This window comes from Dehalococcoidia bacterium, assembly GCA_021295915.1.
GTDB lineage: Bacteria > Chloroflexota > Dehalococcoidia > Lucifugimonadales > UBA1123 > VXRN01.
In genome coordinates this window covers 1-57,671 of sequence record JAGWBK010000021.1, presented here as the reverse complement: position 1 = coordinate 57,671, position 57,671 = coordinate 1, and the positions used below count along the sequence as shown (strand labels likewise).

Below are 57,671 nucleotides of genomic sequence, written 5' to 3'. Positions count from 1 at the left end.
GCACTGCAAGGAGAAGCTGGTCTGTAGCCACTTCTCCAAACACCCCGACAGCCACGACAGAGCCCTGTTCTGAGAGCTGCCTCAGCAGGAGCACAGCAACAATCAGGAGCAGGACGTCGAGATAGTAACGTTGGTAGAACGGCTGAGTGTAGGGCCGGGAGGACTGGTGACGGAAGGTCGTCACGCTCATTCGCGATGCCTGTATCGCGGGGACCATAAGTGCAGCGAAACTGAGCAGCCCTCCGAGCGCGCTCATCAGATAAGCACCGGGCGATAGGGATACGGACAGCAGCTCACCGCCGCTGAGATCCGAGAATGCGGGAGTGATGCCGAGCAGGCTGATCACTCCGGCTGCCAGAAGAGGAGCGACCGCTATCGCCAGAACGGCGATTGTAACGCCTTCCAGTACGTACACCGAAAGCACCTGGGCCGCGCTCGATCCCCTGCTCTTCAGGAGCACGATCTCGCCCCGCTGCTGCTCGACCACCAGCGAAGACAGCGTGATCACGTAGTACAGAATGACCACCGAGATCAGTATGAGTATCACGAACATCGGCAGCTTGGAGAAGAACAGCCTAACGTCGTACTCGAACAGGGACTCTTCGAGCTCAGTAATCTGCCTGTAGCTGAACAGGTTCGTGGACAGCCGGTCCTCCATCGCATTGATGGACCGTCGCGCGAAGGTCGCGTTCCTGGCGTTCAGCGTACTCGTGTCCACCATCAGCAGCCAGCTGAAGACGCTGTCGAGCTGCCTGAAGGTATCTCCCAGCGCTTCGTAGTACGCCCTCTCAGTAAGATAGAACGGAAGCGTCTGGAAGCTTCTCGCAGTGGCTGCGTTGAAAATCTTGTCGTTGAGGTACCAGAACTCGTCGTCCGGGTTGTTACGTGTGAATGTGCCGGTTATGACGACGTGGATGAACGGCGAGGAGTCAGACCAGTACGGGACCGCAGCGAGGCGGTCGCCTACTTCCACCCCGAGGTCGTTCGCGGCATCCAGCGGCACGATAGCCTCGACTGTCGGCTCACCGCCCGGAGCGTTGACGTACCCATCGCCAGATGGCCGGCTCCCGGGCTGCAGGGTAATGTGGTCATAGAGTCTCGGAAGGTTGCCGAAGAAGGCGCGGGGATTGTCTGTGTCGGCCGTTTCTTCCTTCCCGACCTCAGACAGGAAGAAAGTAGCGGTCTTTACGCCGGTTGTCTTGTCACGGAGCATCCACGAGATGCGGTCTTCGATCTCGCGCTCGGTCTCGGCAATGACCTTGTCCCGCTCAGCGTATGTCGTGGGGCCGCGGTCGGACTTGAGAGCGATGTTAGTGTCGTTGACGCTGAGCTTGTTGAGAGCGTTCTTGAGCGCCAACTCCCTGAGTGCGTCGAAGTAGATGACAGTTCCTGCCATGATGGTGGCGGCCAGAAGAACGCCTACCACGACCGTGGACATGAGCTGCCAGTTGGCGAGCGACCTCCGCGCGACCTGTGGCCAGACCGTTATCAGCCTGGAGAAGAGTCCCATCACTCCCCCTGTTCAGGAGCTGAGAGATGGGAGACTGTAGATAGGGTCATCCTCATTTCTGCATTTTACTTATGTGACTAGTTCCAAGCAGGTCACTCACCCTCCAAGCGGGACATTTCGTGGATGTTCACCCTGGAGACAGAGCGGGCAAGCCACAGGAGCGCCCCGACGAATATGACCACCAGCGTGGCATAGATCGGCCCCATGAACTCCCAGTTCGTGGTCAGGATGAACGGAGGCACCACAGGATGGCCGTCTTCGGTAACCGCGAGCGCTGTCACCATGATGTTACTCATGGCGAACCCCGCAATAGTACCCAGAACCAGTCCCATGCCGACAACCACCAGGTGCTCGGAGCCGAGGAGTCGAGTCATCTGACTGCGCCTTAGCCCGAGCGCCTGCAGGAAGCCGACCTCCGCCCTGCTCTGTCCCGCAAACGAGATCAGGTAGGTGATGTACCCGAGCGCAGACACGAACACGATGACGGCGAAGGTGACGAGTACCATTGCACGCCACCCTGCGGTGATCAGGGGGTCGAGTCGTACTGTCTCCAGCAGCCTCGTGCGGTCGTGCACGAGGTGAGGCGCCCGCGCAAGGGCCAGCCCGTACATGTAGGCCTCGTCGCCTGCCCCCGGCGCCTCCTTCAGGATCAGCTCATTGGGCCTGATGCTCCCGATTGGCGTCAGGATGTTCAGATGGCGGAGGAGGCTGTCCAGGTCTGCAATCAGGAAGCCGTTGCCAGCCGGGTCCATGGTCGGGAAGTAGTCGACCGTGTCCACTAACCGCACTGGTATCAGCCTGCCAAACACATTGACTATCAGGGCATTGCCAACGACGGTGCCGGTGCGCCTCGTGAAACTCGTGCTGGCAACCACAGGAACAGGGCCACCGGTGGGACTTCTGTAGAACCCGCGAATGCCCCTGTCCGTGTCCTTGCCGAACGTGAACACTCCCGAGCGCGCGCCACTCTTGACGTCCTGCCGGGTGAACCCGATGGTGTCCCTGGAAATCATCGATGTCGAGAGCGGAGTCCACTTGTTCAGCCCTTCGAAATCATCAAGCATGACTCTTTCGGCGCTGCCTCTCACGGAGGCCTGTATGTCGTCGAGAAGCAGGGCCCCCGCAGTTCCGGCCGGGCCGAACGCGGGCTCGTACACTTGAACGCTGACCAGATTCAGAGGCGGCTCGAGGTGTGATGGAATCATGGAGCCCCTGAGAGTCCACTCCACACCCGAGACGGGGCCGAAGGTGATGGTGTCCGTAACGCCACGATGGTCCTGCAGCACCATCCACAGGAACATGTTTGGGTAGTCGTCCATCGTCCGGGTCCAGACGTAAATGTTCTCGGCCCCCTCAGGCAGGTCGATACTGGGCTGGTTGGCCCCGGACCTGAGCAGACTCATCACCTGCGGCAGAGGCCGCTCTGAGAAGTCGTCCCGGTACCAGGTAACGTATGGGAAGTCGTCCGACTCGACCGCAAGCACGCCGAAGCTGTTGCCCGAGTACGTGGCCCCGACCGAACCATCTCCCCTCAGGGCCAGCGAGACAGAGGTGACGCCTGCCATGGTCAGGTATCTGCTCTTGATCTCCTCGGTGCCCTCCGCGAAGTGGGTGGGCATACCGGTGACGCGGAGGTCGGACGCAACCTCATACAGGATTCGCTCTTCGTAAGACCGGTCTAGCGTACCGCCGACAGTGGTGGCCAGTACCCCAAGTCCGGTTACCATCACGATCAGCAGCACAAGCCAGCTGTACTGGAGCGGGTTACGCCCCATACGCCAGATTGCCATGGACATCCACACTGGGTAGACCCTGGACAGTCTGCGGAGGGCGACGAACGCGACCTGCAACGGCACCAGCGCGCCGAGCATGATGGTGGGGATGTATGCGGCCGCATCTGAGTCAGGGACGTCGAAGTAGATGAACAGGACGATCAGGACAGCCTGTGAGACCAGACCCAGGATGAACGGTACTCGACGCCGTGTCTTCCAGGTGCCGAAGTACGCCAGTCCGATGAGCGCGATGTGGACAGCGCTGCTGATCCAGCCGAGCTCGTCCCCTGCCCTGACGTGCTGCAGCGCAATTATCAGAGCGATGCCTGCCAGAGTTGCTGCCGCGCCCAGATGCAGTAGCGAGGGTGAGTCGCCGCTCAGGTAGCGAACGATCAGGGGGAAGAACCTCATGAACAGTAACGCGACGACCGTGAGCAGCAGCACCGGCGCGAACAGCAACGCCTCGTTGATCCCTCTGTCTCCAAAGAGCCCACCGGATATGATCTGTCCGCGAGCGAACAGTTCCCAGAAGACCAGCCCACCTATCACCATGAGTCCCACGTCTATGTAGTAGCGTTGGAAGAACGGCGCTACTGGCGGCCGCGAGGAACGCAGCTTGTGCACGATTAGCCCGGTCCTGGCGCCGACGACTCCCGGGACTACATAGATTGCCAGGCACAGAAGGCCGACTGCGACAGCCACCAGGAACGGCGTCGCTTCCAGTGAGACCGGTAGGTACTCTCCCAGGGTTATGTCCTTGAAGTAGCCCAGCTTGCCAGAGAGCATGATGGCCCCCATCGCCAGGAATGGCGCGATGACCGTTGCGACCACGGTGATTGCGATTCCCTCCAGGGCATAGATGCGCGCAAGCTGCCAGGCGCTGACTCCCCGGCTCCTGAGCAGAGCAACGTCTGACTCACGGCTGGACACCAGGTAGGAGACCATCATCAGAATGTAATACAGGACGGTGATGGCCGTAACCACGAGCAGCAGCAGCAGAGGAACGCTCGTGAAGAAGCTGCGTTTGTCGAACGTGTCGAGCAGCCCCCTGATGCCCGTCAGGACGACCGAGCCGGGCATCGCGTCGGTTATCTCTATCTCCATCTCGCGCAGCCGGGAGCGGACATCGTCCTTGTCCCACCTCTTCAGCGCCTCCCTGTCAACGGACACGAACCAGCTCGAGTTGACAAGTGTTCCCGGATAGGCGCGTCCAACACCATCGACGAGGACCGGCTGAGTGACGAACACCGGCAGCGGCGGTTCATCCGGGTCGACCTCCACCTCGGCATCCGGAAGCTCCTCAAGCGGCGCCGGATCAAGGAATATGTTGGGATTCTGCTGCCAGTACTCCTCAGTCGGGTCGGTCGGCTCAACGACACCTACGATCTCGACCCTGGCACGCATCGGATGGCTGAGCGAAGGTGTAAAGATAACCACATCGCCCATTTCGAGATCGAACGCGTCCTTGGCAGGCTCGCCAATGATGGCTTCCATACTGGGTCTGCCGTCATCCCAGACGACCTGGTCCGATGCCATCCGACCATCAAGGAAAGTAACGTGCTCGTCAATGCGCTCGATGTGTTGGAAGTACCCTCGGGAGACCCGCGTGCCATCTTCACCCACGTGTGACAGCGGCACCAGGGGCGACAGGGGTGTTCCTACGATGAAAGTAGGCGACTTCAGGTATCGGACACGACCCCTGTTGATCTCAGCGATGTTATCGTCTAACGCCTGGTCGAATGCCTGCTCAGTAGAGTTTAGAGAGGCCCCATCCAGCGTTATGTAAGGTGACGCCGCGTAGATATTGAGGTAGGATTGGTTCGCGCGGTCGATCGCCGTATCTATTCCCTGGCGTTCAAGCGTGCTTATGTAGACCGGCGCGCCGGCCAGGAGTGTGGCTGCAATGGTGATCCCTATGAATATCGCCGCGAGCAGCTTCCAGTCGTCAGACAGACGCTTGGAGATGAAGGATAAGATCGTCATCCCGACCACCACCAGCCAGTGGCTGGACATACAAAAAGGACGATAAGAGGGTCCGCTGGTTTCAGGAGCTTACGGGCCCTAACTCAGCTATCTGCAGAGCACGAGAGCAGGCTGCTGCACGGTGACACGGCCGGAGAGTGTGGTCCGGCCGGTCCGTTTCGCAACAGTTCATAGCCCAATTGCAGACGCCACCGCTTCGAGGTGGACGTCAGCGTCTCCAAACATCAGCTCAGCTGCCTTGGCTCTGCGTGAGTATAGCTGCAAATCGTACTCTTTGGTGAATCCCACGGCCCCGTGACTCTGGTGAGCGAGGGCGCATACACGCCGGTAGGCCTCCGATACCCACGCTTTCGCCATAGAGACCTCGCGGTCGGCAGGCATGCCCTGTGCCAGCGACCACGCAGCCTGGTAGGTGATGTAACGGCATCCATCGACGTCGGCCGCCATGTCAGCAGCGTGGTGCTGGACAGCCTGGAAGGACCCGATGGCCCGACCGAACTGAATTCGCTCCTTCGCATACCGAACAGTCATTTCCAGCACTCGCTGCGCTCCACCCAGCATCTCGGCGCACTTCCCTGCCGCGCCCCACTTGAGCACGGTAGCGATTGTATCCCAACCGCCGTTGAAGTCGCCCAGAATGGAAGCCTCGTCAACCGTTACGTCATCGAATGTCAACTCGGATTGCCGGTCCGAGGCGATGGTGGTGAGCAGCGACTGCTTCAACCCACCTGCGTTGGATGGCACTATGAACAGGCTGACGTCTGTCTCGCCATCTCCTGTCCTGGCGGCGACGATGACGTAGTCTGACACGTGCGCGTTCGGCACGTAGAGCTTGGTGCCGTTGATGACGTACCCGCCATCTGTCCGGCGCGCGGTCGCTTCGATCCCACGCGGCTCCCACAGCCCGCTGGGCTCGGTTATGGCCATCGTGGCGATTAGCTGACCTTGCGCTATGCGTGCGAGGTATTCGTTTTTCTGGTCTTCGGTACCTGCCTCGGCCAGCGCTACACCAGCCATGACAACGGTGGAGAAGTAAGGCCCGGGCAGTAGCGCGCCTCCCATCTCTTCCAGAAGGATCGCAAGCTCCACGAAGCCAAGACCCTCGCCCCCAACGTTCTCGGGGAATGCGAGCCCAAGCCATCCCATTTCAGCCATCGAACCCCAGAGTTCCGGCGAGTATCCACGCTCATCCTGCTCCATGTCCCTGACGTAGGAAACGGGGCACTCAGATTCCAGGAACTCGCGTGAGCTGTTTCTGAGCATCTGCTGGAACTCGTTGAGTCCTAGATCCAAGGTGGAGCCTCCTGTAAATGCGTAGGGGCGCACATCGGTGCGCCCCCGGCTTGATCGGGTCCCGTATCAGCGTACGGGACGTGTCTTCAGTTGTTGCCGTCTGCATGACATGCCGAGCCTATGAGCCGCCCACCACCATGCAGGTCACAGTCCGAACGATTCCAGATACAGTATGGACTTCCCGCGTCACGATCTGCCCGACGGCGTTCAGGTCATTCGCCGACACGACCGCGATGATGTCGTAGGGGCCGGTGACCATATCAACGGCATCCACGCCTGGCAGCGCGTCTAGTGCGCCCGCAACTCCTTCGGACTCGCCCACAGCGGTCTCGATCAGAACATAGGCCTTCGTGCTCATTGGCTTACTCTCCGTGCGCAGTATCGCGCAATGTGAACTCTCAGCTTGAAAAAGTGCCTGCATTCTAAAGTTGGCCATCAAATGGTGTCAATTGGATGGGTCGCGGAAGGGATCCGGTCCTAGTACTCGCTTGACAAGGCACAAAGCAGGAAATATATTTCAGGCTAAGTGGCCGGATACGCATTGGGATTTCTGGAGGTGGGGATTTCACACTTTCTGGCTTAACACTTCGTCGAATTTCTGCGAACGTAAGGGAATACCAAGAGGAGGAATGGGATGAGTCGCAAATCACGTGCAATGTCGGCGATTTTAGTACTCTTGGGAGTACTTCTGTTGAGCCTGTTAGTGGCCTGCACCGGAACGGAACCTGCTGAACCTCAGATTATCGAGGTTGAGAAAGAGGTCATCAAAGAGGTCGAGGTGATCAAGGAGGTACCGGTCGAAACGATCGTTACCAAGGAGGTCATCAAGGAAGTACCAGTAGAGAAGATTGTGACCAAGGAGGTCATCAAAGAGGTCGAAGTGCAGGTTCCCGTGACGCCGAAGGAGGTTCCCGCACTGGCACAGCCGACACCCGCCCTCCCAGCGGCGCTGATCGCCGAACAGGACAAGTACGGCGGGAGCCTGAAGGTCGTCTCCCAGGCCAGCGTCAAGAGCATGGACCCCGCCTTCGCTCCAGCCTATGTGACTACCGTCACCTCCCAGCACATCTTCGAACAGCTCTTCGCATGGGATGCCAGCTACGTGGCGCAGCCGCAGATGGTAGATTCCTGGAAGCTCACGAACGACGGCAAGACATATGAGATCACCCTTCGAGACGGGCTGATCTTCCACAACGACAACCCCGTTACGTCTCACGACGCTATAGCCTCCCTGGGCCGCTGGTGGGAGAAGCAGGCGGCTGGCAAGTTGGTGTTCCAGTCCATGGCCGAAGGTGGGATCCAGGCTGTTGACGACAAGACGTTCACGATGACTTTCCAGGAGCCTTTTGGAGCGCTTCTAAACGCGGCCAGCATCCCGCACCGATATCCGGCCACTTTCACTAAAGAGGCCGCCATGTTGACGGCCTTCGAGGACATTGGTGAAGAAAACATCATCGGATCGGGGCCGTATAAGTTGAAGCTGTGGGAACCAGGCAACCGCATCGTCCTGGAACGCCACGAGAAGTATTCGCCGCGCAGTGAACCCGGCAGCTTCCTGGCAGGAGGGAGTGTCCCCTACCTGGACGAGATAACGTGGGTGGAGATTCCGAACGAGGAGACGAAGATAGCGGGTCTGGAGACCGGTGAGTGGGACATTGTCGATGGAGCAGGTCTGGACTTCTACGACCAGCTCAGCATGAACCCAGACATCAGGATTGCCAGCTATCCTGGTCACCAGTCGACTATTCAGATCCACGTTGGCGTACCACCGACCGACAACAAGCTGGTACGACAGGCGATCCTGGCAGCGATCGATGCCGAGGCGTTCATGAGCTCGCTCGGACCGAGTGAGCTCTGGTCCCTTTGCGGGTCGGTCTACTATTGCAACACTCCACTGGAGAGCCAGGGCGGCGCAGACCTCTACAACCAGAACAACATTGAGAGAGCCCGAGAACTGATCAAGGAAGCTGGTGCCGAGGGCGCGACCATCAAAGTGATGAATCCGAACGACTACGGAACCATCACTCCGCTCGGACTGGTCCTCAAGCCGATGCTTGAAGACATTGGTCTAACGGTCGAGATGCCTGGAATGGACTGGGCGACCCTCATTTCCAAGATCCGCGGCGACGACTACAACATGTTCACCACCTGGTGGGCACAGTGGGCGGTTGCCGACCCGATCACTGATGTGGTTGTCGCTAGTACCGCAGGTTACGCGGGAGACTACAACAACCCGCGATTCCAGGAACTCCGCCTGCAATACGCGGCAGCTCAAACTGCGGATGAGCGGCTGAGCATCGTCGATGAGATCCAGGAGATCTACCTCGACGAAGTGCCCAAGATTTGGCTCGGGCAGTTCTCGTCAATTTTCCCACATCGGACCACCGTCCAAAATCTGGATGTACCTGCGATTCCGATGTTCCTGAACGTCTGGATGGACAATTAGCGACGTAGTTTCCGCTCACCCTCTCCGGAAGTGGAGGGGGTGAGCAGTATCTCCACGATTACTGGATAAGTCATGACGGGTTACATTATCAGACGCGTCCTGGCCACCTTGCCTGTGTTGTTGGTAGTGGCGCTGGTCGTATTCGCTCTGATCCGGTTCGCTCCAGGGGATCCGGCAGCCATCATCGCCGGACAGGAGGCGACCCAGGAGGAGGTCGAAGGAATCAGGCGCCAGCTTGGGTTGGACAGACCACTGCCGGTACAGCTAGGCATCTGGTTCAGGGACATACTAAGGGGCGACCTGGGACAGTCGATTCTATCCAAGCACGAAGTCTCAGAGCTCATAGTCCAGCGTGTCGTACCAACCCTTTCGCTGGCCGTGTTAACGGAGATATTTGCGCTCGCTGTAGCTATACCAATCGGTGTACTCGCCGCCTGGAAGGCCAACTCATGGATTGACCGTGTGGTGATGGTGTTCGCGACGCTCGGATTCTCCATCCCGGTCTTCTGGCTGGGTTTCATACTGATCTTCTTCTTTGCAGTCAAGATTCCGCTATTTCCCGCTGCTGGGTACGTTGCACCTTCTGAAGACATGATTTCGTACTTGCATCGACTAGCGCTCCCAGCTCTCGCAACAGGTGTGATAATCATGGCGCTGATCGCACGCATGACCAGGGCCACTGTGCTTGAGACCCTCAATGAGGACTATGTCCGGACAGCGCGTTCCAAAGGGCTGAGTGAGAACCTCGTACTCATCCGACATGCCCTGAGAAATGCGGCCCTGCCGATCATTACAGTCGTCGGTCTTGGCGTTGCCGCTCTGCTCAGCGGGTTGGTCGTGACTGAGAGCGTGTTTGGAATTCCAGGACTTGGACGTCTGCTTCTCAACGCCATAGTTTCGAGAGACTATCCGATCATCCAGGGAACGATTCTCATAATCTCGGTCGTCTACGTGATTATCAACCTCCTCGTGGACATCTCCTACGCCTTCTTTGATCCGAGAGTCAGATACTGATGGCGCAGAGAGAAGAACAGGCGACCCCGGAGGTTGCGAAGTGTTCGGCACTGAGCCTGCGCTCAGCGACATCACGTCTGTGGGTCCTGAGCAAGCGCAACCCGACCATGATGGGTGGTATCGCGATCGTACTCGTCATGGTAGTGCTGTCGATCCTGGCGCCCCTGCTCAACACTATTGACCCTAAAGAGATCGATCCGAGAAACAGGTTCCTCTCCCCATCGATGGATACATGGTTCGGTTCGGACAACGTTGGACGCGACGTCTACTCGAGAACAATCTATGGCACCAGGGTCTCGCTCATCGTGGGGTTCGCGGTCGCCGTCATAGCCACCTTCTCGGCGGCTATGATTGGAGTCCTTTCCGGCTACTATCGTAAAGTCGACGCCGTACTCATGCGTGTGATGGACGGGTTGATGTCTATTCCGTCAGTGTTGCTGGCGATGGCCCTGATGGCTCTCCTGGGCGGAAGCGTACAAAACGTCATAATCGCGCTGTGCGTAGTGGAAACACCCAGAGCGGTGCGAATCGTAAGATCATCGGTGCTGAGCCTGAGGGAGCAGATGTTCGTCGACGCCGCCAAGGCGCTGGGGACGTCACCTGTCAGGATTCTTTACCTCCACATACTGCCGAATACACTCGCGCCACTCATCGTGCAGGCAACGTACATTGGAGCGTCCGCCGTCCTGGTGGAGGCGTATCTGAGCTTCCTCGGTGCAGGACCTCCTCCCGATGTCCCCAGTTGGGGGAACATCATGGCCGAGGGTCGAAACTACATAAGGCGAGCCGTGTGGGTGATCTTCTTCCCCGGAGTGTTCCTCACGCTGACCGTGCTTGGAATCAACCTTGCGGGAGACGGACTTCGGGACAATCTGGACCCGAGGCTCAGGCGCCGGATGTAGGGGTCGGTTAGGGTCAGAGTACCCGGAGCCTGTGACAGTTTGGTCGGTAGCGCTTCTTGTCATGCTGAGGCGAATGCCGAGGCATCTGATGACCAGGCAACATTGAGGGCTGGAAGATGCTTCGCTCCGTTTCACTTCGCTCAGCATGACAGTTCCAGCTGCCAGACTGATACAGGCTCGTCATTTCATGTCTAAATTGACAAGCAATTTGCTTCGCTGTATCGTTCCGACGCATAGAGCAGTCCACCATCTACGAATTCAGTGTGGATTGCCCCCCTTGTGTGGTTGGCAGATAAGGTGAGGAGAATGTCTTGCGTGTTTTGAGTCCCGTTCTTGCAGCGATTGCGATTCTTGCAACTATCCTGGTGATTGGTGCCTGCCAAGGCGACGCTGAGCCTGAGGTGGTAGAGGTAATCAAAGAGGTAGAGGTAATCAAAGAGGTCGAAAAGGTCGTAGAGAAAGAGGTTGAAGTCGAAAAGGAAGTCGTCAAAGAGGTCGAGGTCGAAAAGGTTGTAGAGAAAGAGGTAGTAAGAGAGGTTGAGGCCCAGCTCTCCCCGGCACTTGCTCTTGAAGCAGCCAGGTACGGAGGCGACTTAAGAGTAGTGGCCCAAGCCAGTATCAAGTCTCTCGACTGTGACTTCACCAGCGCGTACGTGTGCGGCGCGGTCCACCTCCACTATCAAGAGGGGTTGCTCGCCTACGACGATGACTTCAATCCCAAGCCTCAGTTGCTTGAAGACTGGTCGGTTTCGGGCGATGGAACAACGTACACCTTCACCCTGAGAGAGGGGCCGACATTCCACAAGAATGGTCGTCACATCGCCTCCTCAGACGTGCTCGCCTCAATGGAGCGCTGGATGAAGCGTCAGCCTGCCGGCAAGACGCTGAGCAAGGTCCTGGCCGAACCCGGAATGGCGGAGATAGACGACCTCACATTTGAGATTAACCTGACTCAGCCCTACGGTGCGCTAATATCGCACCTCGGTCAGCTCCGGTCCAGAGCGATTATGTGGCCGCAGGAGATCGCAGTACTGGAACCCACGGAAGATGTGGGCGTGGACAACTACATCGGCACGGGCCCCTACGAACTGGAGAACTGGGAAGTCGGCAACAGGGTCATCCTGCAGCGCTTCGAGGACTATGTTCCCCGGTCCGACCCACACAGCAACTTTGCAGGAGCACAGATACCGTACATGGACAGGATCCTCTGGCTGGAAGTTCCAGCTGAGGAGACCAAGATCGCCGGCCTGAAGACGGGTGAGTGGGATATCGTTGATGGTGCCAGCCTCGACTTCTACGGTGAGATGGAGGCACACCCGGATATCGATGTCGCGCTGGACAAGCCTGGCAAGAAGTCTGCGCTGGTCTTCAATGCGTCGAAGTGGCCAACCAGCGAAGTGAAGTTCCGCCAGGGAGTTCTGGCGGCAATCGACCCTGCAGCCTATATGGCGGCGCTGGGCCCTGAGGAACTCTGGACGCTTTGCGCAACCGTTTTCCACTGCGGCACGCCTCTGGAGTCCCACGAGGGTGACGATCGGTACAACCAGAAGAACATAGAGCATGCGAAGAACCTCATCGCAGAGTCGGGCTACAACGGTGAACCGATTCTGCTGATGAACCCCAATGACTACGGCACAATCACTCCTCTGGGCCCTGTGTTCAAGCAGCAGATGGAGGACATAGGTGTCAACGTAGATATGCCAGGAATGGACTGGGCGACCCTGATATCCCACATAGGAGACCTGGACTTCTGGCACATGCACAGCACATGGCATGGCTTCTACGGGATCCATGACCCAATTACCGACGGCTGGGTTAACGGCTCCGCCCGCACGGGCTACGAGAGTGCAAGGATGGTGGAACTCTCAAACGAATACGCCTCTGCCATGGACCCCAAGGATCGGGCCCGAATCGTCAGCGAAATCGAGGACCTGTTCTGGGATGATGTCCCCTTCCTCGGCCTGGGACAGTTCTTCCTGACGACCCCATACCGCAAGTGGGTCAAGAACTTCACCGTGATCAAGGGGATGCAGAACTACAACAATGTTTGGGTAGAGGGCCGCGAATAGGCGGAAAACCCGCTTGAGCGCCCACTGCCATTAGGCCACTCCAACTAGAGGAAGAGGTCGGAGGCGTGCAGATGTCGCCCTTCCGACACCACGTTCTCCGACCCTTCCCAGGACTTTCGCTGCAAGGATCGGTATGACCGGATACGTAGTCAGACGGATATTGTCCACAATTCCGGTATTGCTGGTTGTGTCGCTCGTTGTGTTCGCCCTAATCCGTCTGTCGCCAGGGGACCCTGCTGCACTCATCGCCGGTCATGAGGCGCTCGAGGGAGAGGTCGAAGCCATCCGCGAGCAGCTTGGACTGAACCGCCCGCTCCCCGTGCAGTTGGGAATCTGGTTTAGAGACATCCTTCAAGGAGACCTTGGCCGTTCCATAGTCTCGAAACACCCAGTGCTCGACCTGATCCGCCAGTGGGCTGTTCCAACGATCTCACTCGCGATCCTAACCGAGATAATTGCAGTTAGCCTGGCAATACCTCTTGGTGTTCTCGCCGCCTGGAAGGCGAATACCTGGGTAGACAGATTCGTCATGGTATTTGCGACCCTGGGGTTTTCAATACCCGTCTTCTGGTTGGGCTTCCTGATGATCTACCTCTTCGCTGTCCAACTGGATCTCTTTCCAGCCGCGGGATACGTTGCCCCGACCGAAGGCTTCCTGCCATTTCTCCATCGAATGATCATGCCTGCCGTCGCGACCGGTGTGATCCTGATGGCCCTGATAGCCCGTATGACAAGGGCAACCGTTCTGGAGATACTCAGTGAGGACTACGTTCGGACCGCGCGAGCCAAGGGTCTGGCTGAAAGGTCGGTCCTGATCCGTCACGCTCTTAGAAACGCGGCACTCCCGATCATGACGGTAATAGGACTCGGGATCGCCGGCGTCCTGAGCGGTGTGGTAGTGACCGAAAGCGTCTTTGCCATACCGGGACTCGGCAGGCTCCTGATAAATTCGATCCTCGCCCGCGACTACCCGATAATCCAGGGCGTGATACTGGTGGTGTCCTGCGTCTACGTCTTCGTGAACCTGTTAGTAGACATCTCCTACGCCTACTTCGATCCGCGAGTCAGGTACTGATGGCGGAGGAACCACGGGCAGGCATCACCCTCAAGCCGGCAACCACTCGTGAAGTGGTTGGTGGGCTACTGACGAGCCTCAGGAAAGTCTCTGCCAGGAATCCAACAATGGTCGCGGGGATAGCGGTCGTACTGGCAATGCTGCTGATCGCCATCTGCGCCCCGCTGATCGCGTCCAGTGACGCAGGCGACGTTGACCCGTTCAACAGGTTTGCCGAGCCACAGTCAGAGTTCTGGTTCGGTACCGACAACCTGGGCAGGGACGTATTTTCCAGAACCATATTCGGCACAAGGATATCGCTCACCGTCGGGCTGTCTGTGGCATTGGTATCGCTCATCAATGCAATCCTGATCGGGCTTCCCGCGGGATACTACCCGAAGCTGGACACAGTCATAATGCGCCTTATGGATGGGCTGATGTCCATCCCTTCCGTCCTCCTGGCGATGGCTATGATGGCACTGCTGGGCGGCAGCATGCAGAACGTCATAATTGCATTGACAGTGGTTGAAACGCCGCGTGCCGTGCGCGTGGTGAGGTCTTCGGTACTGAGTTTGCGCGAGCAGATGTTCGTAGACGCCGCGCGCGCGGTGGGGGTACCGCCGGTCCGCATCCTGGCTCGATACATCCTGCCCAATACTATGGCGCCGTTGATTATTCAGGCGACATTCATCTGCGCGGCCGCAATTTTGACTGAGGCGTACCTCAGCTTCCTCGGCGCTGGCCCGCCGCCGGAGATCCCGAGTTGGGGGAACGTCATGGCGGAGGGACGGAACTTTATTTCACGTGCCGTGTGGGTCATCTTCTTCCCCGGCCTCTTTCTGACCATAACCGTTCTGGGGGTCAACCTTGCGGGAGATGGCCTGCGAGACAGCCTCGATCCCAAACTGAGACGCCGGATGTAGTACCCTGCTCGAAAAGCTTGGTGAGATCATTCAAATGCGCTCTCTACTTCTGACGTTACTGATTTTCGGCACACTGGTTCTGGTGTCAGGAGCCTGTGGAGGCGGGTCCGGAGACCAGCAGGATGAGCAGGTAGTTCTGCCCACTCCGATGGTCGTGATAGATACGCCCACTCCTCTCCCGACCAACAGCATGTCTTTCGCTCGGGGTACCCACACGACCACCCTGCTTCAGGACGGACGTCTGCTGGTCGCAGGCGGCGATGACGGCAGCGGACGGCTCGAGGCAATCACGGACACTTCTGAGCTCTACGACCCGTCAACCGGGCGCTGGGAGCCCGGAGGGGCCATGGGCCGCCAGCGTACACAGCACGCCGCCGTGCTGCTCAATGACGGACGGGTGCTGTTGGTAGGAGGAGCGGGAGTTCTTCAGGCCGGGATCCAGGAACAGCAACTCGAACGGCCGCTTATAGAGACCGACCTATTCGACCCTGCCAGCGCAACATGGTCATTCGCAGGAGACATCAGCATCCTGCGAGACTACGTCGCCGCTGCCCTGCTGTCCGACGGGTCCGTCCTGGTCGCCGGCGGAAACGACGGCAAGGGTACCGACACATCCGTGCTCGCTTCTGCTGAGGTTTTCGACCCTGCAACTGGCCAGTGGTCATCTGCGGGCACCATGTCCCAAACCCGTCAGGGACACTCCCTCGTGCCGCTCGACAACGGGATGGCGCTGGTTGCCGGTGGCGACGCTGGTGATGACCCTTTCCAGTCGGTCGAGATATACGACCCGTCTTCCGGTACCTGGTCTGCCACTGCCGACATGGCCGATGCTAGGGAACGCTTCGCGGCGGTGGTACTGCAGGACGGTAAGGTACTTGTGGTAGGTGGTGGTGGGACATCAGGACGTCTGGCATCGGCCGAGTTATACGATCCCGCCACCGGCAGTTGGACGTCCGCGGCTGAAATGAGTACACCTCGCCTCAAGCCGTCGGCAGTCGTATTGCAGGATGGCAGAGTTCTGGTCGTCGGCGGCCTTGGATCTGGGCAGTTCGTCGCCGCTGCGGAGGTGTACGATCCAGCCACGGATAGCTGGTCGGATGCAGGATCCATGGAAACCGGACGAGGGTTCCACACAGCCACGCTAATTGACGACGGAAGAGTCGTCGTAACCGGTGGCTTTGGGTTCAGTGGCCCGACCAATTCAACGGAAATCTACGATCCGGACTCGAACTCCTGGTCAGTTGCAGACCCCTCTTAACGTACCCTCTGACTACAACCTTTCGAGCTTTCATGTCTAACCCCGGCATAACCGCAGTGCCTGGAATCAACGTCGGGCACTACACAGACCCCGAGAACGCAACCGGCTGCACGGTCGTATTGTGCGAAGACGGCGCCGTGGGCGGTGTGGACGTTCGCGGTTCTGCGCCCGGGACGCGTGAGACAGACCTGCTGTCGCCGACCGCGATGGTGGACAGGGTCCACGCGGTGCTTCTCAGCGGCGGCAGCGCCTTCGGACTGGCCGCTGCTACAGGCGTCGTCGAGTATCTCGAGGAGAAAGGCGTCGGCATCGAGTTCGGCAACGCCACCATACCGATAGTCCCCGCTGCGATTCTGTTCGACCTGGGAATGGTTACACACGAGGTCCGCCCAGACGCCAGGGCGGGAAGGCTCGCCTGCGAAGCATCCCACGGTGGCGAGGTCGCCGAGGGCACCGTCGGAGCAGGTACGGGAGCCACCGTCGTCAAGCTGCTGGGACGCGATAGATGCATCAAGGGCGGCATTGGAACGGCGAGTGTTCATCTAGGCAACGACGTGACAGTTGGCGCAATCGTCGCAGTCAACGCAGTCGGAGGCGTGGTCGACCCGGAGACATCACAGATCGTTGCCGGTCCACTCAGCGATGACGGCGTCACCATGCTGGACTCAATGAGTCTGATAACCAGTCCAGATTTCGAAGGCCCGCAGCCACCACCCGGAGAAAACACCACCATCGGCGTTGTAGCGACCAACGCGACACTGACAAAGTCGCAGGCCAACAAGCTGGCAGCGGTCGCCCACGACGGTCTCGCGATGGCTGTCAGGCCCGCACATCTGATGAGCGATGGTGATACCATATTTGCCCTGTCTACGCGGCAGCATGAAGGCCCGGTCAACATGAACCGTCTCTGCGCGGCAACGGCAGTGAGCGTAAGCAGGGCGATAGTGCGAGCCGTACAGAAGGCAACAGGACTAGACGGCGTGAAGTCCGTCTCTGAGTTATCTGAATGAGAGACATCGACAAGTCCACACCCATTGGCTTCATCGGCGCCGGCGCGGTTGGAGGTTCAATCGCGGTGGCGTTGCACAATGCGGGATATCCCGTGGTTGCCACTGCCAGCCGGACTCACGCCTCGGCACAGTCTCTCGCAGACCGCATTCCGGGTTGCGTGCCCTACCGCAGCCAACAGAAGCTTGTCGACTCGGTGGGGATCGTGTTCATCACCACACCCGACGACGCGATTAGCGACGTATGCGAGTCGCTGAAGATTAGAGAGGGACAGGGCGTAGCACACTGCTCGGGCGCTGCGAGTCTCGATCTCCTCGACGCGGCCGCGGAGCAGGGCGCACTCGTAGGCGCGTTCCACCCGCTGCAAGCGTTCTCCTCAGTTGACGAAGGCGTACAGAACATCCCAGGAGTGACTTTCGGCATCGAGTCGGCCCCGGAGATGCATGACTACCTGGAGCAGATGGCACACGACATCGGGGGCAACCCGATCTTCCTGCGGCCCGAGGACAAGGTTCTCTATCATCTTACGGGCGTGCTGATGGGCAACCTGCTCGCGGTGCTCGCGTCCGTCGCAGCATCGGTATGGCCGAAGTTCGACCACACTCGCGACGAGGGCATCAGGGCGCTGACTCCCATGATGGGCGCGGTCGCAAGGAACCTGGACGCCAACGGAGTGCCCCAGGGCGTTGCCGGCCCCTACCCTCGCGGCGATGTCGGGACGATCCGTAAGCATCTCGACGCCCTGAAGTCGCACGCGCCAGAGTTCCTGCTGCTGTACTGCGAGCTGGCGCTGGCAGGGCTGCCTTTCGCTGTGGAGAAGGGATCTCTCAGCGAAGAGCTATCTGCCGAAATCGAAGACAGGCACATAGTCAGGTCATAATCGACGGACTTCACTCGATTCGAGGAGGTACCAATGCGAGTTACGATCAGAGACCTCAGGCGGATGAAACGGAACGGGGAGAAGATCCCCATGATCACCGCCTACGACTACACCTCAGCCCAGCTGGTCGAGCGGGCCGGCATCCCCCTGATTCTAGTCGGCGACAGCCTCGGCCAGGTCGTTCTGGGCTACGATTCCACCGTGCCGGTGACCATGGACGAGATGGTCCATCACATCAAGACCGTCGTTCGGGGCACCCAGCGCGCTCACGTGGTCGGAGACCTGCCCTTCCTGAGCTACCACGCCGATATCCCTGAGGCGATCCACAATGCAGGACGCCTGCTCAAGGAGGGCGGAGCGCAGTCGGTAAAGCTCGAAGGCGGACGCACCCAGGCAGAAACGGTCAGCCGCATCGTCGAGAGCGGCATCCCGGTCATGGGCCACATCGGGCTAACGCCACAGGCGGTCAACCAGCTCGGCGGCTACAGGGTCCAGGGACGAAGCCTCAAAGACGCCGTACGTCTCATGGAGGACGCCAGAGCGCTTGAGGAGGCCGGAGCTTACGCCATCGTGCTCGAGTGCGTTCCGGCCCAGCTTGCGGGCATGATTACCGAACGCGTCGGCGTGCCGACCATCGGTATCGGGGCAGGTGCGGGCTGCGACGGCCAGGTACAGGTCTTCCACGATATGATGGGTCTGTACCAGGACTTCGTTCCCAAGCATGCCCGGCAGTACGCGCAGTTGGGACAGACGATCATCGAGGCGACCCAGGGCTATATCCGGGACATCGAAAACGAGCAGTTCCCCGACGACTCCGAGAGCTTCAAGCTGAACGAGGACGTGCTGGAAGAGCTGTCCGAGTACTCAGCCAAGCCTGTCTAGCCGCGTGACATCACCCGCAGACCTTGAGGCGATCATCGCGGAGACGACCGCCGTGATCGAACTCGATCCGGACAACGCCGAAGCCTGGTTCAAACGCGGCAACGCCCACTCGAACAGAGGCGAGTACGTCCAGGCTAAGACCGACATGGAGCGGGTGGTCGAACTCGAACCGGCGAATGCGATGGCCCACAATAACCTCGGGGTCGCCAACCTGTGCCTCGGCAACTTCGGGGACGCCGTGGACAACACTTCTCGCGCTATCCAAATCGACCAGGAGTACCGGGACGCCTACCACAACAGGGGACTCGCACACTCAGAGGTCGGAGACCTGGAGTCGGCCCTATCAGACTTCAACATGGCCATAGAGCTCGATTCAGAGTACTGGCCTGCCTACCGCCACAGGAGCGTCGTCAACCACCTGCTCGGCAACTCCGACGCCTCCTACCAGGATTTTCTTCGAGCGCGAGAGCTGGAGGCTGGTTAACTCGTCAGGGACCGTCCGTCGATCAGGCCTTCGGCCTGAAGATGCCGAATGAGCTGGTGTAGCCGTGCAGGTACGTCGAGCCCGACACCTGCCCGATCTCGCCGTTGCAGAAGAAGCCGGCCAGCGGGATGTCGCCGACCTTGTCGCGGAACATGTCCGTGTCGTGGTCGGGTCGACCGTACAGGTACTCGCCGCGTCCCAGGCACTGGAACAGTAGCGCACCGTTGCCTGATGTCTGAACGCCGTCCGACGTGTACTGGTTCAGCATATCGTTGAGGTCCTGCGACGATGTCTCGGCGTCTCTCAGGTGGAACTGGACGATCTGACCCTCTTTAAGGTACTCGCCCACGGCCAGGGCGCCGCGCTTCGCGTCCAGGCCGATGATGTTCCTGATCAGGAAGTCCCCCAGTTTTGGTTCGTCGTTGAATTCGTCCATCACCACGCCGAGGAAGAGCGAGTGCTGGGCAAGCTGCTGGTCGCGTTCGCTCATCCCGGCGAACAGTTCTCTCAGTACGTCGAAGGTACTCCGGCCGTCAAGCTCCATTAGCATGTTTCGGTCAGACCCGGTAATCTGCATCCGCCCGCCGATGGGCCTACAGCCCTGCGCGACTATCGTGTCGACAGCCACGTTCCCGTGTAGCGCAACACCGACAGCCCCCGACCTGTGCACCTCTTCTCCAAAGTACAGCGCGTTGGCGCCGGGCTGCTGTCCGCCGGACGCCAGACCGCCGATCTTCGCGCTTTTAGGGAAGGCGTAGTCGAGTCCCATGAGAAGGTGCTCGCCCTGGACGCTGAACGGGTCGGACAGCAGCAGGAACTGTGGGTCGTCCTGGACAGTAACGCCCAGCATGTCCTCCCACAGGTGAGGCGGGGCATCTCCGTCGGGCAGATCGGAGTTCTCGATGTGGAACGCCGCCACAGTCGTCTCAGGCAGTACGGCTACCGCAATCGAGAAGCCGGGCCGGTTCTCCACCTCTCTGCCGGCTCCGATTACTCCTCCGCCGGAGCAGCCAACCAGAACGCACTCCCCGATCAACTCTCTCACGAGCGAGGGAAGCTCCTCGTACCGGGCGGCATGGTGAGCGGAAACGAAGACGACGGCGAGGTCTGGACTCTGTTCGCCAAGCGCTTCCCTGATCTCGGTCGCGCACTCGGCAACCGCGTACTTGAGAAACCTGTGCTCCGATACGGAAGTTACCCACTTCATCGTCCGCCCTCCCGATGAAATCTAGTCCTCGACGACCCTCTACGATACGCCATTGTAACAGGGCAGGTATGGGTATTCATCCGTCCGACCGTGCCTCCATAGAAGAGACTGAACTACAACGTCTTAACTAATGTTACCACTATGGTCATAGTAATTACTTGAATATCTATATACTAATAATGGCTATATGTGGCCAATTAGTATGGATTACGTCATTACTATTCACGTGAATTATTCCATACGTAGTCAAAGACATCAGGAAAGTTGGGGATCTACTATGGAGCTCGCTTCAGTCACACGCCTCTTCAAAGACCAGTCTACCAATAAGACAACCCTGCTTCTCGAGGCTGTTGAGACCAAGGATAAGTTCAAGATAACTATACCCAGCCATAAGGCAGGCATTCTTGCACTTGAGGGCCACGGGCTGAACGACCGCTGCGGAATCTATGGAATCCTCTCTGAGTGTGTCGATCAACTCGGCGGTGCATTCACCTCGGTCATAGTCAGCCTGAGCAAGACCAAAGGCGTAAGTGCGGCGATATGCATGAGCCGCGATGAAGAATTAACGCGGATTAAAGCCGACGTGGTAGAGCTTGTCGCGTTTGCGCTGCACGTACAGATTCCACTTTTCCTCGATGTGAAAGACGAACCCAGTGTGGTCCCTCCAATCGAGAGCAGTAAGCAACACGAAGCTGGAAACCCCGGTCTACCTGCCGTTTTCGAAAACGTACTGACAGAAATCATGGGGTCCAAGGAAGAGCGCGCTACTAAGAAAGACGACGGGCCAGACGCAGACCGTGAGCTCCCGCTTGATAGCTTCGGACATTAGAAGCGACCTATCTGACATTCCACCCAACGGCATTCTCGGAGGACGGGATGAATCAAATCACGAAGAATAGACGAGCCTGGGTTTACGTGATAGCGACAGCTCTCACTCTTTCAATCCTTTTCGCCGTGTCATGCGCGACCGGCAGTCCTGGGGATGGCCCCGCGCCATCACCTGTTGTCATTGAAAGAGAAGTGGTCAGGACCGTCATCGTCGAAGTCGAAAAGACGTTAGTCCAACAGGCCCCTGCCCCACCGCCAGTCGTCGTCGAGAGAGATGTCGTCAGGACTGTCGTGGTTGAGGTCGAAAAGCCAGTCGTGCAGGAGGTCACCAAGGTCGTGGAGGTCGTCGTAACTCCCACGCCGATGCCGCCTGACCCCACTCCAACTCCGCATCCCGACACACGCGTAGTCAGGGACGACACTGGCAGAGAAGTCGAGATTCCCTACAGTCCCGAGCGAGTCGCCGTCACCAACTCGTGGATAGTCGAGGTGCTGATGGCCTGCGACTACACACCAGTGGCTCGCCCGCAGATACCCCTCGAGTTCGTGTTCCCACCTGAGGCGTACGACATACTGGTGGTCGCTGTCTCACACTCCGCCGGCCCGAACATCGAGCAGCTGGCCGCGGTCAGGCCGGACCTTGTACTCACGTCTCCGACGTACGGAAGATTCGCAGAACCGATCCAGCAGGCGCTGGACGTGCCGGTACTGATCTACGACGTCGACACTGTTGAAGACGTACTGGCTAAGGTCGAACTCCTGGGCAGCATGGCCGGCTGCACCGCCAGGGCACAGCAGGCCGTCATGGACCTGCGCTCCAGAGTTGAAGAGCAACAACGTGGACTGCCAGAACCGGGCCCGTCCGTGTTCGGCATTTTCGGAACCAGCGAGTCTTTCCTGGGGTTCACTTCAGCGTCATATCTGGGCGATATGGTAAACCTGCTGGGCGGTAGCATGATCACCGACGGGGACCCGCCATACATGTACCGGGGCATCCCCAACCACGCCTACACGCCGTTCAGCTTGGAAAAGGTGGTCGAGCAAGACCCTGAGGTCATGCTGGTTGTGCGCCACGGGTCGCCCAGTGAGACGCGCGAGGAAAATTTCTCAGGTCTGTTCTCGAATCCCGCGTGGTCAGGACTCACGGCAGCACAGTCAGGCCGTACTCACGAGCTATCAGAGTGGCTGTATCTCCGGTATCCGGGCCCACGGATCGTGTGGGCTATGCAGGAGTTACGTCCGCTCCTCTACCCTGACGCCCTGGCTGAAAGCGGCGGGTAATGGGTTTCGCAGACTCCATCCCCTCGAGAGTCCAACCCTCCGCATCCAGGGTCGGACTCTCATCATACGTGCGCCAGTCAGCGGTACTGGTCATCGGCAGTGGCATACTGCTCGGGGGTCTGGTCCTGTCAATCTCAATCGGCGCAGTCTTCATCAACCCTTCTGACGTATTGAACGCCGTTGTCGGCGACGCCGATCGTGTCCCTCGTCAGATCATATGGAATCTTCGCGTGCCGAGGGCATTGGTCGGTGCCCTGGTAGGAGTGAATCTCGCCGTTTCTGGCGTGCTGCTCCAGGGAGTCATGAGGAATCCGCTGGCCGCGCCGACAATCGTCGGCGTCACCGCCGGGGCAGGACTTGCGGCAACGGCCGTGATGGTACTCATGCCCGGCCTGCCGACATTCATTCCGCTGGTCGCCTTTGGCGGCGCCATGGCCGCATCGGTGTTCGTGTATCTACTGTCGTGGCAACCTGGTCTCGGCACCTCGCCAATGCGCATGGTGCTTGCCGGAGTAGCCGTGACTTCGATGCTGGGTGCGTTCACGACTGGCTTGATGGTGATTCTCTGGTTGGCCGGCAACCTTGTGGGACGGAGCTGGAACCACCTGGAACTGGTCTGGCTATACAGCGTCTTTGGACTGATAGGGGCGCTGTTGCTTGTGCGACAACTCAACGTAATGCAGCTTGGCGACGACGCGGCCCGCGGTCTGGGTGTCCGAACAGAGAGAATGCGTCTGACCGCCATAGCCCTGGCGTCGCTGCTGGCCGCCTCTGCAGTGAGCGTCGCCGGCCTGGTTGGCTTCGTTGGGTTAATGGTGCCGCACGTGATGCGGCTGCTCGGTGGTCACAACCATGCGTACCTTGTAATTGCCTCAGCCATAGGCGGCGCTGCCTTGATGGTGTGGGCCGATCTCGGCGCACGTATGGTGCTGTCGCCTCTGGAAATGCCTGTAGGTATAATCACCGCGCTTATCGGCGGACCGTTCTTCGTCTTCCTTTTGTACAGGACCCGCTTTATCGGCGGCCGAGGAGTTTAGCTATTGACGTCAGAAGATTCAGCTGCAAGGCCACCGGATGCAACAGCTCGTACTGCGGGACGGCTCCTTCTCGCGACCGCGATTCTCACAGTCGTTGCCGTTATCGGACGTGGGGCAGCGGACGCCGACCAGGACACCTTCGAACACTCGATGACGTACATCGCCGTGAACAGTGGTCTCTATGGCCTGGGTGGAGTTACCAGGGCTGTTCGTAGTGTCTGGCCTGTTCACTCTGGTGTCAGGGGCCTGCGCTGTCGTACTTGTCGTCTTCGCCCTGAGGTGAGTTCCACCTCCATTCTTGCGACGCCGGAACAGTGGCTGAAACCGGTTGCCGACATCAGATGGCTCACTGGCAAGATCGGTTTCGCAGCGGCCGGCCTTGCTCTGATCGTAGCTGCACGTTACCAGTGGATGGTCGGAGGTAACCTGAGGAAAATCGCGCCGCTATCGGCGATCATCGGACTGGCTATGCAGTTCATCTGGATCGACTCTGCCACCATCATGCACCCGATCATTGGCACTGCCTTCTTCCTGTGGCTCATGGCAATCGGATTCATGCTGGCGTCCGGGCGTGTCGAGCGCCATTTCATGGCGATGACCTCCGAGGCCTAGCCTTGATGATCACAGCGGGCGACACAGAGACCAACATCCGCGTCGAGGATCTGACCGCCGCGTACGATCGACACCCCGTACTGGACGATGTAGACGTGAGCGTTTCCGCCGGGGAGATGGTCGGCATCATTGGCCCGAACGGCTCAGGCAAGTCTACGCTGCTGAAGGTGATTAGCCGTATACTTGCCCCTGAGCACGGCACTGTTTATCTGGACGGAAAGTCCTTGCCCGAGCTGCCCACTGGCCAGATCGCCAGGAAGATGGCCACACTACCGCAGGCGCCGCCGACTCCCCCTAAACTGACAGTTCGCGAACTCGTCGGCTATGGCCGCTATCCACAAGTCTCCTGGCTCAAGCGGTTCGCGGCGCAGGACAGGGACATCATCGAGTGGACAATCAGCAAGTGTAGCCTGGAAGACCTTTCCGACCGCAAACTCGTGACACTCTCAGGCGGCGAACGACAGAAGGCATGGATCGCGATGGCCATGGCCCAGCAGCCGCGAGTGATGCTGCTGGACGAACCAGTGACGTTCTTGGACATTAGCCATCAGCTAGAGGTGATGGACCTCGTGTCGGAACTGAATCGCTCAGAGGGAATAACGGTGATAGTCGTGCTTCACGACCTGAATCTCGCCGCACGTTACTGTCCTCGGTTGATCGCGATCAGGGAAGGCAGAATTCACTCTGACGGTGCCGCAAGCGAGGTGATTCACCCGGATGTGCTGAGGGAGGTGTTTGGGATAGGGGCACACGTCTCTGAAGACCCGCTCACACAGCGGCCGGTCTGCTACCCGTATCGGCTTGGTTAGCAGAGATCTGCAAGGAGAGGACAATGTACGTCGGAACCAACAGGATCAGGGTTCAGAAGGGCACCGGGCATCAGTTGGAGGAACGCTTCTCCGAGCAGGGCGGCGTCGAGAATCATCCCGGATTCATCCGCTTCCAGATGTGGAAGTTGGACGACGATGACGAGGACTTCGAAGAGTACCTGATCGTCACCCAGTGGAAGTCCAAGGAACATCAGCGCGAGTGGGTCCGGAGCGAGGGCTTTAGACATGCACACTCGGGCCCGAGGGCCGACTTCATCCTCGGTCACGCCCGTTTCAGAGGCTACGAGGTCCGGCTCGCCTCTGAAATCGGACAGGCCAAGTCACCAGTCTAGGTTACAATGTAAACAGCCCTTATGGGCGCCAACTATTGAACCTACACACTAAGGGAAGGCCCATGCTATCCGACAGGCTGCAGGACGCAATCAACAAACAGATCAACAACGAGCTCTATTCGGCACACCTCTACCTCTCGATGTCTGCGTACTTCGAATCGCTCGACCTCAACGGCTTCGCCCACTGGATGAGGCTCCAGTTCGAGGAGGAGACGGCACACGCGCTCAAGCTGTTCGACTACGTCAACGACAGGGACGGACGTGTGGCATTGCGCGCCATCGAGCAGCCGCAGATCGAGTTCGAGTCTCCAAACTCCGTGATGCGCAGCGCGCTCGAACACGAGCGACTCGTCACCTCGATGATCAACGACCTGTATGCGCTGTCGATCGACGAGAAGGACTACCCGACCCACGTGCTGCTCGAGTGGTTCGTGTCCGAGCAGGTCGAGGAAGAGAAGACCCTCAACGAGATCAACGCACACATGGACCTGATCGGCAACGACGGCACCGGCCTGCTGATAATGGACCAACGACTCGGCTCACGCACCGCCGAAGCAGGGTCTGATGGAGGAGAGGCAGAAGGCGCCGAAGCTCTATAGGTCGCTAGGTCGACCCGAACCGCCAATCTCGCCAGACCCACGCCGGGCGATCCCTATAAACTCGCTGGCCTCCGCTCGAGCCTGATCTGAGGCGCGTCCACCCAAGGACCCCAAATCTTCTTCAGGCCGTCTGACGTTCCTGCTGACTTAAACTCCTCGGACTCTCACCCGCCGCACCTGTGGAGGAGTCCACTCCCACCCCGCCTCACAGCCGGAGGCTTCCACCTGGCATTCACTGCCGGCCCAGACGGCGCTGCCAATCTGCACCCGCGCCACGAGGGCTCTCTGAAAGCTGCCGCTGACCGGCACGACTCCACCATGGCCGTACCTAACCCATTACGTTGGGTGAATTCTCTATCGCCTACCAGATAATCTTGTCTTATATTGAGAGTAAGAACGCATAAATGAAGGCAGGGTGAAGAGTGAGGCGAGATGGAAATGGCAGGACAACACAGATCAGCGAGCTTCTCGACGATCGCCGGCCTGATAGCAGTGGCCTTGATCATGGCAATCGCAGTCGGTGGGGCCGGACAGGTATGGGCCGCCAGCTCCCAGGATGGCCCTCCGGCGACGAAAGAAGTACTCCTGCCAGCTCAGAATGACCGGCAGGAGTACAGCACTGGCATTCGTGATACTACCGAAGTTAGAGCAACCGACGCTTCGAGTGACGCGACTCTGAGGTCTCTGTCCATCGTCGCGGACGACAAGGCCGTGGAACTGTATCCGGACTTCGACCCGGAAGTCTCACTCTACACGGCCACGATCAGTGCAGATCAGGTCACAGTCGAAGCAACCGCGACGAAGGACACAGCGTCGATCATATCGTTCACCGCAGGGGACAAGATCGAGATGCCTGAGTCAGACGATGACAAGCTGACCTCCCAGGCCCAGATAGTGGCTGGCTCGATCACCGATATTTCGCTGACCGTAAAGGCCGAGGATGGCGCCACCACAAGGACATACTACGTCCTGGCAGCGAGATTCAGCCGGCAGGAGCGAATACGTCGCTGGCCTTGGTCCACTGGTGTTCACGCTGGGCAGGACCGGCGACACGTCATCTGCACTTGATGTGACTGTGGACCTCATCCAGGACCAGACGTGGCTCTCATCCACCTCTGGCGCCGTAGCCTTTGCTGCCGAAGAGGCCACTGCCACACTCGCATTCTCGCGGTCGGATTTCTCGTCAGGAGTAACACAGAGCGGCACATTGACCGCAACCGTGGACTCGGTATCCGGCTACGACACCAGCGCCGCAATGGTGAGCGTGAGCGTGATCTCACAGGAGGGCCCGGCGATCACTGTATCTTTCGAAGAGACCGAGTACTCGGTTGCGGAGGATGTGGGCACCTTTGAAGCTATCCTGGTAGCACGGGCGGCCCCGGGTGTCCCGTACGTCGAGGCGTTCAGAGTGTCTGTCTCCGCCTCTGACATCGATGCATCCTCCCCAGACGACTACTCCGCCTATTCAGAAAATCTAACTTTCGTCCCCACCGACTTTGCAGAAGTGAACGGTTCCCTCGTCGGAAAAATTGCGGCGATCCTGACAATCGTCGATGACGAGACTTACGAGGAGGATGAGCAATTCGGACTGGCGCTGGAGAGTGTGGCTGGGGCATCTACCGAAATCGGTCTTCTGGATCCCAACGGCGACTCCTGCAATTTCATCTGCCGGGACCACTACCCGATCACCATAGTTGATGACGATGGGAACGCAGTAACAGTATCATTCGAGGAGCCAGCCTATTCGGTCGACGAGGGCGGCAGCACGACGATCAAGGTTGTCTTGAGCGAGGACCCCGAGCGCACCGTGACGGTCCCGTTCGTGACGATGAACCAGGGGGGCGCATCTTCGACCGACTACCACGGAGTGCCCATCAGCGTCGAGTTCAACTCCGGCGATACCGGGAAGTCGTTCACAATCACGGCCGTTCAGGACTTCTGGAATGACGATAGCGAAAGCGTGCAGCTCGGTTTCGGAGATCTGCCAGCTGGCGTGACAGCGGGTACGTACGCCACGACGACAGTCACCATCATCGACGACGATGAAGGCGACCCGGCGCTGAACGTGGGCACCCCTGCAGGGTATTGGACGGTGAGCCCAGGTTCGGAGGTTCTTCATCCCGATGTCGTGGAACTCAACGCCAACCTGTTCAAATTGGACTCCTGCACAGGTAGGAAGAACTTCAAAGTCTTCCGGGCGGGACCCGGTGACGGCCGCCAGGCGGACAGGTGGGAGGCGTATATCGCCAGACACGGTGCCGTTGGTGACGTGTCACACGAATTCAGGACCGACCAGGGCAATCCAAAGTACACATCCCTGTACGGCACGATATGGCTGGATGGAGAAGGTAGTCTCAACATCCGCATTCGCGGCTGGCTCGGTACAGACGGCCTGGGAGAGTGGTCGCCTGCCGTCAGCCTGATCTGCCAGGAAACGCAGGAATAGCAATCAATACATCGTTCGTTCCCGGATCAAGTCTGGGACGGGCTCTGAGCATGTCGAAGGATGCCCCCATCCGTGGAGGTAGTCAGCCACCGTCCGTTGGGGCAGGTTTGAAACCTGCCCCTGTCCGAGCACTGTGCCGACCAGGATGATACAGCTTCCTGTTTGCATCCCCAGAGACGGAGCCATGAAGGCGTGTGCTAGACTGGGCTGACCTCTGCATGAGGTCAGCCTTTGCTCAGTCACAAAGTCTCTCGCAGCCCACACTACAAGTGGTGGGTGTTCGCAGCAGTCGGTCTCGGCTCCTTCACTGGGGTGATGACCTTCGGGACCGTAAACGTCGCGCTGCCAACGATCGCGGGCCACTTCGAGACCGACCTCCCCACCGTACAGTGGGTCGTCATCGCCCAGACTCTCACGGTGAGCGCGCTGCTCCTCCCCATGGGCCGGCTATCCGACATGGTCGGCCGCAAGCAGGTGTACATCGTCGGACTGCTGCTCCTGATGGGAGCGTCGGTCTTTGCCGCGACGTCGTCCAGTGTCTTCATGCTGGTGCTGTCCCGAGTGGTACAGGGAATGGGCGCCGCGATGACCCAGGGCACCGGCATGGCGATGATCACCTCGGTGTTCCCCGAAGAGGAACGCGGCAAGGGCATCGGCACCCACATGAGCGTGATCGGCACCGGCGGGATGGTCGGGCCTGTACTCGGAGGCTTCCTGGTAAGTACGCTCGGATGGCGATGGGTGTTCCTGGTCAACCTTCCGCTGGCGTCAATCGCGCTCATTGGCGCGCTGCTGCTGATGGACTCGAAGCTGTTCTCCCGGGAGGGACGGGGCGCGCGATTCGACTGGCCCGGAGCGGCGATGTCGACAGCCGCGCTGGTGACCTTCCTATTGCTCATGACGAACGGCTACCGGCTCGGCTGGTTCTCACCTACGATTGTCAGCGCTGGGACTCTCTTCGTCGCACTGCTGGCAGGATTTATATGGTGGGAGCTTCGCGCCCCAGCCCCGATGCTCGACCTATCGCTGTTCAGGCACCGTATCTTCTCATTAGGAGTGCTGGCCAGCTTCATATCCTTCCTGAGTGTTGCCTCAGTGCGCTTCATCATGCCCTTCTACCTGCAGGGTGTGCTCGGCTACCAGCCAAGCCAGGTTGGACTCATCATGCTTCCCACGGCAATCACCATGACGATCATGGGGCCGGTCGCGGGACGTCTATCCGATCGCTACGGCTACCGCATCTTCAACGTGGCCGGACTCATGCTGGCGTCGGCTGGCATCTTCACCATATCGCGCGTGTCGGAGGCCACTCCCCTCGCTGTAGTTATCGGTGGGATGGTGTTGCAGAGCGCAGGAACAGGTCTGTTCAATTCGCCCAACTCGGCGTCGATCTTCAGTGCGTCGCAGGGCAGACGGCACGGTGTCGTGGCAGCGTTACTCAGCCTCGTGCGCAACTCAGCTAACGTGACTTCGATTGCAGTTGCCACAGCCGTCGTGACCGCTACGATGGTGTCGATGGGATACGCACCCGACCTCTCCAACGTGGGCGGAGGCGACGATCCCGGACTGGGACGCTCCTTCGTCTCCGGCATGAATACGCTTTACCTCGCGATGGGACTCCTGCTTCTCGTCGGTGTGGTCGCATCCTTCCTCAAGGGGCCGGCGCCCGCCGGGACAGGGGGACGACGCAGGCGTGCAGTCGGAGTTCAGGCCGGGGACTGAGTCCAGCAGACAACGACACCAAGAGCTAGAGCCGTTGCACGCTGCGCGGGGTGGCTGGTGTCTGAGACCTTTTGATATTCTGCATGGGTTTGGTTTGAGCCCTTGTGGGATTGGGATACTTGGTAGTCGCCGCAGCAATATTTGGTATTTCCTACCTGCTCATCGCCATTGGGCGTTTGCCCCATGTGATTGTCGCCGTTCTCGGCGCGATGGCCATGGTGTTCTTTGGAGCGATCACAGGCCACGAGGCACTCTCCCACGTGAACCTTGAGGTCATCCTGCTGCTGGCCGGCATGATGTCCCTCGCGAACATGATCGCCAGGACCGGAGCGTTCGACTGGGCGGCCATCAGAGGCGCTCAGCTTGTCGGCGGCAACGGCTTCCTGACCCTCTGCCTGATGTGCCTGCTGACCGCCGTGTCGTCTGCGTTCCTCGACAACGTCACGGTGGTAGTTCTCGCAGTACCGATCACGCTTTCGATCTGTCGCACGCTGGGAATCAACCCCGTGCCGTTCCTGCTGGCGCAGGTTTTCGCTTCGAACATCGGCGGGGTATCGACCATCGTCGCCGACCCGCCGAACATCATCATCGCATCTGAGGCCGACATAGGCTTCCTTGACTTCATGCTAAACGCCGCGCCAGTGAGCCTCGTATCGATGCTGGCCCTGTTCGCCATGCTGTACCTGTGGTTCAGAAACAGCGTCACGACAACCGCCGAGAGCCGCGCCGCCGTCATGCGCCAAAACCCGAGCGCCGCGATCACTGACCGGATCCTGCTAATCAAGTGCGCGATCGTGTTTGGACTCACCGTGCTGGGGTTCCTGACCCATGAGCTGCTTCACGTCGGGCCAGCATTCATCGCCCTTACGGCCGCCGCGGTGCTCGCGCTTGTCTCCCGGTTGGACCCGCACGAAGTGCTCAAACAGGTCGAGTGGACGACGCTTGCGTTCTTCATAGGGCTGTTCATGCTTGTTGGCGGACTCGAAGAGACGGGCTGGACGGTCGAGATACGGGAGTGGCTCGTCGACATGTCCGGGGGCAGCGAGAGGAACATGGCATTCCTCCTCGTTTGGTTCGGAGGTGTAACGTCGGCGATAGTCGACAACATCCCCTTCACGGCAACGATGGTCGAGGTGGTCGGCGGGTTCTCCAACGACAGCTCAGACGGCATCTCGCCGCTGTGGTGGGCGCTCGCGATGGGCGCAGACCTGGGAGGCAACGCGACGATCGTCGGAGCGTCGGCCAACGTCATAGTCGTCAATCTCGCTCGCGCCGCCGGCTACCCCGTCAGTTTCATGCACTTCTTCAGATACGGCGCAGTTATCACAGTGCTGACCCTGATAGTGTCAACAGCATACCTGTGGCTGCGCTACTACTCGTAGCAGCCACCGTCGATGCACGCCATCGATTTTGATTGACCACAGAATAGGCCGAACGCTAAACTGCCGTTGGCCTGTCTCCAGGCCTAAATCCCAAGTCCGCCCGCCTTCTCCCGGAGCCCCGACCTGCAAGCACAGCCCAACACCGGCAGACTGTGGTTGGCCGTAGTAGTCTTTCTGGCGCTGGGCATTCCCGCGATCCTACTTGGTGGCGGGGAACAGCTCTTCCATGTGGACTACCACCTGTCCCCGATTGTTGCCGTTCTCATCTTCGGCATTGGCATAGTTGCAGGAGCGTTCCTGCTGTCCTGGGCCGCAGAGGTGGCGCAGATGGACGTGTCGGCGTCCCTCGCAATTGCGGTACTGGCGCTCATCGCCGTCCTGCCCGAGTACGTCATCGAGTTCGTGCTGGCGCGGGACGCTGGATCCTCGTTCAACATGGTAACGCGTGAGATCACCGTTGAGATCTCCAGGGTTGCCGCAAACGTTACGGGCTCCAACCGCCTGCTCATCGGCCTGGGCTGGGCTGCCGTAATCCTCATCTACTGGCTGAAGCGGCGGCGGCCGCTGGACATGCGCGGCGAGATGGGCCTCGAGATAACCATGCTCACAATCGCCACGCTGGCGACGCTGGTCATCTTCTTCATCCGACAGGTCCCCTTCATTCTGGCAGTCGGGCTGGTCGGGCTATTTGTGGTCTACCTCTGGCTAAGCTCCACCAAGGAGGTGGAGGAGCCGGATCTGGTCGGCGCGGCCGCACTCATAGGCGCTCAGCCAACCGGGCGCAGGCGCGCCATTGTGATATTCATGTTTGTGTACTCAGCCATTGTGATAATCGCCGCGGCTGAGCCTTTCGTAGACGGGCTTATCGAGACCGCCACGGAGTTCGGTATAGATGAGTTCACGCTGATCCAATGGGTCGCGCCGCTGGCCTCGGAGTCGCCTGAGATTATCGTGGCCGTGCTATTCAGCCTGAGAGCGAACCCGGTGGCCGGTCTTACCGCGCTCATCTCGTCGGGGGTCAATCAGCTCACGCTGCTGATAGGCAGCATGGTGCTCGTGTTCAGCGGGACCGCTGGCAATTCGCTGTTCACGCCGCTCAACTTCCCTCTCGACGATAGGCAGTCGGTCGAGTTCCTGCTGATGACAGCGGTCTCGATGTTCGGACTACTGCTGATAGCCAAGCGCATCATAAGCTGGTGGGCCGGAGCGATCCTGCTGGTGCTCTTCATCGTACACCTGCCGTTCCTCGAGCCCGCGTTTAGGCTTGGCTTCGCGGCCGTTTACTTCGGGCTGTCCGCCTTGCTCATCGTCGTGGACTGGCGGCGCATCAAGTTCCTCTTCAGGGAGGAGCCGCAGGAGCTGCCTGCCTAGCTCCCCTGGACGATCCAGTCTGCGGCGCGTTCGGCGATCATGATCGTCGTCGCGTTGGTGTTGGCCCGAACGACGTCGGGCATCACGGACGCATCGATTACTCTCAGTCCCTGGAGGCCATGCACTTGCAGGTACTGGTCCACGACGGCCATCGGGTCCGACGCAGGCCCCATCTTGCACGTACCAGACGAATGGTGCTGGGTACCGACATTGGCAAGCATCCACGCGTCCAGTGCGTCGTCTGAGGCGAGATCGGCATCCGACGGATTGATGCGCTCCGCGATCACATCGGACAGCGGAGGCTGCTGCGTCAGCTCGACGCAGGTCCTGATCGCCCCACGCATCCGCTCCCTGTCCCACGCGTCTATAAGGTAGCGATAGTCAAGGTTGGGCTGGGTACGTGGGTCGGTGGACGTCAGCGTGATTCGGCCCGCCGAGGCCGCCTTCTGCAGGGCGACGCTGAAGCCCGTGTACGTCTCGCCCTCTGGTATTTCTACCGTTGCGGGACGGTGCTCGCTCGTCATCAGGATGGGACTCATCTGCATGTCGTTACGGTGCGGCGAACCCGGCGTGGTGTAGCGCATTCCAACCTGAATGGACGGGGCATTGGGAGGAGGATCTTCGACGTTCGCCTTGTACAGCATGAACGTCGCCGGGTGGTCTCTCAGGTTCTCTCCGACGCCGGGCAGCTCATGTACCACCGGAATACCGAACGACTCTAGGTGCTCGCGCGGGCCTACACCGGACAGCATCAGCAGGTGGGGTGAGTTGATCGCGCCGCCGGACAGGATGATCTCGTCGCCGAAGACCTGGAAGACGTCCCCGCCGCTCTCTGCCTCTATGCCGATTGCGCGGTCGCCGTCGAACAGGATACGGTGCGCCAGCACATGGGCCCTGATCGTAAGGTTCAGCCGGTGCCTGGCCATCGAGAGATAGGTCAGATTGGTGCTCATCCGAACGCCGTCCACGTTGTTCAGCGGACGCGGCCCTACGCCTTCGGCCTCTGGATGGTTCTGGTCGAGCGCCTCCGGGTATCCGGCGGCAAGGCACGTCTCCCAGAATCGCTGCGGTATGGGCAGCGCCTCATCCTTCGTGTAGCGGCGAACAGGGATGGGGCCCTCGCCGCCGTGGAAGTCGTCTGCGCCGAAGGTCAGGTCCGTCTCGGACTTTCGGAAGTACGGCAGCAAGTTGGTGAACGCCCATTCCGGCGAGCCGAGCTCAGCCCACTCGTCGTAGTCCTCGGGTATGCCGCGGAAGAAGACCTGACCGTTGATCGAGCTTGAGCCGCCAGTCAACTTGCCGCGCGGAAGCGGAAACGGCTCGCGGTCCGGCGTCGCGGTGGCCATATATCCCCACGTCTCGGACTCTGGGCCGTATGCCGCAGGCCAGACGCTGTTGCCGAACTTGACGCTGTCCGGCATCGCCTCGAAGTCGCCGTAGTCCGGCCCCGCCTCGAGCAGAAGCACAGACTTATCGGAATCTTCAGTAATCCTCGAGGCCAGCACCGAGCCGGCAGACCCTGCCCCAACGATGATGTAGTCGTACTGCATGACAAATTCCCCCGCGAGCAATTTCGTCAGACGATATATCTACCGCTGGGGAGCGTCAACCGGGCCGCCTCTCAATTCCTGCATGATCTTCTCCAGCAGCGTATCCACTTCGTCATGGCTCGACTCCGCAGGCAAAACCTGAGTCGAGGAGACGGGCAACGACAGCACCCCAACGTCCACCAGTTCATCCAGGGCATCGGCGCGGGCCTCCATGCTCACGGCGCGTTCGTCGGCAGCCCACAATTCGGCGAGCAAATCAGAGAACTCGTCGGACACGTCCGTCAGCGCTTCAGTTACCTTCGCCCGCGCCTCAGCGGCGTCGTAACGAGCTGCCGTAACACCCTGCCGAGCGGTCCGCAGGGCCATTTCGCCCTCCAACCTGTCTCCTGCGCTGGCGAGAGCATGATCCTCCAACACGATGCGGGCGAGCTGGCTGTCCAGTAGTCGCAGCCGTTCGAGCGCGGTCTGTCTGCGGTGAAGAACGACACGGGCCGCATCGTCGCGTCCGGCCTCCACGAGGCGGCGGGCCTCGTCGAGCAGGTCTGCGACCTCTCGCTTCGAAGAGGCCACTCCGTGCTCGAGCTGGTCCTGGACTGTCCGGATACGACCACGTGCAGCCGAGATTCGTGCGAGAAGGTCCTCGTGTCCGTCCCGGGCCTTCTCACTCTCTCGTGGGTCCGGCGCCGACGCGAACAGAGACCTCACCAACCTCGCAAGCATGTTCAATATTCGGCGAAGCATGAATCTATACCAACCGCGCTCTTAAGCGGCCTCGAACTGCTCGTCAGACCGCCGGAGTCTCTGGATCCGCCAGAAGTAGGCTGCGAGGATGCCGACAGCGGCCAGTGTAATCAGCCTCGCGACCAGCGTCTCGATCGCCGCCATGCTGGACAGGATGAGGGGATCGGACACGACCGCGGCGAATGCGTAGATTCCAAGCACGCACGCCGTGAACGCGATGCTGATGCGCGGTCGCATGATGAACGCAAACGCCACCAGCGCCGGGAAGTACAGCACGAACAGCGCTCCGCCAGGTGACGATGTCGATGTCCACAACAGTATGAGTCCCGTGATCAGCGCAATATCGATTGCCGACGCTATAGCGATCAGCATGCCATTCGCCGGCCTGCTTGCCAGGTAGCGCCCATGCAGGTAGAAGTTCACCACCATCAGCCCGACTATGGGTAGCACGCCCAGCATCAGCCTGAAGGTGTCCGTCGAGGTCCACAGCACCAGCAGCAGCGCCGCGCCGATTATGGCCCACCGCGCCCAGTTGGCCACGACCTGTCCGAAGTAGACGTCCTCAGCCGATGCTCTCTCATCAGTTCGGTCAGTGTTCATTTCAATTCTCCTATGGATTTCGAGGGACACCGTCCCCCAACTGACAAGGGCACCCGTTAGAGGAGACCCACGCACGTAACCGTCATACCGGCGAAGGCCGGTATCCAGGGGGGTGTCCTTCGACAAGCTCAGGACGAACGAGTCGTCAGCTTATGTACCCTGTGTCAGCCCCCATGGATAGCGGACATTCAGCAGCCTCTAAAGCGACTCACCCGACTCGCTCCGCCTCTCCCTTTCGATGCTCCTGTAGACGATCCCGCAAGCGACGACCGCGACCATCATCACAAGCCTCACCACCAGCAGCGGGTCGTCGCTGCCTCCCATGCCTGTCGACAGCACCAGCCCGTACAGCCCGATCGCACCTGCCGACAACACCAGGCTTGCGCCGACCGGGAACGCCACGGCGATAGCAATCAGCGCCGGGAAGTAGAACGTATACAGGCCCGAATCGGCGCCCCCTGACACAACTACAATCGCTGTAATCGCGACGATGTCGGCCCCACTCGCGAGGTAGGCCACCCACTTCAACGGAGGCTGCTCCCTGAGCATCTGCACGTGAAGGAAGAAGTTAGCGACGGCCAGGGTCAGTATCAGGCCTATCTCGACCTTCAGCTCTCCCAGCGCCTCTGGATTCCACAGCGCGAGCAGTAACCCCGCGCCGACGAGTATCCACCTAGCGATGACCAGGATGCCCTGACCGTCCATCAGGTCCCGATCGTCCTCCGTCAGACGTGAGATTGTCCTGCCCAACCAGGACGATTCGGCACGACTCGGTGCTCCCTCATCAGGCTCACAGTTAGCACATGCTTCAGACGGCGACGGCCTCCTGTGTCCACACCGCTCACAGAACACTCGCCCCTCAGCCCCCTGACTCACCACTGCTTCAGACATACTCATGGTGACCTCCTTATCGACTTCCGTTCAGTTACCCGATCCCGGCCGGGAATGTTCACGTACCCGCCAAAACCATGCACCGACTATGTCACTCACCAAAAGCCACAAACAGGTCGCCCAGTACCGATTCTTGGAGGTACGGCTGAACCCCATAATGGAGATGCTCACTCAGAAGTGGTCACTGCTGGCAAGACTTGTGGAAGAGTTAATGTCCATCTTTATCAAGATGTAACTTGACATAGGGGGCAGTCGCGAATAGGTTGAAGTAACTTCAGAAAGAGGACTAGACATGGCTGCAAAGCGAGAAAAGTTTTCGAGCCAGGCCACGCCGGAACTGCTATCGAAGATGCGTGAGATTGCCAGAAACGATGGTCGCCACTTCCAGGCCGTGCTGGAGGACGCCATGATCAGCTACATCGAGGGCAGGGAGAGTCCAAACGTTCGCCCAGAGGTGATGGCGCACTTCAGAGCAAGCGTTGAGAGAAATCGACGGCTACTTGAGTTGCTCGCCAAATGACGCACGACTTCCCCACTCTGGATGAAGTCTTAGTCATGCATGAGATCTTGATCCGCGAGTTCGGTGGCAGTATGGGCCTCCGCGACATGGCAGCCCTCGATTCAGCTCTCATGCGGCCTCAACTCGGATACTACGACAGCCTCATCGAGGAAGCCTCCGCCCTCTTGGAGAGCCTCGCCATGAACCACCCTTTCATCGACGGCAACAAGCGCGTGGCCTTCGCCATCACTGAAACCTTCATGCGCATGAACGGCCACTTCATCGACTGCGACAGCGAAGAGGCGTACGCACACTTCATGCGACTGTTCGAGACCAACACATTCCGTTTCGCTGAGCTACACGATTGGCTTGAGGAGCACGTCAGGACCCTGCCGGGATCTTGAGGCAGGAATCCCAGGGATCCTTCGCTGCGGCTTAGGGACGACGGTTCCCCCGTACCCAATCCACACGGTACTCCCGAACCTTGACGCCGTAATCGGCTGGTATAAACTTCGACTCAGTTACAGAACGGCGTAAGTGAGGTCGGAAGCCTGAACACGGCAGTCAACACAACCGAAGCGTCCGGGTGGGCGCTGCACCGGATCGACGCGGACGATCTACGACACAGCCTGCGCATCTCTGTGTGGGTGCGCTGGTTCCTCGGGATTGCCTGGTTCGCGCAGATGAACTACCGCGCCGACTACTCCGACGAGGCGTACATTCCGCACACGCTGCTGGCCGCGTCGCTGATGGCGCTGAACGGCTATATCCACTACCGAGTCCGGTCGGGCAGGAGTGTAAGCTGGCACTGGGCGTTCGCCCTCAGCGCGCTCGACGTCACAACGATCACAGCCGGGCTGGTCATCTCAGGCGGGTTCGACAACGCCTTCTACGTGCTCTACTATCCCGCGCTCGCAGCGTTCGCCGTGGTGTTCGCGTCGTTTAGAGTTAGCTTCACGTGGGTCACCATCACCGCCGTCATGTACGCCGCGCTGAGCCTGAACTCTGGCGTCGACATCGATGTTGGGGAGGAGAAGGTGCTGTTCATCAGGATCGTCACGATGTACGCGGTCGTCGCGGCAGTGAACCTGATATTCAGACTGGAGCGGACCAGGAGGAGAGAGGCCGTAGAGCGCGAGCGCGAGCTGCAGCGGGAACGCATAGAGCTGTCCCAGACCATCCACGATACGATCGCGCAGTCGGCGTACATGATCGGCATCGGGGTCGAAACAGCCATCGAGCTAGCAGACTCGTCGAACGACGAACTTACTTCCAAGCTCAGGGCAACCCACGCGCTGTCGAAGTCGACCATGTGGGAGCTCAGGCATCCCATTGATGCTGGTCCGATATTCGAGGGCCGCGAACTCAGCCGCGTGCTGAGGTCGCACGCCTCGACCTTCACGACCATCACGTCGATTCCCACTGACGTCGTGCAGAATGGACAGGAGCCGCCTCTATCGACAGTGACGCGGGGCCTGCTCTTCTCTATAGCCCACAACGCGATGACCAACGCGTTCCGACACTCTCAGGCCCGCAAGGTCACCATTTCCTTGGACTACGGCGACGACAGCCTGAGCATGTCCGTGTCGGACGACGGCGTCGGCCTTCCAGACGACTACGCCGAGCGCGGTCACGGCTTCAGGAACATGAGGGCGGACGCAGAACGAATAGGTGGACGGCTAGATGTAGGGGCAGGTTTCAAACCTGCCCCTACAGGCCCCGGACGCGGCGCAACCGTAACCTGCACCGTTCCCTATGACGCATAGGCCCGCTCTCCCTGAGGGTGAGGGTAAAAAGCATGCCCCATACTACAGAATACATCCCCTATCAGTTACAACACACCGAGGAGGCTGTAACTTGACGACAACCAGGCAGACAAGGGTCCTTCTCGTCGACGACCATGAGATAATGAGAGATGGCCTGCGGGAAGTGCTCCAGCGTGAGGGCGACTTCGACGTGGTCGGCCAGGTCGGCGACGGTGCGGCAGCCGTGAGGATCGCGCAGCAGCTAAGGCCCGACGTGGTCATCATGGACGTGATGATGCCGCTCAAGAACGGCATCGACGCCTGCCGGGAGATCACAGAGATGCTGCCCGATACGAGAGTGCTGATCCTCACCGCTTCGGCGGAGGACGATGCCGTAATGGAGGCGGTTGCCGCGGGCGCGACCGGGTACCTTCAGAAGTACTCCGGCAAGGACAAGCTGCTCAACACAGTCAGAGACGTGGCAGAGGGAGAGTACCGGATTCCCGGGGCGGTCATCAGGAGCGTGTTCGCTGGCATCAGGGCTGCCGCCGAGCAGAGTAAGGTCAGGGAACTCGAAAGGCTCACCGATCGCGACCGGGAAATACTCACGCTGTTCGCGCAGGGACTCTCCTACGCTGAGATAGCCGACGTTAGGAGCAACCAGCCATTGACGATCAGAAACGCCATATACGGCATACAGGACAAGCTCGGCATCGATACCAAGCAGGAACTCGTAATCTGGGCGGTCCGCATGGGTCTGCTGGACGACTACCGGCTTGGAGGCGCGTGAGCAAATGAAGCTGGGCAATCCGATACGCGTCGTCAAAGGCGTCTTCCAGATCCGCGCGCTTGGCTCAAGGGTTACGGCTCTCATCGGGGACGGCAGAGTCCTCATGATCGACGCGGGCATGAAGGGCAGCGCAGGTCTGATTCACAGCGGGCTGGACGAGCTCGGAGTCTCCTCCAACAGTCTCTCCGGCGTGATCATCACCCACTACCACCCCGACCACGCAGGCGGTGTTCGCGAACTGGTCTACGAGAGCGATATTCCCGTGATGGCGCACCGGCTGGACTCACGATTCCTGAAAGGCGCCGAGGAGCAGCCGAACCCGTTTCAGCGCAGGCTGATGGCGAGGATCGCCGCGCCCCTGATGGAGAAGGTCAATGCCCCTCTGACTCCGATCGACACCGAACTGGAAGACGGAGACATCATTCCCTTCGACTTTCCAGTGCAGGTCGTCCACACACCGGGCCACACACCGGGCAGCATAACTATCTTTCTGCCCAACCAGAAGCTGCTGATAGTGGGCGACGCTCTCCAGTACAGGCTGGGACGTAAGCTCACCCCTCCGGCGGCGGCAGTGACCCAGGACCCGGAACAGGCTATGGAGTCGCTCCGTAAGCTCGTGAGTCTGGACTTTCACACGATCTGCTTCAGCCACTTTCCACCGTTTCACGGAGCGGCCCGCGCCGCGCTGAGGCAGATGCTCGGCACGTATACCCTCTAATGACCTGGAGACATCGATGACAGTTACGAGTCAGAACGGCGCATCTGCTGGCAGCACCATAGTCGACTTCCTCAGGGGAGCCGTCGACAGCCACGGCCCAAGCGACGCCCTGCTGTTCAAGCCCGGCTTCCGATACCAGCGCTGGTCCTACGAACGACTCTGGCGCGAGTCGGGACAGGTCGCTACGCTCCTGCAGCGAAGGGGACTGTCCAGAGGCGACCGGGTCATCGTCTGGGGACCGAACTGCCCGCAGTGGGTGCTCGTCTACTTCGGCTGCATGAGGGCTGGCGTGGTTGCAGTTCCTCTCGACCTCCGCAGTGCGCCAGACTACGTAGAGCGGGTGATCTCCAGGATCACTCCGAAGCTGGCCTTCACCTCTCGATTCACTCCAAAGGGCGGCGTGGACCTCGACCTGCCAGAGATCACTTTCGAGCAACTGGAGAGCGAGACCCACGGCCTGCCCGAGCCGCAGAATGTCGAGATCGAGCCGGACGACCTCGCTGAGATTATGTTCACATCGAGTACGACCGGCGACCCCAAGGGGGTGATGCTCACACACCGCAACCTGACTGCCAACCTGGAGGGCATAACCCAGTACATCACCTGCGATACGTCCAGCAGGCTCCTCTCCATCCTGCCCCTCAGTCACATGTACGAGCAGATGGGCGGACTTCTAACCGTGCTGCACTTCGGCGCGAGCGTCACGTACCCAACCAGCAGACAGCCCACCGTGCTGGCCCGCACCATGCGGGAGCGTCAGATCACGACCATGCTTCTCGTCCCGCAGGGACTTGTATCTTGACACGGTAAGAGATAATCCCGTGAACGATACGGTGCGGCAGACCGACAGGGACTGGTATATGACTGGAGACCTGGGCTACTTCGACGATGAAGACTTCCTGCACATCCGCGGCAGGATGAAGGACATGATTGTCCTCCCCAGCGGGCAGAACGTCTATCCCGACGACATCCAGGCCGTGCTCAACAGGCACCCAAACGTGACGGACTCCGCCGTCGTGGGACTTCAGTCCGCCCGCAGCGGATCGGTGGAAGTCCACGCCGCCCTGATTCTGGACGGCGCCGACGATGCCGAACCAATAGTCTCTTGGGCCAACGACCAGCTCGCAGAGCAGCAGCGGGTCAGGGGCTACACCGTCTGGCCTGAAGAAGACTTCCCACGCACCCACATTCTCAAGATCAAGAAACCGCAACTGACCGAGATGCTGGAGAACGGCGTGCAGGCAGAGGCGTCCGCCAGTCCATCGACGTCGTCATCATCCCCACGGGACGGCAGCCGCGAACTCGTGGACATAGTCTCTGAGGTCGCCATCGTGAACGCGGCGGACATCACACCCGACATGACATTGGGTGACGACCTCAACCTCGACTCGCTCGGCAGGGTCGAGATGCTGTCTGTGATCGAAGCCGACCTCGGCGTGTATCTCGACGAAAGTCAGATCGGGCCGGAGACAACAATCCGCCAGCTGCAAACGATCCTGGAAGAGGGCGCAAGCAACCCACCAGTCACTAGCTTCCCGGAGTGGGGTATGAGATGGTGGTGCCGCATGGTCCGCGGCTTCATCCAGCGGGGTCTCATGTTCCCAGTCCTGAAGCTGCCCTACGGCATGAGGGTCACGGGACGCGAGAAACTGCGAGACCTGGATGGCCCGGTGCTGTTCGCATCCAACCCCAGCCTCGGCCTGGACAACGCCCTGATAATCGAGGCCATCCCCAATCACTGGAGAAGGAGACTGGCAATCGCGGGCGCAGCCAGGCTATGGAAGAACCCGGTCTTATGGGTAATTAACCCGCTGATGGGAAACAGGTTTCCCCTCGCACAGGAGGGAGCGGTCAGGCCCAGTCTCGAAAACATGGGCAAGATCATCGACAACGGCTGGTCTGTGCTGATCTACCCTGAGGGCCAACTGACCATCGGCGGCCCGATCAAGCCATTCATGAACGGCACCGGCCTGGTCGCAGTGGAAGGACGGCTGCCAGTAGTGCCTCTGAAGCTGCACATCGACCGTCTGGGTTCGCCGTCGAGGTTCCCCATCTTCAAGCGTGGGTCAGTAGAGATACGGTTCGGTGAACCACTGAAGTTCTCGCCCGGGACCGACTACCAGGAGGCGACCAGCACAATCGAAGCTGCTGTCAGGTCGCTTTAGATAGCGAAGGGTAGAGAAATGCAGACTGCCCGTCCAATTGGCGGGCAGTTCTGGTGGAATTTTTGGCCACCCAGTATTGAGTGGCCCTGGACAGGCGCTCAGAGTGAATTCACACCTGCTGAAACGCCTGCCCCAAACTTGAACGTAAGGTTAGCTGGCCTTACCTATCTTGAACATGGTGGTCCCGCAAAGGCCGCACTTGCCACGGGTGGCCGGTCGGCCATTCTTCATTGTGACCTGCTCAGCCTCTTCAATCTCACGAGACTCGCGGCACTTCATGCAGTATCCAGTCATTCAGCTACCTCCTGAGAAGAACAATAGATTTCGAGCAACAATAATATCGGAACGCAGATAGCTATTCCACTTGCCCCGACATGAGAAACTACATCATCCTAGTATGTATGTCCAGTCTCTCCTCAAGGGATTCTGCTCCAACTCCCCCTCGGCTATCCACAGTACCATAACATTCCAGCATTGGCTATATAAATTCCAAGTAATTGTGGGTGACACGCACATTAACGGCTTGCTAGAGTTAAACAGCGTATTAATTGGCCTGATACGGGCTATAGCACAATTGATACATGCATAAATCGAAGTGAAATTGATAATGTTCTCAGATAATACCGGTAGGACGAGTAATCAAATGCCCAATCGAATCATCAACATTGCGGCGGTAGCAATTCTGACCACTGCCCTCGCATTTCTCATCGTCGCGTGCAGCGACTCCGAGGCCGGGATGTCCCGGGCAGATGTGGAAGACGTAGTGCGTTCCGAGCTTGCCAGCCAGCCAGCAGCTCCCGAGCCCGGCGCATCTGTCGCTGAAGTAGAACGAATCGTGCAGGACTCCATAGCTGATATTCCTGAGCCTCCTCTGGGAATAACCAGCGCCGAGGTCGAAGAGATTTTATCGGGGACATCCCCGAGTCTACTATCGGTGTCACGAGCGACGAGGTGGAGCGCATCGTACGGGACTCCATTGCGGACATCCCCCAGCCATCCCCCGGACTCGGCAGCCAAGATGTCGAGCGCATCGTCCAGGCAGCAATTGCTGACATACCGGCCCCCGCTGCCATGATGAAGTCCGAGGGGATGGTAGAGACCAAGCTGGCAGTCGCTCCTCCGAAGTCGACTCCCGACGCCTACACCCAATATCTGGTCAAGGAGGCCATCAGCAGGTATAAATCCGACGGACTCGATGCAACCGTCACCTACTACAACACGCCAGAGAGCATCGATGGCCAGTGGTACGTCTTTATCGGCGACGAGAACGACATGATGCTCGCCCATGCGGGCAATCCCGACCTCGTAGGACAGCCCTTCTCGTACGCTACGGGCCCCAACGCTTATCCAGCAGGCTCAGCTGTCGCGGCCTCCGCCGACGAGGACGGCGAATGGTTCTCCTACACCTTCCGCAACCCCGCCACAGGCGGAGTCGAGACCAAGCACTCATGGATGGTCCGCTACGATGGGCTGGTCTTTGGTACTGGGTGGTACGAGGACGGTCCTACTAAGTCCGATGCCCCAGCGTACACGCAGTCCTTCGTACGGCGGGCAATCGCACTCTACGATGCAGTTGGACTCGACGACACCGTCGCCTTCTACAACATGCCTGAGAGCATCGACGGACAGTGGTACATCTTCATCGGCGACGAAGAAGACACGCTGATCGCCCACCCCGCCAATCCTTCACTCGTAGGAGTCCCTGCCGTAGAAGTGAAGGGATCGAACGCCTATCCATCAGGTGCAGCCGTTGCCGCAGTCGCGGACCAGGACGGTGAATGGTTCTCATACATCTTCCCCAACCCTGCCACAGGGGGAGTCGAGACCAAGCACTCGTGGATGGTCCGATACGACGGCCTGGTCTTCGGTTCAGGTTGGTACGAAGACGGCCCAGCCAAGTCCGATGCACCCGCCTACACCAAGGCATTCGTGCATCAGGCCATCAACCTATACAACGCAGTTGGACTGGACCGCACCATCGACTACAACAACAACCCTGAGAGCGTAGACGGACAGTGGTACGTGTTTGTCATCGACGGTGACGGTTACACCATTTCCCACCACAATCCGATGTTCATAGGTCGTGACCCCGCTCTTCGCGTCGATTCCACTGGTCACTTCTACGGCGACGAACTGACAGGGGCCACTGAAGCCGGTCGATGGGTGGATTACGTGCTCATCAACCCGGAAACGGGTGCGGAGCAGCAGAAGCACACCTGGGCTGTCCGCCACGACGGGCTGATCTTCGGCTCTGGCTGGTACGAGGGGTAGTCCGGAAAACTCGGCGAGTACGCACATGCCCCTCACACCCCTGTAAACTGAGTCTGGCGGACAGGGTGGCACTCACCCGTCCGCTACTCTTACAGGGGGTCCCTCGTTCGACCGATGGATGAGGCTATTGTCTTCGGAGTCCTCATTCTCGCTCTCGTCCTGTTCGTGACGGCCAGGTGGCGGTACGACGTCGTCGCCCTGCTGTCCCTGCTCATCCTGGCGATAGTGGGAATCGTGCCGCCCTCCGAGGCCTACCAGGGCTTCGGCCATCCGGCGGTCGTTACGGTAGCCGCCGTCCTGGTACTGAGTCGAGCGCTGCAGAACTCAGGCATCGTTGACTCGATTGCGGGATGGCTTTCGCGAATACCCGAGTACGCGAGTCTTCGGATAGGCGCGATGTCAGGACTGTCGGCATTCCTCTCGGCGTTCATGAACAACATCGGCGCCGTCAGCCTCCTCATGCCTGTGGCCGTCAGGGTGTCCGGCAGGAGCAAACATCCGGCCTCGCTGTTTCTCATGCCGCTGGCCTTCGCATCCCTCCTGGGCGGCATGACGACCCTCATCGGGACTCCGCCGAACGTCATCATCTCCAACTTCCGCAATGACGAAATCGGCATGCAATTCAACATGTTCGACTTCACGATAGTCGGCCTCGGGGTAACCGTAGCCGGTGTGCTGTTCATTGCCCTGGTAGGATGGCGTCTGATCCCTCTAAGGCGCCCCCCAGTTGCCCTGGGTGAGACTCTCGACATCGAAGGCTACATGACCGAGGTGCGTGTGCCCGCCGACTCGCGATTCGTTGGAATGCTCCTCGGCGACCTCGAAGAGCTCGCCGAGGAAGACGTCGTGATTGCGGGGCTGCTTCGTCGAGGCGTAGTCTACGGCGCACCGTCCAGCGATCAGATCATAGACTCCAACGACATCTTCATCATCGAGGCCGATCCGGGCCAGATCTGGACGTTCATCGACAGGACAGGCTTCGAGCTCGAGTGGTCCAGGGACATCGAGTCGGAGATCGATCAGACACTCAGCTCACAGGACGTATCCACGCTGGAGGCCATCGTCAGCCCGGACAGCATGGCCGCGGGCAGAACTGCCAGGGGCCTGCACCTGCACGCTGCGTTCGGCGTTAACCTGCTGGGACTGTCCAGGCGAGGCACCAGGCTCGTTCGCAGACTCGGCCACATGACGTTCCGTGCAGGAGACGTTCTGCTGCTCCAGGGGAAGACCGAGGCGGTACAGGCCGCGCTGCCCAGGCTCGGACTGCTCCCCCTCGCCGAACGCGAGCTGCGAATCGGACAGCCCCGCAGGCTCGTCTTTCCAGTGCTGGTATTCGCTGCGGCAGTCCTACTGACGTCTCTCGAACTACTCCCCGTACAGATCTCCTTTACGGCCGCCGTGGCAGTCTTACTGATGAGCCGCTTCCTCTCCCTGCAGGACGCATACCAGGCCATAGACTGGCCAGTAATCATCCTGCTCGGCGCCATGATCCCTGTAGGCGCGGCGCTGGAGACCACCGGAGGCGCAGCGAGGATAGCCACAGTCATCACAGACCTCGGAGGATTCCTCCCGCCGTGGGCCATGATCGGCGTCATACTCATCACCACGCTGCTGCTGTCCGCCGTGATCAACAACGCCGCCGCCGTGATCCTCATGGCGCCAATCGGGGTTAGCGTCGCGGACACCCTCGGAGCCTCCTCCGACCCGTTCCTGATGGCAGTGGCGATAGGCGCGTCATCCGCGTTCCTGTCCCCTATCGGCCACCAGTCCAACACAATCGTCATGGGCCCCGGCGGCTATCAGTTCGGAGACTACTGGAGAATGGGTCTCCCCCTCGTGATCGTAATAACCGCCACAGCCATCCCCCTCATCATGTGGGCCTGGCCGCTTGGGCCAGCTTAAAGCTGGACATGCAATCCCAATCGCCGATTGCTAGAATCACTTCCACTATCCGACCTGCACAGTCTTCTCGGCAGATCGTATTACGTTGCCGGTCCTCGGAGATTCACAAATGCCCACAGACCAACTTACCGACAAGATCTACGGATGCCTTCTTGGAGGCCTCATTGGCGACGCGATGGGCGCTCCCACTGAGGGCATGCACTACGAGCAGATCATCGAGCAGTATGGCCCCGATGGCGTAACCGACTTCGAGGGTGTCGGCACCGACGACACCGCAATCCGCGGTCAGCTCATTGACGCCATATACAAGAGCGACGGCCACCCTACGGTCGACCACTTCGCACAGTCGTTCAAGGACTTCAAGGAACAGAACCGGCACCTCTGGTTCATCCCCGTGCGCAACGCCTTCCACAAGTACGAGCAGGGCCTCGAACTCCCCGCCTACGCTGGCTGGGGCAACATGCAGAGCTCCTCAACAGCCATGGCTATCTCCCCTATGGGCATCATCAACGCCTGCAATCCCAGACAGGCGGTGCTGGAGACGCTGGACGTGGCATCGTTCATCCACCACGGCGGGAACTCGGGCTACTGCCGAGACGCCGCCTGCTCGATGGCTGCCGCAGTGGCTGCCTCATTCGACGCCAACGCGACTATCGAGTCTGTGGTCGACGGCGCAACTCGCTACCTGCTGCCCGTGAGCGCAGGCGCTCTAAAGCAGGCGATAGCCGAAGCGCTCGATCTGGCTGCAGAGTCGTCGTCATACGAAACATTCAGAGAGCGGTACTACGCCACATACCAGCGGACCGTGCTCGCAGACTCGATGGAGACCATCCCAGCGACCCTTGCTATACTGACGATGTCAGGGGGCGACCCCGTGCGCGCCATAACCTGGAGCGCCAACTTCGGACGCGACGCCGATACCATAGCCACGATGGTCGGCAGCATAGTCGGCGCGCTCCACGGCGCGTCCGGCCTGCCATCTGCATGGGTCGCCAAGGTCGAGGCAAACCCCGCCGTCACCTACCGAGAAGACACCCGGAAGCTCGCCCAGGTGGTACTCCAGCGCATCGAGGAGTCACGACAGACAGCCGCCGCAGTAGAAGCACTGGGATAGAAGTCCTCTCCCGAACTCTCAGACCGCTCAGGTGACCGTGAGGTATAATTGAGGCCTGAGAGCAACATCGAACCGATCGGCACCACAACCCGCCGGTACCCGCGCATACTCGCCTACCCAACAGCCAAGACTACAGAAGTCCTCGGCGGATTCCGCTTCCCGGACCCTCCGGAACGAAAGCCCGACGACATGACCAGCTTCGAACACCTCACCCGAACCGGCAGCGTCCATCACCTGATCCGCCACCTCGGCAACCCGGAAACCACGCTGGTCGCCGGCGAGCGCTACGTCAGTCTAAGGACAACACGGAACATGGCAGGGGTGAAGTGTCTCGACTTGCTCATCGCGTTCGACGTGGACCCCGTCACCTACCATCGCAGAAACGCTTACGTCATCTCAGAGCAGGGCAAGCCGCCGGACTTCGTGCTGGAGATAGCGTCCCGCTCCACTGGGAGTGAGGGTACGGGTGAGAAGCGTGACGTGTACGCGGCTATGGGCATTCCCGAGTACTGGCGCTTCGACGAGACAGGAGAGTTTCACGGAGTCCATCTGGCCGGGGACCGGCTTGTGAACGGGGTGTACGAGCCCATCCAGATAGATCAACTGTCTGAGGGCACGTATCAGGGCCACAGCGAGGTCCTGGACCTTAACATACGCTGGCACGACGGTCAGCTGGAATGGTACAACCCGGAGACTGGCCTTCACATCCCAACGTTCGACGACGAGCGCGCCCGGGCAGATGAAGAGCGGGCCGGGCGTTTAGAGGCCGAGGCACGAGTCCACGAGTTGGAAGAGGAGCTAAGACGACTGCGGGGCTCCTGATAGCCTGCAACATGCGTCCGGCATGTCCGCCACCGCTCTAGTTGAGTACTAACGTGCCTCATATTCAGTGCACAACAAGCTCGCCCACTTTCTCGCACCTCTGACCCCGTTCGTCGATGCGGCAATCTGTTGTGTCTCATCACGTCCTGCTTGAGGGCGTCTACCTAGTAAATGCTCAGCTCCCCAGTCCTGAGTTGGCGGTCTAGTATCCGCCTGAACACCCAGATGCCTACGATCCCAATCAGTACGGTGGACACGACGACGATGACACACTCCACCGCCAGCGGCAGAAGCAGCGTCGAACTTGAAAGCGACCCGCGGAATGCATCTATCGCGTACGCGAGCGGATTGACCATCGCCAGGAACCTGAACGGCTGCGGCAGCAGCTCCACCAGGAAGTACGCTCCCGTCAGCAGAAGGAACGGTCTGTGGATCACCAGCAGCGCCACCGAGCCGTCACGCATCACGAGAGAAACAGCCGCCATAAGAAAACCCAGCAGTATCGACATCATCGACATTGCGATCAGCAGCCCCCCGGCGACCGCGATCCCTGAAGCCGTCAGTGCGAAGTCCAGGTCAAGAAAGATAAGACTGGCCGCCAGAACGTACGCGACGTGGAACAGGTATAACACGGCGTAGTACAGGCCGGTACCGAGTATCAGGGCCTCGCGGGGCATCGGGGCAAGCAGGTTCCGCTCCAGCACTCCCGTCTCCTGAAGCATCCGCATCGTCCACGCTGACCCTGTGTAGTGCATGATCGGATTGCCCACGCCCAGAGCTGCGAACGCCATGTACCCCAGCATGATGAACGTGAAGTGGTCCGGCAGTCCCACCGACTGCGCCAGGTTGCCCGACTCCCGTCCGGATGTCAGGAAGTACGCGGTAAGCATGATCGGAGCGAGAGCGAGCACCGGGCTGAACAGGTCCAGAAGGAACTTCGTCCGGTACCTGGTCTGCAGCAGCAGCTCGTTTCGCGCGATCGTGTAGATCGCAGATCCTACCTCGCGCGCTCGGCTCTGAGGGTGGCCGTCGTCGCCGATCATCAGTAGATACCCAGCCTTCCCTTTCGCTTGGAGTAGTTGAGCATGATCCTGAAGCAGCCGTAGCCGATTATCCACCACACCAAAGTGAGCCCCAGCAAAATCGACAGATCAGGAGCGATAGAGGGTAACGGCTCAGCCAGCAGAAAAGCCCGCCGCTCCAGGTCAAATGCCCATGTGAACGGGATCAGACGCGCCAGCCACTCCACCCAGTCGGGATAGATCGACAGCGGGAAGGTCGCACCGGTGAACAGGCCGAACAACACCCTCGACAGCGCTGTCTGCACGATGAACGCGTCCTCGATCCACAGGAACATACTGGCAAAAGCGAACGCCATCCCGTACACGGCCAGCAGGTGAGCGGCTATCACCACGGCGGCCGATGCCGCGTCCACGTTCACTTCGAGCCCGAGGAACAGGAACGACAGCCCTGCGAGTACACCGACGAACCATAGAAGAAACGTGCCGTGGGAAATACAGCGACCGATTAGCAGCGAGGCCGGGTACTGCATCGATACCAGAATCCTTTCGAGAGTGCCGAATGTCTTCTGGGCATGTAGCGATTGCGATACGTTTGAGAACACCGTGTTCATGGTGTTCAACGCTATGAGCGGGATGATCAGCCACCCGAGGTAGTTGGAGTAGCCAGTCGCCTCGAAGAACGGCTCGTTGAACCGCCCGCCCGGCCCGACTAGGCTTTCAGCCATCAGCACGAATGGAGCCATCAGGAAGAACGGTCCTATCGTAGTGGTGAGTATCCAGCCGTATGAGCGCCTGTCCGAGATCAGGCCATACTTCGCGGTCGTTATGACCTCCATCAACACGGGGACATCACTCCACGTCGCCAGTGTCGGATATGGACGACCCCGTCAGCGCTATGAATGCGTCTTCCAGTGTCGGCTGAACGAGGTTGACTGACCGGACATCAACGCCGGACAATCGCTCCTCAAGTGACAATTGTCCAACCGACCTCAGCGGCTCCTTCGTTCGCAGTCTGACATACGACGTGTTGGCCTCTTCGCGAACGGACAGCACCCTTTCAACCATCGGGTGCTCGTTCAGCGCCGCGATTCCGCGCCCGCCGTCGACGCCAACCTCCATCTCAACTACCCGGTTGTCGCCCGCCCTGGCGCGCATCTCAGACGGCGTACCCTCCGCCACCTTCTTGCCGTGATGAATGATGGCCACACGGTCGGACATGTCGTCCGCTTCCTGCATGTAGTGGGTTGTATAGAGGACCGTGACACCCTCTCTCTCGCACAATTGCTCCTTGACCAGCGACCTCAGTGCCCGCGCTCCATGTGGGTCCAGACCGATAGTCGGCTCGTCCAGCATGAGAATCGTCGGACGATGCACCAGTGACGCCCCGATGGCCAGACGCTGCTTCATTCCCATTGAGTATCGCTCGACGTAGTCGTCGATGCGGTCTGCGAGCCCAACTACCCGCGAGACTTCTTCGACACGAGTTCGGGCGGCGCTCCCTCGAATCCCGTACATCTGGCGACCCGTCAGTCTCCAGTACACGCTGCGCTCGCCCCGGATCGACACTCCGATCAGCCTCCTGACCTCCCTGGCGTTCCGCACAACGTCCATCCCCCCAACTCTGCAGGAACCGCCGTCTGGCAGCAGAAGTGTGCACAGGATCTTGACGGTGGATGTCTTCCCAGCTCCGTTGGGACCCAGCAGGCTAAAAAACTCTCCCTCGCGAATGTCCAGGCTCAGGCCATCGATAGCAACAAGGTCGGTCGTCTCTGGTCGACCAATCATCTTGCGCCAGATACTGGTCTTACCAACGTTTTGGGTAAAGACCTTTCGCAGGTCGTGTATCTCGATCAATTCACATGCTCATAGCCTGGCTCTGCCAAGCACGACAAACCAGGAAGTGTTCAGACGTAGTTCAGGCACGTGGGTCATTCTTCCACAGCCGCGCACTCACCGTGCCCAATAGCACTACGAACGTCACGTTGATGATCACCCAGTAGTACCCGCGAGTCGGGCTCTGTCCGTCCTCGCCAGCTGTCAGGTCGTCGAACCAGTTCCAGAAGAACAGGATCGCCAGCACCACGGCGACGTAGAACGCCACGTTGACGCAGATGTACGTCGTGGTGGCGCTATCCGCTCCCAGTCTCCCCCGACGCACGTAGGTCAGCGCCAGCGTGATCAGTATTCCGACAGCCATGACCCAGTTCAGCACGTGCCACACCGATATAGCGTCCACCGCGTCTTCATAGAACGGGTTGAACACGAAGTGGAACAGCACGACGATGGCCATGAGGCCGAGGACTACGGAGAGGGGCTTTCTGATCGTCTCCATGACGACGTCTCCTTGTGACTCGAACTGCAGCGAGAGCCTGGAGCAGCTTCAGGCACCGACCAGTATACGCTTCCGCTAGTCGCCGGATATGGCCTCTGTGCTATCCTGAATTCTGTTCAAATCCCCTTTCGGTAGCAAGCTAATCATGAGCAACATCGGACTCGCAGTCATCGGATCGACCGGAGTGATCGGTCGCGTCCACATCGCAGCAATCAACCAGCTCGACAACTGCCGACTCGTCGGCATCACGGCGCGAACGCAGGCACCCCTCTGCCAGCAGGCCGACGAGCTAGGCGTAGCGCACTTCCCCACCCTCGAAGACACGCTCGCCCATCCTGAAGTCGACGCCGTCGTCATTGCCACTCCGCACCCGTCGCACCGCGACATCACGCTGAAGTCAGCCGCTGCCGGCAAGCACATACTCGTCGAGAAGCCGATGAGCGTGACGCCGTCCGAGGCGGACGACATGGTAAGCGCGTGCAGAGAGGCCGGAGTCAAGCTCGGCGTGCTCTACAACAACCGATTCCGGTCAGAGGCGCTCAAGATGCGCGAGCTGATCGACGGGGGAGCTATCGGCGATATCTACCGCGTCGTCATGACCTCAGCGATGCTTCGCACCCAGGACTACTACGACCGCCTCGCGTGGCGAGGAACGTGGGCCGACGAGGGCGGTGGTACGTTGATCAACCAGGGCATCCACGCGATAGACATGATGCAGTGGCTCGGCGGGATGCCCAGCAACGTGTTCGGGATGATCTCGACACTTCGACACACGGCCGAGGTAGAGGACTTCGCCACAGCCATTCTCTCCTACGACGGTGGTGGCCAGGGCAGCATGCACTGCAACACCACGCAGGCTCCAAACCACCAGCGTCTTGAGCTATGGGGAGAGTCCGGCGCGATTGTCATGGACGACTGGAAGATCACCCTCCACCGTCTCGACACCCCGGTCCAGGAGTTCATAGACAACGACATGTCGCCCACCTACGACGCTCCCGGACACCAGACAGAGACCTACGAGCTCGACCCGGTGCCGAACACACACGTTCCCGCAATCGGCGATTTCGCAGCAGCCATCCTCGAGGACCGCGACCCGAAGATAACCGGAGAAGACGGCCGCAACTCGCAGGAGCTGGTCGCCGCAATCACCCTGTCCGGATGCACCGGACAGCCCGTGAGTATTCCCGTCGACCGCGAGCGCTACGACGCCCTTCAGAGGGAGCTTGCTGAAGCTAAAAGCCTACCCCGTGTCTAGACACGGGGGCTGCCGTCGTTTGATATACTCCAACCCGAACTCCAATACGCCAAGGAGAGGCCCAAAATGACCACCGTTCACGAGAAGCAAGACGTCGCCCTGACGGCACATCTGCTCAGGCGCGCGGGATTCGGCGCAACGCCGGATGAGTTGGACCACTACATGAGCATGAGCTACGAGGACGCCGTCGAGGAGCTTCTCGCCAAGAAGGCGTCCGTGGACATCCCTCACGACCTCATCCGCCGCTACCACGTCGAGCAGTCCGACCTGCGCAACGGCCAGGCAGCCGGTGCACACTGGGTGTTCAGGATGGTAAATACAGACGCTGTGCTGAACGAGAAGATGTGCCTGTTCTGGCACCGCATCTTCGCCACGGCTGCCACGAAGCTCATCCAGGCTCGGATGGTTACCAACCAGGTCGACATGTTCCGCGAGTACGGCATGGGCAGCTTCCGTGATCTGCTCGTCCAGCTATCTCGCGACCCCGCAATGCTCATGTGGCTGGACAACCAGGACAACCACATGGACTCGATCAACGAGAACTATGGCCGCGAGATTCTCGAACTCTTCTCGATGGGCGTCGGCAACTACACTGAAGAAGACATCAAGGAGTGCTCACGAGCATTCACCGGTTGGCGAGTCGTCAACCCCGACTATATGTCGATCAAGATGAGGAACAACACGGCCAGGCCGTACGGCTACATCGCCTGGCAGTTCGAGTATGACGACGAAGACCACGACCACGAGGACAAGACCTTCCTCGGCGAGACCGGCGACTTCAACGGCGAAGACGTCGTGGACATCATCTGCAAGCAGCCCGCAACAGCGCGATTCATCGCCCGTCACCTGTACCACTTCTTCGTGGCTGACGAGCTTCCCGTGCCGCAGTGGCCGCACTTCGACCCGATCGATCCAGAGGCCATCGAGATCATGTCGCAGGCCTACTTCGACTCCGGGTACGACATCTCCGCGATGCTGAGGGCCATGTTCAACTCTGACTTCTTCAAGTCCGAGGCCTCCAGGTTCGCGCGGATCAAGAGCCCCGCCGAAATGGTCGTAGGCACCCTGCGACTCGCAGGCCCGATCGACCTGCCGTCGACTGATACCTACGCCGCCGCCGGAGCGTGCGCGGCGATGGGCCAGGGCCTGCTTAATCCCCCCAGTGTGGAGGGATGGCAGGGAGGCAGCGAGTGACGTGCAGCGGGTCAACTTCGCCAGCCGCGTGCTGAACGACCCCGACAAGCCCGGCATCCGCGCCATGATCGACCGGATTGCCGAGCGCTCCGGAGGTCAGCCGATGTCGCCAGAGCAGGTCGTAGACGCCTGCCTCGACATCCTCGGCCCGCTTCCCGTGGTCGAGACTACCAGGGCCGGCCTGATCGACTACGCCTCCAAGTGGGGCGACATGTCGTTCCCGAACCCCGACACCGACCGCCACATCGTCACACTGGTCCAGCTAATCGTGACGACACAGGAGTACCAGACGGCCTAGCCGAATATGCTATCTACAAGCCCCCTCTCCCTTGATGGGAGAGGGCTGGGGTGAGGGTGAATACCCCATGACCACACAAACGAAATTCCAGCTAAAGCCCGTCACCACCGTCGGCTTCGTAGCCGACCAGGGCGGACGCGGCTTCCACCTTCCGACCGACTTCGTCATACGCTCCGACGGACGCATCTTCGTGGCCAGCCGTAGCAACACGACGGCCCTCGACATCGTCGGCATCCAGATGGCGACCATCGACCACGAGTTCTTCGGACAGATCGGCGGCTACGGCAGCGCGCCAGGCCAGATGATTTGGCCGTCGGCGCTCGCGATGGACAGAGACGAAAATCTCTACCTCGGAGACGACTTCCTGCAGCGAATTACCGTCTACGACCGCGAGGGCAACGTCCAGACTACCTGGGGCACCAAGGGGACTGCCGACGGCGAGTTCGACGGCGTCTCCGGTCTGCTCTTCGACCAGGACGACAACATGCTGCTGGTCGATCACCGCAACCACCGCATCCAGAAGCTCACAAAGGACGGCCAGTTCCTCGACAAGTGGGGCAGCCACGGTGATGGCGACGGCCAGTTCAATCTCCCATGGGGAATCACTCAGGCCCCGGACGGCCACATCTATGTAGCCGACTGGCGCAACGACCGCATCCAGAAGTTCACGCCGGACGGCGAGTTCGTCGCCAAGTTCGGAACCTCCGGCGACGGCGATGGCCAGTTCAACCGCCCATCAGGACTCGCAGTCGACTCCGAGGGCAACATGTACGTGGCCGACTGGATGAACCAGCGTGTCCAGGTGCTCGACCCCGAGGGCGGCTTCATTCAGAAGATCCGCGGCAACGCCATTCTCGGTGCGTGGGCCGTCGAGTACCTCGAAGCCAACGCCGATGAACTCGAGGCAAGATCAAAGTTCGTCCCGATCTTCGAATCTGACACTGACGACCCCGGCGAGACCTCGGCAAGGATCGAGCCCTACTTCTGGGACCCGATCCGCGTTGCACTCGACGACCAGGAGCGCGTGTACATACTCGAGACGGGCCGCCACCGCTTCCAGGTCTACGAAAAAGCTTAATCCTCAGAGCAGATAGAACAGGTACGCCCCAAGGTCGTGCACAAGACAGCGTGGAGAACACAAGGAGCAAATAGAAATGGGTGCAGGAAAGAACCGAAAGCTCGTCGTAGTCCAGCTCTCGGGCGGCAATGACTATCTCAACTGCATTGTCCCGTACACCAACCCAGAGTACGTGGACAACCGGCCCAACGTCCGCATTCAGCAGGAAGACGTCATTCCTCTGGACGACCAGTACGGCTTCAACCCGTCCATGGGCCCGATCAAGGACCTGTACGACGACGGCAAGGTCGCCATCATCCACGGTGTGGGCTATCCGGTGCCGAGCCGCTCCCACTTCCGCTCGATGGACATCTGGCACACTGCTGAGCCGACCAAGGTCGGCGACGAAGGCTGGCTCGGACAGGCGGTCCGCGACATGCACCCTGAGGGCGACAACGTAGTGGCCGCAGTCAATTTCGGCGCAGCCCTCCCCAGGGCGCTCGTCGCCAAGAACGCGCCCGTCGCCTCGGTCTCGGACCTCTCCACGTATGGCCTTCTCAGTCACATGGACGCCAACGATCAGCGCGAAGAGGCGCTCGACGCCTTCCGCCACATGTACACCCACGCCATCGGCAGCGGTCCCGTCATGGACTTCCTGAGCCAGACCGGACTCGACGCGCTGCGCGGCTCCGACATACTCAGCTCCGTGCCCGAGAAGTACGAGTCCAACGTCGAGTACGCCTCCAACGGGTTCGCCGCACGTGCCCGTGACGCCGCACAGGTGCTGACCGCCGACATCGGCACACGCATCTGCTACACCCAGCACGGCAGCTTCGACACCCACACCAACGAGGTCGCGCTGCTCAACACGCTCTGGGACCACGTCGCAGGCGGCATCTACGACCTCTACACCGACCTCAAGCAGCACGACGCCAGCGAGGACGTGCTGATCTTGGTCTTCTCCGAGTTCGGACGCCGCGTCAAGGACAACGGCAACGGCACCGACCACGGCTCAGGCGGCGTCGCCTTCATGATCGGCGACGGCGTCAACGGCGGTAACTACTCCGAGTACCCGTCGCTCGCCCCCGAGACCCTCGTGGAGGGCGACCTGGCCTTCAACCTCGACTTCCGCAGCGTCTACACCGAGATCCTCGAAGACTGGCTAGAAGTCGAAGCCCGCCCCATAGTCAAAGGCGAATACGAAAAGATCGGCGCGCTGAAAGTCTAGTACCAGTTCGCCGTGATGCAACCCCAGATGTACGAGAATCCTATGGACTCCCGTGTTCACTAGGATTAACAGATGGTGAGGTAGCATCTAGAAACTGGCTATTACCGCTTCAAGGTGTAGTCATCGCGAAATCTTTTTATGCTCGGCGAAGTGGCTATGTTGGAGCCCAGTTTCCTTTTGTAAAGCGCGTCAAACGGTATCGTCGGCACATCCCTTCTCCGCAAACAGGTCCTTTACGTAAATTGATAGTTGCCGACGACAAAAGTATGTTGACCTTATACCGTTTCAGTCTGAGTATGCCGCATGACGGGAAGGTAGACCCTGGACCGCTTCCTCTATCCAGTCCCATCCG

Annotated in this window: 52 protein-coding genes (1 of these 52 running past the window's edge); 38 read left to right on the top strand and 14 right to left on the bottom strand. The window is 59.7% G+C overall.

What is annotated here, in order from left to right; genetic code table 11:
* The 4 genes from J4G14_07810 to J4G14_07795 form a co-directional block, all read right to left on the bottom strand.
* Positions 1-1,510: the 5' portion of a hypothetical protein gene (locus J4G14_07810; protein ID MCE2457708.1), read on the bottom strand. 1,841 nt of this gene lie to the left of the window's left edge; only the first 1,510 of its 3,351 coding nucleotides appear in the window; its start codon is at positions 1,508-1,510; its stop codon lies beyond the left edge, outside the window.
* 92 nt (positions 1,511-1,602) lie between these two features.
* Positions 1,603-5,265, bottom strand: a complete 3,663-nt coding sequence (locus J4G14_07805) for an FtsX-like permease family protein (protein ID MCE2457707.1) — start codon at positions 5,263-5,265, stop codon at positions 1,603-1,605.
* A 168-nt stretch (positions 5,266-5,433) separates the two neighbouring features.
* Complete coding sequence (locus J4G14_07800) at positions 5,434-6,558, bottom strand: acyl-CoA/acyl-ACP dehydrogenase (protein ID MCE2457706.1); 1,125 nt, start codon at positions 6,556-6,558, stop codon at positions 5,434-5,436.
* 118 nt (positions 6,559-6,676) lie between these two features.
* Positions 6,677-6,916 carry an Lrp/AsnC ligand binding domain-containing protein gene (locus J4G14_07795; GenBank protein ID MCE2457705.1) on the bottom strand — a complete coding sequence of 80 codons (240 nt, stop codon included), beginning with the start codon at positions 6,914-6,916 and terminating at the stop codon, positions 6,677-6,679.
* A gap of 333 nt (positions 6,917-7,249) precedes the next feature.
* On the opposite strand from J4G14_07795, the gene J4G14_07790 reads away from it, so the two are divergent.
* The 11 genes from J4G14_07790 (at position 7,250) to J4G14_07740 (ending at position 19,478) form a co-directional block, all read left to right on the top strand.
* Positions 7,250-9,004 carry a hypothetical protein gene (locus tag J4G14_07790; GenBank protein ID MCE2457704.1) on the top strand — a complete coding sequence of 585 codons (1,755 nt, stop codon included), beginning with the start codon at positions 7,250-7,252 and terminating at the stop codon, positions 9,002-9,004.
* 72 nt (positions 9,005-9,076) lie between these two features.
* Positions 9,077-10,018 (top strand): ABC transporter permease, encoded by a 942-nt coding sequence (locus tag J4G14_07785; GenBank protein MCE2457703.1) that lies wholly within the window; start codon positions 9,077-9,079, stop codon positions 10,016-10,018.
* Complete coding sequence (locus J4G14_07780) at positions 10,018-10,920, top strand: ABC transporter permease (GenBank protein MCE2457702.1); 903 nt, start codon at positions 10,018-10,020, stop codon at positions 10,918-10,920. Before J4G14_07785 ends, J4G14_07780 begins: the two co-directional genes overlap by 1 nt.
* Positions 10,921-11,231: 311 nt before the next feature.
* Positions 11,232-12,989, top strand: a complete 1,758-nt coding sequence (locus J4G14_07775; protein MCE2457701.1) for a hypothetical protein — start codon at positions 11,232-11,234, stop codon at positions 12,987-12,989.
* 133 nt (positions 12,990-13,122) lie between these two features.
* Positions 13,123-14,064, top strand: coding sequence for an ABC transporter permease (locus tag J4G14_07770; GenBank protein ID MCE2457700.1), 942 nt, complete (start codon positions 13,123-13,125; stop codon positions 14,062-14,064).
* Positions 14,064-14,966, top strand: coding sequence for an ABC transporter permease (locus J4G14_07765; protein ID MCE2457699.1), 903 nt, complete (start codon positions 14,064-14,066; stop codon positions 14,964-14,966). The genes J4G14_07770 and J4G14_07765 overlap by 1 nt, the downstream gene beginning before the upstream one ends.
* A 34-nt stretch (positions 14,967-15,000) precedes the next feature.
* The gene (locus J4G14_07760) at positions 15,001-16,224 is read left to right on the top strand and encodes a hypothetical protein (protein ID MCE2457698.1); all 1,224 of its coding nucleotides are present in this window, start codon (positions 15,001-15,003) and stop codon (positions 16,222-16,224) included.
* A gap of 32 nt (positions 16,225-16,256) precedes the next feature.
* The gene (locus J4G14_07755; GenBank protein MCE2457697.1) at positions 16,257-17,234 is read left to right on the top strand and encodes a P1 family peptidase; all 978 of its coding nucleotides are present in this window, start codon (positions 16,257-16,259) and stop codon (positions 17,232-17,234) included.
* Positions 17,231-18,112, top strand: a complete 882-nt coding sequence (locus J4G14_07750) for a DUF2520 domain-containing protein (protein ID MCE2457696.1) — start codon at positions 17,231-17,233, stop codon at positions 18,110-18,112. The genes J4G14_07755 and J4G14_07750 overlap by 4 nt, the downstream gene beginning before the upstream one ends.
* A gap of 33 nt (positions 18,113-18,145) precedes the next feature.
* Positions 18,146-18,994, top strand: coding sequence for a 3-methyl-2-oxobutanoate hydroxymethyltransferase (gene panB / locus J4G14_07745; GenBank protein ID MCE2457695.1), 849 nt, complete (start codon positions 18,146-18,148; stop codon positions 18,992-18,994).
* 4 nt (positions 18,995-18,998) lie between these two features.
* Complete coding sequence (locus tag J4G14_07740) at positions 18,999-19,478, top strand: tetratricopeptide repeat protein (GenBank protein MCE2457694.1); 480 nt, start codon at positions 18,999-19,001, stop codon at positions 19,476-19,478.
* A 22-nt stretch (positions 19,479-19,500) separates the two neighbouring features.
* Here the strand turns inward: J4G14_07740 and J4G14_07735 are convergent, their stop codons facing one another.
* On the bottom strand, positions 19,501-20,685 hold the full coding sequence (locus J4G14_07735; protein ID MCE2457693.1) for an FIST C-terminal domain-containing protein: 1,185 nt from the start codon (positions 20,683-20,685) through the stop codon (positions 19,501-19,503).
* A 277-nt stretch (positions 20,686-20,962) separates the two neighbouring features.
* Between J4G14_07735 and J4G14_07730 the strand changes: the two genes are divergently transcribed.
* The 11 genes from J4G14_07730 (at position 20,963) to J4G14_07680 (ending at position 33,125) form a co-directional block, all read left to right on the top strand.
* Positions 20,963-21,514, top strand: coding sequence for a bifunctional nuclease family protein (locus J4G14_07730; protein ID MCE2457692.1), 552 nt, complete (start codon positions 20,963-20,965; stop codon positions 21,512-21,514).
* A 47-nt stretch (positions 21,515-21,561) separates the two neighbouring features.
* Positions 21,562-22,794: an ABC transporter substrate-binding protein gene (locus tag J4G14_07725; GenBank protein MCE2457691.1), complete on the top strand. Its 1,233-nt coding sequence runs from the start codon at positions 21,562-21,564 to the stop codon at positions 22,792-22,794.
* A complete protein-coding gene (locus tag J4G14_07720; protein ID MCE2457690.1) occupies positions 22,794-23,831 on the top strand; it encodes an iron ABC transporter permease in 1,038 nt (345 codons plus the stop codon). The genes J4G14_07725 and J4G14_07720 overlap by 1 nt, the downstream gene beginning before the upstream one ends.
* Positions 23,832-23,834: 3 nt before the next feature.
* On the top strand, positions 23,835-24,443 hold the full coding sequence (locus J4G14_07715; GenBank protein MCE2457689.1) for a hypothetical protein: 609 nt from the start codon (positions 23,835-23,837) through the stop codon (positions 24,441-24,443).
* 5 nt (positions 24,444-24,448) lie between these two features.
* Entirely contained in the window at positions 24,449-25,252 is an 804-nt protein-coding gene (locus tag J4G14_07710; GenBank protein ID MCE2457688.1) for an ABC transporter ATP-binding protein, read from the top strand.
* A 23-nt stretch (positions 25,253-25,275) separates the two neighbouring features.
* The gene (locus J4G14_07705) at positions 25,276-25,605 is read left to right on the top strand and encodes an antibiotic biosynthesis monooxygenase (GenBank protein MCE2457687.1); all 330 of its coding nucleotides are present in this window, start codon (positions 25,276-25,278) and stop codon (positions 25,603-25,605) included.
* 62 nt (positions 25,606-25,667) lie between these two features.
* Entirely contained in the window at positions 25,668-26,204 is a 537-nt protein-coding gene (locus tag J4G14_07700; GenBank protein MCE2457686.1) for a ferritin, read from the top strand.
* Positions 26,205-27,144: 940 nt separating this feature from the next.
* Positions 27,145-28,650 (top strand): hypothetical protein, encoded by a 1,506-nt coding sequence (locus J4G14_07695; GenBank protein MCE2457685.1) that lies wholly within the window; start codon positions 27,145-27,147, stop codon positions 28,648-28,650.
* Between the two features lie 231 nt (positions 28,651-28,881).
* Positions 28,882-30,372 carry an MFS transporter gene (locus tag J4G14_07690; protein MCE2457684.1) on the top strand — a complete coding sequence of 497 codons (1,491 nt, stop codon included), beginning with the start codon at positions 28,882-28,884 and terminating at the stop codon, positions 30,370-30,372.
* Between the two features lie 119 nt (positions 30,373-30,491).
* Complete coding sequence (locus tag J4G14_07685; GenBank protein MCE2457683.1) at positions 30,492-31,754, top strand: ArsB/NhaD family transporter; 1,263 nt, start codon at positions 30,492-30,494, stop codon at positions 31,752-31,754.
* A gap of 156 nt (positions 31,755-31,910) precedes the next feature.
* Positions 31,911-33,125 (top strand): hypothetical protein, encoded by a 1,215-nt coding sequence (locus J4G14_07680; protein ID MCE2457682.1) that lies wholly within the window; start codon positions 31,911-31,913, stop codon positions 33,123-33,125.
* On the opposite strand, the gene mftG is transcribed toward J4G14_07680, so the two are convergent.
* The 4 genes from mftG to J4G14_07660 form a co-directional block, all read right to left on the bottom strand.
* On the bottom strand, positions 33,122-34,675 hold the full coding sequence (gene mftG / locus J4G14_07675; protein MCE2457681.1) for a mycofactocin system GMC family oxidoreductase MftG: 1,554 nt from the start codon (positions 34,673-34,675) through the stop codon (positions 33,122-33,124). The genes J4G14_07680 and mftG overlap by 4 nt on opposite strands.
* Positions 34,676-34,714: 39 nt before the next feature.
* A complete protein-coding gene (locus J4G14_07670) occupies positions 34,715-35,416 on the bottom strand; it encodes a hypothetical protein (GenBank protein MCE2457680.1) in 702 nt (233 codons plus the stop codon).
* A 21-nt stretch (positions 35,417-35,437) separates the two neighbouring features.
* On the bottom strand, positions 35,438-36,016 hold the full coding sequence (locus J4G14_07665; protein MCE2457679.1) for a hypothetical protein: 579 nt from the start codon (positions 36,014-36,016) through the stop codon (positions 35,438-35,440).
* A gap of 198 nt (positions 36,017-36,214) precedes the next feature.
* A complete protein-coding gene (locus J4G14_07660) occupies positions 36,215-36,766 on the bottom strand; it encodes a hypothetical protein (protein MCE2457678.1) in 552 nt (183 codons plus the stop codon).
* Positions 36,767-37,199: 433 nt separating this feature from the next.
* Between J4G14_07660 and J4G14_07655 the strand changes: the two genes are divergently transcribed.
* From J4G14_07655 to J4G14_07625, 7 genes are all read left to right on the top strand, one after another.
* A complete protein-coding gene (locus J4G14_07655) occupies positions 37,200-37,427 on the top strand; it encodes a hypothetical protein (protein MCE2457677.1) in 228 nt (75 codons plus the stop codon).
* A complete protein-coding gene (locus J4G14_07650; GenBank protein MCE2457676.1) occupies positions 37,424-37,810 on the top strand; it encodes a type II toxin-antitoxin system death-on-curing family toxin in 387 nt (128 codons plus the stop codon). The genes J4G14_07655 and J4G14_07650 overlap by 4 nt, the downstream gene beginning before the upstream one ends.
* 243 nt (positions 37,811-38,053) lie before the next feature.
* Positions 38,054-39,172: a hypothetical protein gene (locus tag J4G14_07645; GenBank protein MCE2457675.1), complete on the top strand. Its 1,119-nt coding sequence runs from the start codon at positions 38,054-38,056 to the stop codon at positions 39,170-39,172.
* A 91-nt stretch (positions 39,173-39,263) separates the two neighbouring features.
* Positions 39,264-39,941, top strand: coding sequence for a response regulator transcription factor (locus tag J4G14_07640; GenBank protein MCE2457674.1), 678 nt, complete (start codon positions 39,264-39,266; stop codon positions 39,939-39,941).
* Positions 39,942-39,945: 4 nt separating this feature from the next.
* Positions 39,946-40,659, top strand: coding sequence for an MBL fold metallo-hydrolase (locus J4G14_07635; protein MCE2457673.1), 714 nt, complete (start codon positions 39,946-39,948; stop codon positions 40,657-40,659).
* 16 nt (positions 40,660-40,675) lie between these two features.
* Entirely contained in the window at positions 40,676-41,461 is a 786-nt protein-coding gene (locus tag J4G14_07630; protein ID MCE2457672.1) for an acyl--CoA ligase, read from the top strand.
* A 19-nt stretch (positions 41,462-41,480) separates the two neighbouring features.
* Positions 41,481-42,824, top strand: a complete 1,344-nt coding sequence (locus J4G14_07625) for a 1-acyl-sn-glycerol-3-phosphate acyltransferase (protein ID MCE2457671.1) — start codon at positions 41,481-41,483, stop codon at positions 42,822-42,824.
* A gap of 150 nt (positions 42,825-42,974) precedes the next feature.
* On the opposite strand, the gene J4G14_07620 is transcribed toward J4G14_07625, so the two are convergent.
* Positions 42,975-43,118 (bottom strand): hypothetical protein, encoded by a 144-nt coding sequence (locus tag J4G14_07620; protein MCE2457670.1) that lies wholly within the window; start codon positions 43,116-43,118, stop codon positions 42,975-42,977.
* A gap of 657 nt (positions 43,119-43,775) precedes the next feature.
* Here J4G14_07620 and J4G14_07615 point away from each other — a divergent pair.
* The 4 genes from J4G14_07615 to J4G14_07600 all read left to right on the top strand — a co-directional run bounded on the left by J4G14_07615 (position 43,776) and on the right by J4G14_07600 (position 48,933).
* Complete coding sequence (locus tag J4G14_07615) at positions 43,776-45,095, top strand: cache domain-containing protein (protein ID MCE2457669.1); 1,320 nt, start codon at positions 43,776-43,778, stop codon at positions 45,093-45,095.
* 114 nt (positions 45,096-45,209) lie between these two features.
* On the top strand, positions 45,210-46,997 hold the full coding sequence (locus J4G14_07610; protein MCE2457668.1) for an SLC13 family permease: 1,788 nt from the start codon (positions 45,210-45,212) through the stop codon (positions 46,995-46,997).
* Positions 46,998-47,106: 109 nt separating this feature from the next.
* Entirely contained in the window at positions 47,107-48,111 is a 1,005-nt protein-coding gene (locus tag J4G14_07605) for an ADP-ribosylglycohydrolase family protein (GenBank protein MCE2457667.1), read from the top strand.
* Positions 48,112-48,159: 48 nt separating this feature from the next.
* A complete protein-coding gene (locus J4G14_07600; protein ID MCE2457666.1) occupies positions 48,160-48,933 on the top strand; it encodes a Uma2 family endonuclease in 774 nt (257 codons plus the stop codon).
* A 164-nt stretch (positions 48,934-49,097) separates the two neighbouring features.
* On the opposite strand, the gene J4G14_07595 is transcribed toward J4G14_07600, so the two are convergent.
* The 4 genes from J4G14_07595 to J4G14_07580 all read right to left on the bottom strand — a co-directional run bounded on the left by J4G14_07595 (position 49,098) and on the right by J4G14_07580 (position 52,287).
* The gene (locus J4G14_07595) at positions 49,098-49,976 is read right to left on the bottom strand and encodes an ABC transporter permease (GenBank protein MCE2457665.1); all 879 of its coding nucleotides are present in this window, start codon (positions 49,974-49,976) and stop codon (positions 49,098-49,100) included.
* Positions 49,976-50,797, bottom strand: a complete 822-nt coding sequence (locus J4G14_07590) for an ABC transporter permease (GenBank protein ID MCE2457664.1) — start codon at positions 50,795-50,797, stop codon at positions 49,976-49,978. Before J4G14_07590 ends, J4G14_07595 begins: the two co-directional genes overlap by 1 nt.
* Positions 50,798-50,804: 7 nt before the next feature.
* On the bottom strand, positions 50,805-51,809 hold the full coding sequence (locus tag J4G14_07585; GenBank protein MCE2457663.1) for an ABC transporter ATP-binding protein: 1,005 nt from the start codon (positions 51,807-51,809) through the stop codon (positions 50,805-50,807).
* A gap of 61 nt (positions 51,810-51,870) precedes the next feature.
* On the bottom strand, positions 51,871-52,287 hold the full coding sequence (locus tag J4G14_07580; protein MCE2457662.1) for a hypothetical protein: 417 nt from the start codon (positions 52,285-52,287) through the stop codon (positions 51,871-51,873).
* Between the two features lie 145 nt (positions 52,288-52,432).
* On the opposite strand from J4G14_07580, the gene J4G14_07575 reads away from it, so the two are divergent.
* From J4G14_07575 to J4G14_07555, 5 genes are all read left to right on the top strand, one after another.
* Entirely contained in the window at positions 52,433-53,542 is a 1,110-nt protein-coding gene (locus J4G14_07575) for a Gfo/Idh/MocA family oxidoreductase (protein MCE2457661.1), read from the top strand.
* 66 nt (positions 53,543-53,608) lie between these two features.
* On the top strand, positions 53,609-54,736 hold the full coding sequence (locus J4G14_07570; protein ID MCE2457660.1) for a DUF1800 domain-containing protein: 1,128 nt from the start codon (positions 53,609-53,611) through the stop codon (positions 54,734-54,736).
* A gap of 1 nt (position 54,737) precedes the next feature.
* Positions 54,738-55,034: a hypothetical protein gene (locus tag J4G14_07565; protein MCE2457659.1), complete on the top strand. Its 297-nt coding sequence runs from the start codon at positions 54,738-54,740 to the stop codon at positions 55,032-55,034.
* A gap of 67 nt (positions 55,035-55,101) precedes the next feature.
* On the top strand, positions 55,102-56,112 hold the full coding sequence (locus J4G14_07560) for an NHL repeat-containing protein (GenBank protein MCE2457658.1): 1,011 nt from the start codon (positions 55,102-55,104) through the stop codon (positions 56,110-56,112).
* A 76-nt stretch (positions 56,113-56,188) separates the two neighbouring features.
* The gene (locus J4G14_07555; GenBank protein ID MCE2457657.1) at positions 56,189-57,319 is read left to right on the top strand and encodes a DUF1501 domain-containing protein; all 1,131 of its coding nucleotides are present in this window, start codon (positions 56,189-56,191) and stop codon (positions 57,317-57,319) included.
* Positions 57,320-57,671 lie beyond the last annotated feature (352 nt).

Bases quoted from the DNA above. Each gene is read 5' to 3' on its own strand.
- J4G14_07805 (MCE2457707.1), bottom strand. From the start codon at position 5,265: ATGACGATCTTATCCTTCATCTCCAAGCGTCTGTCTGACGACTGGAAG.
- J4G14_07795 (MCE2457705.1), bottom strand. From the start codon at position 6,916: ATGAGCACGAAGGCCTATGTTCTGATCGAGACCGCTGTGGGCGAGTCC.
- J4G14_07785 (MCE2457703.1), top strand. From the start codon at position 9,077: ATGACGGGTTACATTATCAGACGCGTCCTGGCCACCTTGCCTGTGTTG.
- J4G14_07780 (MCE2457702.1), top strand. From the start codon at position 10,018: ATGGCGCAGAGAGAAGAACAGGCGACCCCGGAGGTTGCGAAGTGTTCG.
- J4G14_07770 (MCE2457700.1), top strand. From the start codon at position 13,123: ATGACCGGATACGTAGTCAGACGGATATTGTCCACAATTCCGGTATTG.
- J4G14_07765 (MCE2457699.1), top strand. From the start codon at position 14,064: ATGGCGGAGGAACCACGGGCAGGCATCACCCTCAAGCCGGCAACCACT.
- J4G14_07760 (MCE2457698.1), top strand. From the start codon at position 15,001: ATGCGCTCTCTACTTCTGACGTTACTGATTTTCGGCACACTGGTTCTG.
- J4G14_07755 (MCE2457697.1), top strand. From the start codon at position 16,257: ATGTCTAACCCCGGCATAACCGCAGTGCCTGGAATCAACGTCGGGCAC.
- J4G14_07750 (MCE2457696.1), top strand. From the start codon at position 17,231: ATGAGAGACATCGACAAGTCCACACCCATTGGCTTCATCGGCGCCGGC.
- panB (MCE2457695.1), top strand. From the start codon at position 18,146: ATGCGAGTTACGATCAGAGACCTCAGGCGGATGAAACGGAACGGGGAG.
- J4G14_07735 (MCE2457693.1), bottom strand. From the start codon at position 20,685: ATGAAGTGGGTAACTTCCGTATCGGAGCACAGGTTTCTCAAGTACGCG.
- J4G14_07730 (MCE2457692.1), top strand. From the start codon at position 20,963: ATGGAGCTCGCTTCAGTCACACGCCTCTTCAAAGACCAGTCTACCAAT.
- J4G14_07725 (MCE2457691.1), top strand. From the start codon at position 21,562: ATGAATCAAATCACGAAGAATAGACGAGCCTGGGTTTACGTGATAGCG.
- J4G14_07720 (MCE2457690.1), top strand. From the start codon at position 22,794: ATGGGTTTCGCAGACTCCATCCCCTCGAGAGTCCAACCCTCCGCATCC.
- J4G14_07710 (MCE2457688.1), top strand. From the start codon at position 24,449: ATGATCACAGCGGGCGACACAGAGACCAACATCCGCGTCGAGGATCTG.
- J4G14_07705 (MCE2457687.1), top strand. From the start codon at position 25,276: ATGTACGTCGGAACCAACAGGATCAGGGTTCAGAAGGGCACCGGGCAT.
- J4G14_07700 (MCE2457686.1), top strand. From the start codon at position 25,668: ATGCTATCCGACAGGCTGCAGGACGCAATCAACAAACAGATCAACAAC.
- J4G14_07695 (MCE2457685.1), top strand. From the start codon at position 27,145: ATGGCGCCACCACAAGGACATACTACGTCCTGGCAGCGAGATTCAGCC.
- mftG (MCE2457681.1), bottom strand. From the start codon at position 34,675: ATGCAGTACGACTACATCATCGTTGGGGCAGGGTCTGCCGGCTCGGTG.
- J4G14_07670 (MCE2457680.1), bottom strand. From the start codon at position 35,416: ATGCTTCGCCGAATATTGAACATGCTTGCGAGGTTGGTGAGGTCTCTG.
- J4G14_07665 (MCE2457679.1), bottom strand. From the start codon at position 36,016: ATGAACACTGACCGAACTGATGAGAGAGCATCGGCTGAGGACGTCTAC.
- J4G14_07655 (MCE2457677.1), top strand. From the start codon at position 37,200: ATGGCTGCAAAGCGAGAAAAGTTTTCGAGCCAGGCCACGCCGGAACTG.
- J4G14_07650 (MCE2457676.1), top strand. From the start codon at position 37,424: ATGACGCACGACTTCCCCACTCTGGATGAAGTCTTAGTCATGCATGAG.
- J4G14_07635 (MCE2457673.1), top strand. From the start codon at position 39,946: ATGAAGCTGGGCAATCCGATACGCGTCGTCAAAGGCGTCTTCCAGATC.
- J4G14_07630 (MCE2457672.1), top strand. From the start codon at position 40,676: ATGACAGTTACGAGTCAGAACGGCGCATCTGCTGGCAGCACCATAGTC.
- J4G14_07620 (MCE2457670.1), bottom strand. From the start codon at position 43,118: ATGACTGGATACTGCATGAAGTGCCGCGAGTCTCGTGAGATTGAAGAG.
- J4G14_07610 (MCE2457668.1), top strand. From the start codon at position 45,210: ATGGATGAGGCTATTGTCTTCGGAGTCCTCATTCTCGCTCTCGTCCTG.
- J4G14_07605 (MCE2457667.1), top strand. From the start codon at position 47,107: ATGCCCACAGACCAACTTACCGACAAGATCTACGGATGCCTTCTTGGA.
- J4G14_07595 (MCE2457665.1), bottom strand. From the start codon at position 49,976: ATGATCGGCGACGACGGCCACCCTCAGAGCCGAGCGCGCGAGGTAGGA.
- J4G14_07580 (MCE2457662.1), bottom strand. From the start codon at position 52,287: ATGGAGACGATCAGAAAGCCCCTCTCCGTAGTCCTCGGCCTCATGGCC.
- J4G14_07575 (MCE2457661.1), top strand. From the start codon at position 52,433: ATGAGCAACATCGGACTCGCAGTCATCGGATCGACCGGAGTGATCGGT.
- J4G14_07570 (MCE2457660.1), top strand. From the start codon at position 53,609: ATGACCACCGTTCACGAGAAGCAAGACGTCGCCCTGACGGCACATCTG.
- J4G14_07560 (MCE2457658.1), top strand. From the start codon at position 55,102: ATGACCACACAAACGAAATTCCAGCTAAAGCCCGTCACCACCGTCGGC.
- J4G14_07555 (MCE2457657.1), top strand. From the start codon at position 56,189: ATGGGTGCAGGAAAGAACCGAAAGCTCGTCGTAGTCCAGCTCTCGGGC.